The sequence below is a fragment of the Pseudoclavibacter chungangensis genome (assembly GCF_013410545.1).
GTDB lineage: Bacteria > Actinomycetota > Actinomycetes > Actinomycetales > Microbacteriaceae > Pseudoclavibacter > Pseudoclavibacter chungangensis.
On the sequence record NZ_JACCFV010000001.1, the window covers coordinates 1,257,694 to 1,315,364 of the forward strand.

Genomic DNA, 57,671 nt, shown 5'->3' on the forward strand with positions numbered 1-57,671 from the left:
ACGAGTGCGCCTGCCATGCTGCGTGCGACGCGATGCAGGGTGCCGTCCGGCCGCGAGAACGGGATCCTTCCTTCATGCAGGTTGCCCACCTGTCTTGTCCGGGCACGCTTGGATGCCCGCTCTCCGAGAAGTCGGTTGTTCGGCATCGGCTTCACTATTGCCTTGATCTGGGCCCATTGCTGTTGATCGCGTGTCCGACGTCCTGGATAGAGTCGTCGGAGTGCCATGGCACGGTGGTGTCGAGGGTGAGCGGCGTGCGCGCAGAGGGGGAGTCACCATGTGGGAACTGGAGTGGGGCACTGACCCGGTCGCGAGGGCACTCGCGGCGATCATCGGGCGGTCCGAGACGACCGCGCTCTTCGATCGGTTCATGGACTACTCGAACTACCGGAACGTCATCGCGGGCACGGCAAAGCGCCCCGCCGATCCTCCGCTCGAGACGGCCGCACTCCAGCTCTTCCGCGACCCGGCGCTCGCGCGCGACCTCGACATCGAAACAGACGACCCCGTGCGCAGCCGTCGCTTCGGCGCCATTCATTGGGGGCTCCTGACGCTCGCGGCGCGAGCCGACGCGAGCGTGCTCGACGCCCTGCCGGCGGAGGTCCGCGCCGAGAGCGACGACAAGATCCGGAAGATCGCGCGGGCCGCGAAGAAGCACGCGACCACACCCACGGCGACGGCGGCCGACGCTGCCGCTCCCGGTACGCCGTCGGACCTCCCCTCGAAGGTCTCCGAGGTGCGCACGTGGCTCAAGACACACCCCGACGCCGACCCCGAGGTGCTCGCCCCGTCGACCACGCAACGAGCGCCCGAGCGCCGAGCGGCCCTGCGAGCGCTCGGGCAGATCGGCACGCCCGCCGCGCTCGACGTGCTCGCGCGTTACGCACGTGCGAGGTGGAGCGCCGCCGAGCTCGACGAGTTGCACGCGATGTGGGGCCGGTTCGATCGACGAGCCTTCGCGTCGCGCATGTTCGTGCCCTCGTCGTGGCGGCTCGACCTCGGCAGCACGACCGACCTGGACGGAATCGACGCCGTCGCCGGCCTCACGGGCCTGGCGGTCCGATTCGGGGGGACGGTCGACCTCGGTCCGCTCGCCGCGTGCACCGGTCTGCAGCGCCTCTGGGTATCGGCGAGCGACGATCCGGGCATGACGTCGCTCGAACCACTCACCCATCTGCCCGCGCTCACGGACCTGCATCTCAGGGGAGTCACGCGGAACGCCGATCTCGAAGCCCTCACCGACATACCGATCGCACGCCTTCCTGCTGCGCATGCCGCAGCTCCGCGTCACCGAGCTGTCCGCGGGCTGCGGCGTCGACGATCTCGTCGGCATCGAAGCGCCGGCCCGGGCCCCGTCTCCCGTTCCGGCGCACCCCGGCCTGGCGTCGGTCGTGCTCGCGCTCGTCCGATCCGGCGTCGAGGTCATCGTCCCGGTCGGTGAGGAGAGCTGGGTCGAGCCGCTGCGGCTCCTCGCGGAACGGGAGGACGACATCGCCGTCGTGGAGGCGCACCGAAAGCTCGGATTCGGCCGCGCCGATGCGTCGCAGGAGTCGCTCCGACGTCGCATGCACGTCGGCATCTGAGCCACGAGCGGCGTCGCGCATCCGCCCGCGGGACGCCGGCGGTGGACTCGTGCACTCGCTCATCATCGACACGCCGACGCCGGGTCCTGCGGGAAGACGGGGCAGTCGCGTCGTCGTCCCGGCGACCTATGCTTGCCGACGACGAGCGCACCGACTCCGGAGGACCCGAATGACCCACGACCCCTACGCCGACCCCAACCGCCAGTTCGCTCCCACGCCCCCGTCGGCGGCATCGATGCAGCCCGCGGGGTCCGCGGCGTCGCTGCAACCGCTCGCACTCCCGCCCGGAAACGGACAGACGGTCATGGTCGGCGACATCGCGTTCACCCCGAACGGCATCTCCTCGCCCCAGGGGCGCATCCCGCTCGCCGGTGCCGAGGTCTTCGTGACGAACATGACCCGCTCGGTGAGCCGCACGCCGACGTGGGCGATCGTCGTCGCCATCATCGGTGCGTGGTTCCTGCTCCTCAGTCTCCTGCTCCTGCTCGTGAAGGAGACCCGGGTGGAGGGCGGCTACGAGATTCGCGTGACGTCACCGAACGGCCAGCAGCTCTGGTGCAACGTCCCCGTGTCGAGTGCGACCGCGGGATGGATCTGGAACGACCTCCAGCAACGGGCCGTCGCCGCTCGGAACCTGGTCGCGACCGCACGCTGAGTGCACGATGTCGGCCCGAACGGACGTGGCGACGTGACCGAGGCAGGTGCGCATGATCACGATCCCTCGTCCCGAGGATCCGGCGGATCGACGCTCGACGTGATCGGCGCAGTCGGCCTCATCGGCGTCGGCGAGATCGCGAGCGCGATCGTCGACGGGCTGTGCGAGGGGCGGGACGAGGCGCCGCCCGTGTACCTCTCGCCGCGCAACGCCGAGACCGCCGCGGCGCTCGCGGCGAGGTACCCCTCGGTGCGCGTGTGCCGCGACAACCAGGAGGTCGTCGACGCGTCCGCGACCGTGATCCTCTCGGTGCGTCCCGATATCGCGGTGCACGTTCTCGACGAGCTCCGCATCCCGGAGGGCCGACTTCTCGTGAGCGCGGTCGCCGGGCTCACACACGAGTCGGTGCGACAGTCGACCGGTGAGCACGTCACGGTCGTCCGCGCGATCCCGCTACCGTCCGTGCGACAGCGCGAGGGCGTCACGGCGATCTTCGCGCCCGATGCGCGCGCGAGCGAACTGTTCGACGGCCTCGGCGGGACGCTCGCCGTCGACGAAGCGGCGGCGTTCGACGCGATCCAGGCGACGACGGCGACCCTCCCGACGCACCTCGCGTACCTCTCGGCCATCGCCGTGTGGCTCGACTCCCACGGCGTGCGCGGCCCCGCGGCGGAGGGCTACGTCCGAAGCATGTTCCGTGGTCTCGCCGGTGCGCTCGACGACGGTTCACGCAGCCTCTCCGAACTGGCGCTCGCGCACGAGACGCCCGCGGGGATCAACGAGCAGCTGCGCAGCGCCTGGTTCACGAACACGAACCGCGACGAGCTCGCGCACACCCTCGACGACGTCCTCGCACGCTTGCGTCCGTGACATGAACCGAGCCGCACCCCTCGGTCACGTGCCCGCCGTCACCCGCCGGACGTGAGCGATGCGAGTCCGGCCACGCCCGCCTCGGTGACGTCGACGCCTCGTGGCACTCGGGTGCGACGCACCCAGTCGAGCTCGAAGCACCTGTCCGCGATCGCCGTCCCGAGCGGCCCCGCGAGGTGGTGTGCCGGCTCGGTCCAGTCGACGCAATAGCGAAGCGGTCTCGCCGTGGACAACAGCTCGTCACCGATGCCCCACGCCCCGAGACTCTCGGCGCCCGCCGGTGTGAGCCGGTACCGCCGCCCCTTCCCGGGGGACGAGGGCGTGTCGCCCGCGAGCGCCGGATCGTGCCGGCCGTCGCCACCCACGATCGAACCGGCGTCGATGAGCCCGCGGAACAGCTCGACCCCGACCCGACCGGCCAGGTGCCGGTAGCAGGTGCGACCGAGCCGGAGTGCGTGCTGCCTCGTGTGGGTGCGCAATGACGTGATGGGTGTCTTCGGCGCGACGACGGCGAGCGCCTCGAGCACCGTCTCGACCTCGTGCGACGCGAGTCGGTAGTAGCGGTACCTGCCCTGGCGCTCGGCGAGGACGAGTCCGCTCGCGAGGAGCACCGCCAGATGGTTGCTGATCGTGGACGCCGCGACGCCCGCCTCCTCGGCGAGGCGACCGGCCGGGAGCGCGCGCCCGTCGGCGAGCGACATCAGCACGCGCGCACGTCTCGGGTCGGCGAACGCCGACGCGATCGCCGCGATATCGGGCTCGCCGTCGGTCACCGCTCGCTCGTCCATGGCCCGAGCGTAGGCGCGAAACACTTCGAGCCCGGCTGAAACGTCCCGGGTCGAGGCGATGTTCATGACCGCGAACCGCGCACCGACGCTGCTCACGCCCGCACTGTGCGGTGCGTACTTCCTGGTGCTCCTCGACGTGACCGTCGTGAACGTCGCCCTCCCGCGCATCGCGCTCGACCTGACCGCGGACTCGGCTGCACTCGCGTGGATCGTCGACGCCTACGCGCTGCCGCTCGCGTCGCTCCTGCTGGTGTCCGGCGCGATCGGCGACCACGTGGGGCACCGACGTGTCGTGCTCGCGGGCATAGTGTGCTTCTGGGGCGCGTCGGCCGCGTGTGCGTGTGCGCCGACCGTCGCGTGGCTCATCGCGCCACGGGCCGTCCAGGGCATCGGTGCAGCGCTCATGCTGCCCGGGACGCTCGCGCTGCTCGTCGGGACGATCCGCGACGAACGAGCGCGGAACCGACTCGTCGGCACCTGGGCGGCGGTCGGGGGTGCCGCGCTGCCGGCCGGGCCGCTCATCGGCGGACTCCTCGTCGAGGCCGCCGGTTGGCGGAGCGTGTTCTGGCTGTCCGTTCCCCTGATCGCCGCCGCCATCATCCCGGTCCTCCGACTCCCGCGCGAGCCGCACGCGTCCGGGTCCGCACGCATCGATCGGGCCGGGGCCGTCGCGCTCACGGTCTGCCTCGTCGCGTTCGTCGCCGCGATCATCGAGACGCCCGGATCGATCGTTGCCGGGGGAGTCCTCGCGGGAGTCGCGATCTGCTCCGTGATCGCGTGCGTCCGGATCGAGCGACACGCGCCGCAGCCGCTCCTGCGGGTTCCGCCGTCGGGGCGGGGCATGCTCGCGCTCGCCGCCCTCGTCGCGGGCCTCATGAACCTCTGTGCGCTCGGCGTCCTGTTCGTCCTCACGCGGGTGTTCCAGGACGTCCACCTGCTCGGTCCGCTCGGTGCGGGGCTCCTTACGCTGCCGGCCATGCTGCCGCTCCCACTGCTCGCGCGCCCATCGGCCGCGCTCGCGAGTCGCATCGGCGTGTGGTGGACGTGTGCGATCGGCGCGGCTCTCGCGGCGGGTCTCGCGTTCGTCGCGGCGACCTCGGCGGACGTCACCGATGGCCTCGGCCCGTTGGTCGTGGCACTGGCCCTGTGGTGCACCGGGCTCGGCGTGCTCACGCCGGCGGTCGTCGCCGCGGCACTCCGAGCCGCCCCCGAGGTGCCCGGCCTGGCCTCCGGCGTCAGCAACACGGCCCGGCAGACGGGCGGTGCGCTCGGCGTCGCCCTGTTCTCGGCCGTCGCGGGCGGCGTCGATGATCCGGGATTCGCCATGCGGTGCGCGTACCTGCTCGCGGGCGCCGCATGCGTGTTCGTCGTCTCCGCCGGACTGTGCGCGTTCGCCGCGCGTTCCCGGGGCCGACAGGGCTGAACGGCGCCCGATTCGCGCCCGGGTCGGTTCTCGTCGGACGTTTCGAAGTCGGCGGCGCCGCGAGCGCTACCGTCCTTGCTGCCGTCGCTGTCGACGCCCTCGGCACCGAGCGAATCCGTCCCATCGACCCGATGAGGCAGCCGCGTTCCGCGAACATCGGGTGAACCTCTCGGGACCCCGGACGGAGCCCGCGGCGACCGCTCGAGGGCGGTTCGAGGAATGGTCATGACATGGCCCTCCGTGGAAGTACGCTTGGGCGCGTGAAGGCCTACGAAACGCTGACCATTGCGGCCACGCTGCCCACCGTCCTCGAACCGCTCCGCACGCTCGCCAAGAACCTTCGGTGGTCCTGGCGCTCGGAGGCGGAGCGGTTGTTCGAGTCGATCGATCCGGAGCTGTTCGACCGCTCCGGTCGCAACCCCGTCGTGCTCCTCGACTCTCTGCCCGCCTCGCGCGTCGCGGAGCTCGAGGCGGACGCCGAGTTCCTCGCACGCATGCACCACGAGCTCGAGGACCTCGAGTCCTACCTCTCGGTCGAGCGTTGGTTCGCGCGCACGACCCGCGATTCGGCCGACGCGAAGACGTCCATCGCGTACTTCTCCATGGAGTTCGGCATCACCCAGGCACTGCCCGTCTACTCGGGCGGCCTCGGTGTGCTCGCGGGCGACCACATGAAGAGCGCCTCCGACCTCGGTGTCCCGATCGTCGGCATCGGCCTGCTCTACACGTACGGATACTTCACCCAGTCGCTCTCCCGCGAGGGCTGGCAGCAGGAGCACTACCGCGCGCACCCGCCGAGCGAGCTGCCGATCGACCCCGTGGTCGACGCGGACGGGAACCAGGTGCACGTCAGCCTCCAGTTCCCCGACGACAAGACCGTCGACATCGCCCTGTGGAAGGCCCAGGTCGGCCGCGTGCCGCTCCTGCTCCTCGACACCGACCTGCCGACGAACCCCGAGGAGTTCCGCGCGATCACCGACCGCCTCTACGGCGGCGACGTCGAGCACCGCATCAAGCAGGAGCTCGTGCTCGGCGTCGGCGGTGTGCGCGCCGTGCAGGAGTACGCGCGCGTCACCGGCACGCCGGCACCCGACGTGTTCCACATGAACGAGGGCCATGCGGGCTTCTCCGGCATCGAGCGCATCGGCCAGCTCATGGCGGCGGGGGAGACCTTCGAGACCGCACTCGCGAGCGTGCGGGCGAGCACCGTCTTCACGACGCACACGCCCGTCCCGGCCGGCATCGACCGGTTCGACGTGCAGCTCGCCCACCGCTACCTCGCGGTCGACGAGCACGGCGAGAGCCGCCTCGTCCCCAAGATCCCGGTCGACCGCGTCATCGCGCTCGGTGCCGAGGACGACCCGAGCCGCTTCAACATGGCCCACCTCGGCCTCCGCCTCGCGCAGTCGGCGAACGGCGTCGCGAAGCTCCACGGCGTCGTCTCGCGCGAGATGTTCAAGGGCCTCTACCCGAACTTCGAGGCCGACGAGGTGCCTATCACCTCGATCACGAACGGCGTCCACATCCCGACCTGGACACGTCCCGCGATGAAGCCCGCGATCCTCGCGATGAGCGGCAACCGCGACCTCTCGACCGCGGCACGCTGGACCGAGGCGAACGCCGTCGGCACCGACGAGCTGTGGCGCATCCGCAACGAGCTGCGCGGCGACCTCGTCGAGGCGGCGCGACGCTCGGTGCACGACTCGTGGATCGCGCGCGGTGCGCAGGACGCCGAGCTCTCGTGGGTGCGCGACATCCTCGACCCCGAGCGCCTCACGGTCGGCTTCGCACGTCGCGTGTCGACGTACAAGCGCCTCACCCTCATGCTCCAGGACGCCGATCGCCTCGCGCGCATCCTGCAGAACGAGGACCGCCCCGTCCAGTTCGTCATCGCGGGCAAGGCCCACCCGGCCGACATGGGCGGCAAGCAGCTCCTGCAGGAGATCGTGCGCTTCGCCGACGAGGCCGGCGTGCGCGACCGCTTCGTGTTCCTGCCGGACTACAACGTGACGATCGCCGAGCTGCTCTGCGCGGGGTCGGACGTGTGGCTGAACAACCCCATCCGCCCGCAGGAGGCCTCGGGGACCTCGGGCATGAAGGCGGTCCTGAACGGCTGCCTCACGTTCTCCATCTCGGACGGCTGGTGGGACGAGTTCGACGACGACCGCTTCGGCTGGACGATCCCGAACGCCGTGCACGGCGACGCACGCACGCGCGACCGCATGGAGTCGGCCTCGCTGTACGACCTGCTCGAGCACTCGATCGCCCCGATGTTCTACGACCGCGACGAGCGGGGTGTCCCGCAGGAGTGGCTCGGCAAGGTGCGCGACTCGATCTCGATCCTCGGGCCGCAGATCAGCGCCGAGCGCATGGTGCGCGACTACGTCACGGAGCTCTACCTGCCCGCCGGGCGCGCCGCCGTCGCGGTCGCCGACGCGGCGGCGCCCCGTGCGTTCGCCGAGTGGCAGCGGACCGTGGAGCGCGCGTGGCCGGCCGTGCAGGTGACGCAGGTCGCGAGCGAGACGCCCGCGCCGGTCGCCGGTGGCGAGGTCCGCATCCGCGCGACCGTCGAGCTGGGTGAGCTGAGCGACGACGACGTCCGCGTCGAGGTCGTCGTCGGCACGCGCGGGGAGCACGGCGACCTCGTCGACACCGCGACCGTGCCGATGCACGCGGACGCCGGCACGCCCGACGTGTACACCGCCGTCGTGCCCGTCGACCGCCCGGGCGAGTTCGCCTACACCGTGCGGGCGGTGCCGCGGCACGAGCTGCTGAAGTCGCCCGCCGAGCTCGGACTGGTGCGCCTGCCCCGCTGAGCGAGGGGGTGTTCGCGACGCCCGTCGCGCGTGACCGCAAGGTCCGTGCGGCGGGCGTCGCGGCGTTCGTGGGAACCCGCTGTGACACGCCGGTCCGCCTGAATCACAGTGTTGTCATTCCCGGCTACAGTCGTGCATAATTCCAGTGACGACAGCAATGTCAACATTTGAATACCGGGATGCCGGCAGGGCAACCATCCACCTGGTCGTTGGGGAAGACGTACCGAAGTGGATGGAGGATCACATGTCAGCACAGGCCGTCCGAGGTGTGCTTTACGTGCACTCCTCACCGCGCGCACTTTGTTCCCACGTCGAGTGGGGCATCGGGCGAGCACTGCAACGCGCGGTCCACCTTCCGTGGATCGAGCAGCCGGTCATTCCCGGCTCCCAGCGAGCGGAGTACGAGTGGGAGGGTGAGCCCGGCATGGGCGCAGCCATCGCCTCGCAGCTGCGTGGGTGGGAGCACTTGCGTTTCGAGGTGACCGAGGAAGCGAGTGCAGGCAATGACGCGAGTCGTTGGATGCACACGCCCGATCTCGGGATCTTCTACGCGCAGATCGATGCAGCCGGGAACACGCTGGTCCCGGAGGACCGCATCCGCTACGCGATGGAAGTCGCCGGCGGGAACGCCTCCGAGCTCCAGCGGGAGCTTCGGCTCGCGCTCGGACAGAACTGGGACGACGAACTCGAGGTGTTCCGCCACGCGGGTGACTCGAGCCCGGTCGTCTGGATGCACCGCGTGAGCTAGGTCACGCAGTCGGCCGTCGCCGTTCGCGGCGACGGACACGGCCCGGCTGCGAAGGCGTGAGGGGCGGGGATCTTCGATCCCCGCCCCTTCGTCGTCCGCCCGAGGCGGATGGTCGATCAGACGCCGCGGAACGCGACGACCGCGTTGTGCCCGCCGAACCCGAACGAGTTCGAGATCGCGATCTTCCCCGAGCCGTCGAACGCGCGCGGCGTCGTGACGACGTCGAGCGGGATCTCGGGGTCCTGGTGGTCGAGGTTGATCGTGGGCGGGAGCGTGCCCTCGTGGAGCGCGAGCACCGTGAAGATCGCCTCGATCGCCCCTGCGCCGCCGAGGAGGTGGCCCGTGGCCGCCTTCGTGGCCGAGGTGGGGATCTCGTGCACGCGCTCGCCGAACACGCGGTGGAGCGCGTTGTACTCGGCGATGTCGCCGACGGGCGTCGACGTGGCGTGTGCGTTGATGTGGGCGACGTCGTCCGGCGTGGCGCCCGCTTCCGCGAGTGCCTCGAGCACGGCACGTGCCGCACCGGTGCCCTCGGGGTCGGGGGCGGTGATGTGGTACGCGTCCGCCGTGACGCCGCTGCCGACGACCTCGGCGTAGATGCGGGCTCCGCGGGCGAGTGCGTGCTCCTCGGTCTCGAGCACGAGGGCGGCCGCGCCCTCGCCGAGCACGAAGCCGTCACGGTCGACGTCGTATGGGCGGCTCGCGTGTACGGGGTCGTCGTTGCGCTTCGAGAGGGCTTGCATCGCGGCGAACGCGGCGACGGGCAGCGGGTGGATGGCTGCCTCGGAGCCACCGGCGATGACGACGTCGGCGAGGCCGGCGCGCAGGTGCTCGACTGCGTTCCCGACCGACTCGGTGCTCGAGGCGCACGCCGAGACGGCGGTACGGACGCCGGCGCGGGCACCGAGGTCCATGCCGATCGCCGCACCGGGCGCGTTGGGCATGAGCATCGGGACGGTGAGCGGCATGACGCGGCGCGGGCCGCGCTCGCGCAGCGTGTCCCACGCGTCGAGGAGCGACCAGACACCACCGATGCCGGTGGCCCAGTCAACGAGGAGGCGCTCGGGCGGGACGTCACCCACCGCGAGTCCGGCGTCGGCGAACGCCTCGCGACCCGCGATGAGGGCGAACTGGCTCGACGGATCGAGGCGCTTGCGTTCGACGCGCTCGAGCTGCTCGCCCGGGTCGACCTTGATGGTGCCGGCGAACGTGACGGGGATCTCGTACTTCGAGACCCACTCGGCCCCGATGGGGCGGGCGCCGGACTCCCCGGCGAGGAGGGCGTTCCAGCTGTCGCGCGCGGTTCCGCCGAGCGGGGTCGTGGCGCCGATGCCGGTGACGACGATCTTGGTGGTCATGACGTGGTGTGCTCCCTGGATTCGAGAACGGCGCGGGCTCGAGCCCGCGCCGTGTGCGGGCGGCCCCGGAGGGCCGCCCGTGCCGACTACTCGGCCGATGCCTTGACGATGTAGTTCACGGCGTCACCGACGGTCTTGAGGTTCGCGACCTCGTCGTCCGGGATCTTCACGTCGAACTTCTCCTCGGCGTTCACGACGATCGTCATCATCGAGATCGAGTCGATGTCGAGGTCGTCCGTGAACGACTTCTCGGTCGTGACGGTGTCCTGTGCGATTCCGGTCTCCTCGTTGACCAGCTCGGCCAGCCCGGCGAGGACCTCTTCGTTGGAAAGTGCCATGTGCGTTACTCCTTGGGTGTCGATGACCGCGAACCAGTGTATTGGTGCCGCGGGGTGGTGCGTGACGAGTTCGGGTGAAGCTCGTCTGATCTAGGGCAGGACGACGACCTGGGCGCCGTACACGAGACCGGCACCGAAGCCGATCTGGAGGGCGAGGCCGCCGGACAGTTCGGGGTGCTCCTCGAGCAGTCGGTGGGCGGCGAGGGGGATCGAGGCGGCCGAGGTGTTGCCGGTCGTCTCGATGTCGCGCCCGACGACGACGGACTCGGGCAGCCCGAGCTGCTTCGCGAACTCGTCGATGATGCGCATGTTCGCCTGGTGGGGGATGAACGCGGCGAGGTCGCCGGGCTCGATGCCCGCCTCGTCGAGCGTGCGTCGAGCGACCTTCGCCATCTCCCACACGGCCCAGCGGAAGACACTCGGGCCGTCCTGTCGGAGCGTCGGCCACGGCACTTCGCCGCGGCGGAACTCCTGCAGGGTCGCGTTCATCGAGACGGCGTGCCAGCGCGATCCGTCCGAGCCGAGGACGGACGCCGAGATGCCGGGCGTCTCGCTCGGCCCGACGATCGCGGCACCGGCACCGTCGCCGAGGAGGAACGAGATGGAGCGGTCGGTCGGGTCGATGACCTCGGACAGCTTCTCGGCGCCCACGACGAGCACGTACTCGGCGACGCCCGCGCGGATGAGGGCGTCGGCCTGTGCGATGCCGTAGCAGTAGCCCGCGCACGCCGCGTTCGAGTCGTACGCGGCCGCGGGGGTCGCGCCGACCTCGTCGGCGAGCCGAGCGGCGATCGAGGGCGTCTGCATCATGTTGCTGATCGACGCGACGATGACGGCGCCGATGCGCTCGGGGGCGATGCCCGAGCGCTCGATCGCCTCGAGCGAGGCGGCGCGGGCGAGGTCGAGCGCGTTCGTGTCGTCGCCGGCGCGCGTGCGGGTGACGATGCCCGTGCGCTGACGGATCCACTCGTCCGACGAGTTGATCGGCTCGACGATGTCGTCGTTCGTGACGACGAGCTCGCCGCGAGCGGCGCCCATCGCGAGGATTCGCGTGTACTGCGGGCCGGTGGCCTGGCGCAGCGTCGCCGTGGGTCCTGCGGTCATGTGGCTGGGTTCTCCTTGTGTGCGGGTGCGTCGAGGCTCGGCGGACCGAGCGGATCGGAGCCGGGCGTCAGTGTCCGGCGAGGAGCTGGGCGGCGACGTCGAGGTCGTCCGGGGTCTTGACGGCGACCGCGGGGGTGCCCTTGAGGCCGCGCTTTGCGAGGCCGACGAGGGTGCCCGCCGGAGTGAGCTCGATGAGCCCCGTGATGCCCGCGTCGGCGAACGACGCCATGCAGGCGTCCCAGCGCACGGGACGAGCGACCTGCTGCACCATGAGGTCGACGAACTCGTCGCCGCGTTCGACGGGCTCGCCCGCGTGGTTCGACCAGATCGTCCGGACCGGATCGGCCGTGGTGAACTCGGCGCGACGGGCCGCGAGCGCGTCGCGGGCGTCGGCCATGTACGCGGTGTGGAACGCACCGGCGACCTGGAGGGGGATGACGCGCGTGCCGCGCGGCGCGTTCTCGCGCAGCCGCTCGAGGTTCTCGGGTGTCCCGGCCGCGACGATCTGTCCGCCGCCGTTGAAGTTCGCGGGGCTGAGGTCGTTCTCCTCGAGCGCGGCGAGCACGTCGGCCTCGACCCCGCCGACGACGGCGCTCATGCTCGTGACGATCTTCGCGGCGTCCTCGGCCATGAGCCGCGAGCGCAGACCGACGAACGCGCCGGCCGTCCGGGCGTCGAAGATGCCGGCCGTGTAGGCGGCCGTGATCTCACCGACGGAGTGCCCCGCGACGCCACCGACGAGCGCGGCGCGCTCGGGGGAGTCGACGAGCGCGTTCCAGGCGAGGATGCCCGCGGCCACGATGAGCGGCTGCGCGACGGCCGTGTCGCGGATGGTGTCGGCGTCGGACACGGTGCCGTGCAGCACGAGGTCGACGCCGGCCGCCTCACCGAGCTCGCCGAGGAGCGTGCGGTTCGCCTCGTCCTCGATCCAGGGGGACAGGAATCCCGGGGTCTGGGAGCCCTGTCCCGGGCAGGAGATGACGATCATGTGTTCCATCCTTTCAGGCGTCGACGCCTGGGCACTGTCGGTCGTTGCTGAAGAACCCGCGGTTGCGTTGGTGGGTTCCACTAACTCTTGCGCTTCGCGCCGCGCACGGGCGTGCGCTTCGGCTCGCGCGAGACGGGGTCGGCGATCTGCCCGAGAATGAGCGCGCACTGCATGATGAGCGCCTCGCGCGGGCCCGTCGCGTCCCACCCCACGACCTCGCTCACCCGCTTGAGCCGGTAGCGCACCGTGTTCGGGTGGACGAACAGCTCGCGCGCGGTCGCCTCGAGCGAGCGGCCGTTGTCGAGGTAGCACCACAGCGTCGCGAGCAGGTCGCTCGAGTGGTCGGCGAGGGGGCGGAAGACGCGCGAGACGAGCGTCTGGCGCGCGAGCGGGTCACCCGCGAGGGCGCGTTCCGGCAGTAGTTCGTCGGCGAGGACGGGCGGTGTCGCCCGCCGCCACGCGCCCGCGACCGCGAAGCCCGCGAGTGCGGCGCGGGCACTGCGGGACGCGTCGACGACGCTCGGGACGGGCGGCCCGAGCACGAGCCGCCCCGAGCCGAAGTACGGCTCGAGCCGCTTGGCGATCTCGATGAACGGGATCGAGGGCTCCTCGTCGTCGTCCGCATCCGGCTTCGCGCGGCCGATGACGAGCACGAGGCGATTGCCCTGCACGCCCACGAGCAGGTCGGCGTTGCTGTGCCGGGCCGTGCGACGGATGTGGTCGATCTCGAGGATCCTGGGGGTCGTGCCGACGAGCACGCTCACCTCACCGTGCCCGTGCCAGCCGAGCGCGGCGATGCGGCTCGGCAGCTCGTCGTCGTGCTCGCCCGTGAGGATCGAGTCGACGACGAGCGCCTCGAGGCGCGCGTCCCACAGGCCGCGCGCCTCGGCCGCTCTCGCGTACACGTCCGCCGCGGCGAACGCGATGTCGCGCGAGTAGCGCAGGATCGCCTCGCGCACGTCGGGGTCGTTCGACGACTTCACCCGGTCTTCCACGACCCCGACGACGACCCGGATGAGCTGCAGCGTCTGCTGCAGACTCACCGAGCGGAGCAGCTCCCGGGGGGCCGCGTCGAAGACGTCGGCGGCCACCCAGGGGGTCGCGTCGGGGTTCTCGAACCAGGCGATGAACGAGGAGATGCCGGACTGCGCGACGAGACCGACGGCGGAGCGCCGCCCCGGTGGCATGTCGCCGTACCAGGGCAGCGTCTCCTCCAATCGCTTCGTGGTCGCGGTCGCGAGCTCACCCGAGATCGTCTTGAGCCAGGCGAGCGTCTGCTCCTTCGTGCGCGTGCGTGTCATCGAGCGGTTCGCCTACGCGTCCCCGCCCGCGGTCCCGCTCGTTCCCGCCTTGGGGTTGTGCAGGTCGTACGCCTCGATCGCCTTCGCCACGACCGAGCGGTCGATCTCGCCGCGCACCGCGAGCTGCTGGAGCGCGCGGACCACGATCGAGTGGCTGTCGATCTTGTAGAACCGGCGCGCGGCGGGGCGCGTGTCCGAGATACCGAAGTCGTCGGCACCGAGCGTCGCGTAGTCGCCGGGCACGAACTGGCGGATGAGGTCGGGCAGCGTGTGGGTGTAGTCGCTCACACCGAGCACGGGGCCGCCGGTCGACTCGGCGAGGCGCTTCGTGACGAACGGGGTGAGCGGCTCCTCCTCCGGGTTCGTCCAGTTGTGCTCGTCGGCGGCGAGGCCGTCGCGGCGCAGCTCGGTCCACGAGGTGACCGACCAGACGTCGGCCGCGACGTTCCACTCCCGCTCGAGGATCTCCTGCGCCTCGAGCGCCCACGGCACCGCGACGCCCGATGCGAGCAGCTGCACGCGGGGGCCGGACGCGCTCGTGCCGCGCAGCAGGTAGATGCCCTTGAGGAGGCCCTCTACGTCGAGCCCCTCGGGCTCGGCGGGCTGCACGATCGGCTCGTTGTACATCGTGATGTAGTACATGACGTCGGGGTTCGGGTGCTCGCCGCCGTACATGCGCTCGATGCCGTCGCGCACGATGTGCCCGATCTCGTAGCCGTAGGCCGGGTCGTAGGCGACGACCGCGGGGTTCGTCGACGCGATGACGTGCGAGTGGCCGTCCATGTGCTGCAGACCTTCGCCCGCGAGCGTCGTGCGGCCGGCCGTGGCGCCGATGAAGAAGCCGCGCGCGAGCTGGTCGGCCGCTGCCCAGATCGAGTCGGCGGTGCGCTGGAAGCCGAACATCGAGTAGAACATGTAGATCGGCACGGTGAACTCGCCGTGCGTGGAGTACGAGCTGCCGAGCGCCGTGAACGAACCCACGGCGCCGGCCTCGTTGATGCCGACGTGGTTGATGACGCCCTGCGCCGACTCCTTGTACGCGAGGAGCAGTTCGCGGTCGACCGACAGGTAGTGCTGCCCGTTCGGGTTGTAGATCTTCGACGTCGGGAAGAACGCGTCGACACCGAACGTGCGGGCCTCGTCGGGGATGATCGGCACGATGCGTGCGCCGAAGTCCTTCGAGCGGATGAGGTCCTTGAGCAGTCGGACGAACGCCATCGTCGTGGCGACGGGCTGCGTGCCCGAGCCCTTCTTCGTGATGTCGTACGTCTTCGCCTCGGGGAGCGCGATCTGCGTGTACTTCGAGCGACGCTCGGGCACGTAGCCGCCGAGCGCGCGGCGGCGCTCGACCATGTACTGGATCGCCTCGTCGTCGGCACCGGGGTGGTAGTAGGGCGCCTGGTAGATGTTCTCCTCGAGCTGCGCGTCCGTGATCGGCACGTGCATCTGGTCGCGGAAGTTCTTGAGGTCCTCGAGCGTGAGCTTCTTCATCTGGTGGGTCGCGTTGCGGCCCTCGAAGTGCGGCCCGAGGCCGTAGCCCTTGATGGTCTGGGCGAGGATGACGGTCGGCTGGCCCTTGTGCTCGATCGCGGCCTTGTAGGCGGCGTACACCTTGAGGTAGTCGTGGCCGCCGCGCTTGAGGCCCCAGATCTGCTCGTCCGTGTAGTCCTTGACGAGTTCGAGGGCCTTCGGGTCGCGGCCGAAGAAGTTCTCGCGGACGAATCCGCCGTTCTCGGCCTTGTAGGTCTGGAAGTCGCCGTCGGGGGTGACGTTCATGAGGTTCAGCAGGGCGCCGGACTCGTCGCGGGCGAACAGGTCGTCCCACTCGCGTCCCCAGACGAGCTTGATGACGTTCCAGCCCGCGCCGCGGAAGTAGCTCTCGAGCTCCTGGACGATCTTGCCGTTACCGCGCACGGGGCCGTCGAGGCGCTGCAGGTTGCAGTTGACGACGAAGGTGAGGTTGTCGAGGTTCTGGTTCGCGGCGAACTGCAGCTGGCCGCGCGACTCGACCTCGTCCATCTCGCCGTCGCCGAGGAACGCCCAGACGTGCGAGCCGGAGGTGTCCTTGATGCCGCGGTTCTCGAGGTACTTGTTCGCCTGCGCCTGCCAGATCGCGTTGAGTGGTCCGAGGCCCATCGACACGGTCGGGAACTGCCAGAACTCGCGCAGCTGGCGCGGGTGCGGGTAGGAGGGGAGGCCGTGGGGTGCGGCCGACTGCTGCTGGCGGAAGCCGTCGAGGTCCTCGGCGCCGAGCTGGCCGAGGAGGAAGGCGCGGGCGTAGTTGCCGGGTGAGGCGTGGCCCTGGAAGAACACCTGGTCGCCACCCTCGGGGTGGTCGTAGCCCTTGAAGAAGTGGTTGAGGCCGACCTCGTAGAGGGTCGCCTGCGATGCGTAGGACGAGATGTGGCCGCCGACGCCGACGCCCTCGCGCTGCGCGCGCTGCACGAGCATCGCCGCGTTCCAGCGGATCCAGGCGCGGTAGCGGCGTTCGATCTGCTCGTCGCCCGGGAACTCCGGCTCGTCCTCGGGGGCGATCGTGTTGACGTAGTCGGTGAGCGGGATCATCGGCACGCCGAGGTGCCGCTCCTTGGACCGCTTGAGGAGGTTGAGCATGATCTCCCGACCGCGCTCGCGTCCTCGCTCGTCGATGACGGCGTCGAGTGAATCGCTCCACTCCTGCGTCTCCGCGGGGTCTGCGTCCACGTAGTTCGTGGAGTAGGGATCCTGGTCGTGTACGGCCACGTCGACCTCTTTCTCAGCGTTGTGGGTGTTGCCAAGTCGGGGCGCGGCACAGGTTGGTCCCCGCCCTCCTGCACAGCTTACTGGGGAACCTCCACAAGGAAAGTCCACTTTCTCGCGCGAAGTCCGCCATACGGAACAAAAGGCTGTCCGCAGGGTGAGAGGGACGTCGATCGCATGGACATCGGGTGACCGCGGGGTGCCCGGACGCGTCCTCGACGGCTCCCGTGGCCGCGCTGCTGGGCGTGCGCAGATGCCACGGCGACCATAGGCTGCGTGTGTGTCCACGCTGCTCGTGTGCCTCGTTCCTGTCGCCGTGTACGTGGTGGTCCAGGGGTGGCGGGATCGTGCTGCGCTGCGTGCGGCGCTCGGGCGCGTCGGCCTCGGATCGTTCGGGCGGGCGTGGCCGCTCGCGGCGCTCGTGTTCCTGGGGCTGCTCGTCGCGTCGAATCTGCTCGCGGGGGTCGTCGTCGGCCTCGTGGCGTGAGCGATCGTGGGGCGACGACGGCGAACCGGGCTCGTAGTGGCCCACCATGTCGGCGTCGGGCCCGTCGGGTCTCGTCGTAGGCTGACGACACGACGCGCGACGGTGCGCGACGTGATCGTGGCGTGAGCGGGAGGCGGCATGGGGTATTCGGTGGAGGCGCTCGAGGGCATCGAGCTGCCCACGCACCGGGGCGGGCGGATCCTCGTCGGCGGTCGGCCGCCGCGCCCGCAGCTCGTGTGCTTCGTGCCCTATGCGTACACGCCCGTGTGCGGTGTCGAGATCGACGGCCTCGTCGACCTCGCACCCGATGCCGAGCAGGAGGGCATCGACCTCGTGGTCGTCTCGTGCGACTCGGACGCCGTGCTCGCCGCCTGGCTGGGGGAGCACATCGAGATCGACTCGTCGGCGATCCACGGGGCGAGCGACTTCTGGCCCCACGGCCACGCGGCGCGCGCCTTTGGCGTGTTCGACGAGGAGCGCGGCGTGCCGGACCGCGTGAGCGTCGCGATCAACCGCGACGGTGCCGTGCGGCTCGTCGCCGAAGCGCTGCCGGGCGAGGCGAGGCCGCACCGCGCGCACGTGCGGGCACTCGACTGGCTCGCGGGTGGTCGCTGACGTCTCGTGATGGTGGTCGTGTTCGGCCGAGCCGAGCTTGCGTGCGCGTCGGTTCGAGCGTGCCTCGGTGCCCGATAGGATGGGCGGCGCCTCCGCGTGAGGGCCTGTAGCTCAGTTGGTAGAGCGCCACGTTTACACCGTGGATGTCGTCGGTTCGAGCCCGGCCGGGCCCACCCAATGATGTTGACGCCCGTACGCACGATTGTGAGGGCTGCGGCCACGACTCGAAAGTCTGAGGTCGGGTGACCAAATGCGGATCACACCAAATCGACACAGGGTGCGGGTCGTTTCGTGGTCTCATTGGCTAATCGAACCCCTGGTCCGGCTCGAATTGCGAATCAGCTGGTCAGTGGCGGGATGGAAGGCTCCGAATGGTTGACGGCGTGTTTGGTTCGCTTTGCAGTGACTGCTTTGAGGCAGGCGATCGGTGGCTTTGGGTGCTCCGTAGGCAACCGAGCCTGGATTGGCCGGGTCAAGGTGACGAGTTCATGTCTCTCATTGAGGGCGAGATGCTCAATCGAATGATCTCTCACCCTTTACAGACTGGCTTCACAACCATTGATTTCGAGCACAATGGGCGAGTGTATTCTTATCGGCGGTATTCACTGGATGACTCGGCGCGTGGGAACTTGGCGCTCCTGCCGGTTGCTAATGATGAATGGATCGTATGTCTTGAGTCCCAGATAGGCCATTTTCCGCTGGGTGAAATTGTAAATCTAGAGTCAGTAGTGGTCCTGGCGGGGGCTAGACTGGGCGAATTGTCGGAGTATGTTTGGCAGTCGATCATCGCGCCGGTAAAATTCACCTCCGGCTCCTTGAGGCTTAGTCATGATTTGCAACTGAATGACCTTAATATTCGGGCCTCCGTCACTTCCTACGAGCGCTATCAGTGGAGTTTCCGCAATCGTAGCTTCGGCGGTGGAGGGATGATCGAGACTCTTCACCCAAGTTTGGTGACCGGAAGAGTCGTTGGAAGTGACGGCGTGACGCGCCAGAGTGAAAGCAACAGGACTGTACTTGAACTTGCTGCAGCGCTCACCCTGCTCACGGGAGTGTATTGGGAGGTTCTCATTCCTCCCCGAGGGTCGACGATCGACTTGAATCAACTGCCCACTCGCGAAATGGGGTTGCCACTATTGGGTGAGTCTTCGGGGTCGGCAATCGCCGGTGTGAATATCGAGCAAAAATCCCTTGGGGTCATTATTGAATCGATGAGGGTGAATAAGAGGAATAATGCTCTCATGGCTGGGTTCTACCACGGATACGAAATTGAACAGATTGGTCCATCGATGGCCTGTGTTGCCTATGTTGCCATCATAGAGGCAATTGGAAAACGACTTGCGTCGATGAATAAGTCAGAGGACTGGGGGAGTAAAAGGGCGTACAAGGAAGCGCTTAAATTGGTGCTATCGGCAGACGAGGCGAAACGTCTTGGGGCCCTATATGGGCTGCGGTCGAGCACTGCGCACGAAATGAAACTGCATTCGACCGAATTTCGATTGGGTGCGGTGGTGAACACTTTCCGACGAGATGAGCCGGGTAGTTTCTTGTACTCTCAAGTTTGGCATTTGAGGGAGGCGGCTCGAAGGCTGCTCGAACTCACCTTATTGGACAGACTTCCGGGCTTTGAAAGCTCCAGCTAGGGAATGTTGAGTTTGTAAGTAGCGGAGAGCTTCTAGTTCAGGGCAAACTACTGACGGTCGAATGTGTTGGGCAGGGCGGGTTCAGCCGGTCGTTGCAACGCCGGTTTGTCGAAGCGAGCGGAGATGCTCTTCGTACACGTCGGTGAGTGCGTGCCGGGCAAGGCTCACGTGAGGCCGGTCGTCGATCGCGAGAGCGTCGGCCTCGAGATCCTCGGCGCACCACCCGGAGACGTGCGCGCTTCCCGGGAAACATCGACGCAACAGCCCGTGGGCGTTCTCGCTGGTCGGTCGCCGCCAGGGGAGTGGCGCGACGAAGAACTCCTTCGTGCCGGGCTCGAGCGTGAACCGCACGTGCGACGAGGGTCGTTCGTCGCGGTCCCGGGTGTGTGTGGGTGCGGGGCTGTTCGGGGAGCGGCGTCATCGACGCGCGCAGTGCGGCGACCGAAGCTCCTCCCGGGCTCCGCCAGGTGTCCGACGTCCGAAGGCCGGAGTTCGGTCGGGGTGTTCGTCCGTGATCAGTCTCGCTCGGCCGTCGGTGTGGGGTGGGGTGACAGAGGCACTCGACGGCTCGTGAGCGGGACGGAGTCGGTGCACGCGGTTTTCGGGCTCTTCGGACATTCGGTGGGGGTGAGGCTCGCCGGGTGATGGTCGGCGGGTAGGGGTCGAGGTCCCCGAGGATCAGTAGCGCCAACTGCTGCTCCAACCGAGGACCTCGACGTGTCTCACGATAGTTCGGGGTGCGCTGACGCGTGCTCCGCCGCCTGCCCGTGTTCCCGCTGCGACTTGCTGCTCGGCCTCGATGGGGTCCATGTCGAGGACGTTGACCGCCGTGACGGGCTGCTGATCGTGACCGTCTCGAGCCCGGCGGCACCGACCGGCTGCCCGTCGTGCGGGGTCGTCGCGACCGGCCGCGGACGTCGCCGACGGGTGCTTCATGATGTGCCCGGCGTGACGCGGGTGCGGATCGTGTGGCGGCAGCGGGTCTGGCGGTGCGACGAGGTGGGATGCGTGCGACGGACGTTCGTGGAGCAGCTCCCGGGTCTGGTGGCCCGGCGCGGGTCGATCACCACGCGCGCCGTCGGCTGGGCGATCGGGCAGCTGCGCCGCGAGCACGCCACCGTGCACGGTATCGCCCGTCAGCTCGGAACGTCGTGGAAGACGGTGTGGCGGGCCGTCGAGCCCGAGCTGGTCAAACTGGCTGAGGACGAGTCCCGGTTCGAGAACGTCACCACCCTCGGCGTCGATGAGCACACGCTCCGAGCCTCCCCATCACGTCGACCCCCGAAAGCGCGGCCCGAAGGAACTGACCGGGATGGTCGATCTCAGCCGCGACAGCACCGGAAAGACGCGGGCCAGACTGCTCGACCTCGTGCCCGGCCGCTCCGGGAAGGCCTACGCGTCCTGGCTCGCAGACCGCGGCGAAGCGTTCCGGCAGAACGTGAAGGTCGCAGCTCTTGACCCGTTCGCCGGCTACAAGACCGCGATCGACGACAAGCTCGAAGACGCCACGGCCGTGCTGGACGCGTTCCACGTCGTCAAGCTCGGCACCGCCGCTGTGGACGAGGTCCGCCGCCGCGTCCAGCAAGACACCCTCGGGCATCGCGGTCGGACCGGCGACCCGCTCTACGGGATCCAGACCATCCTCCGCGCCGGCGCCGAGAACCTCACCGAGAAGCAGCGGACCAGGCTCGCGGCAGCGATCGAGGCCGACCCCGCGCACGACGAGGTGTTCGTCGCATGGCAGTGCGCCCAGCAACTGCGTTCCGCCTACCACCAGAAGGACCTCGTCGAGGGGCGGCGGATCGCCGAGAAGGTCGTCGACACATTCCACACCTGCCCGATCCCCGAGATCGCCCGCCTCGGCCGCACCCTCCGCCGCTGGCAGGCAGCGTTCCTGGCCTACTTCACGACCGGACGATCATCGAACGGCGGCACCGAGGCCGTCAACGGGATCATCGAGCTCCACCGCCGCCTCGCCCGCGGCTTCCGCAACCGCGACAACTACCGACTCCGCATGCTCCTCGCCGCCGGCGGACTCACCCCATGACCCCCACCGAATGTCCGAAGAGCCTCATTACCGCGCACCCCGCGCACACTGTTCCGCACCCCGCTGGCGACCGACTACTCCCGCGGTGGGGAGACCCTGGAACGGGTCCGGGCGCGACGGGGCACGATCGCACTCAGCCACCAGATCATCGACCTCGCCCTTCACGGACCGAATGGCTCACCGAACAGGCTGAACGAGTCGGAGACGCTGTGGCCCCTGATCGACGAGCTGTTCGCCGCTGGGGACGATACGCCGACGCCATCGCCCGATGGGAACACATCACCGGACGCCCGGCACCGGCCCCCGCGATCCTGAACGAATCGAAGGGGCCGCGGCCCGCTCCCGAGTTCGTGGAATGGCTCATGGGCCTGCCCGTCGGCTGGATCACCGACCCCGCCTGCGGCCTGACCGCGAACCAGCAGAACATCGCACTCGGCAACGGCGTCCTCCCGCTCCAAGCAGCCGCCGCGATCGATGCTCTTCAGTCGGCTCCGAGATTACGTCGTGCGCCGACGGCACTGCCGGTCAGACAGCGACGGACTGAGCCTTGTCCATTGGCGCGCGGGACCCATGCCACCTCGGCGTCAGTCACCCCCATGGCCCCTGGGGGCAGCAAAGCCGAGAGCATATTCATGGCTTGATGTCAGGTGCTTTATTCTGGTGAGGTGACTGATACTGATGCTTCGTCGTTCTGCCTGCCGACTCCTCGCCGCGGTGAGGAGGAGTTCTTGGAGGACTCTTCGGCGCGTCTGGGGTCACATATCAAGGCGGCGGAGCAGGCGATGATCCAGGCGAAGACGGAGGCGTTGCGTCCGTTCGGGCTGACGGTCGCGCAGTATGCGGCGCTGATGTCGCTGCACTACGTGCCCGAGCAGTCCTCGGCGCAGCTGGCGCGGGTCGCGGCGGTGACGGCGCAGACGATGGGCCAGACGCTCGACAAGCTGGAGGCCAAGGGGCTGGTGACCCGCAAGCCGTCCAAGGTACATCGCAAGGTGTTGGTCGTGTCGTTGACTCCGGCGGGCGAGGCGTTGGTCCTGCGTGCGGACGAGGCGCCGCGGGCGATCGAGCAGCGCCTCGGCGAGGCGTTCACCGATACCGAGCGCGCTCAGCTGCGCGACCTGTTACAGCGGGCCACCGCCTCACTGCGCGGAGAGCCCACCGCGGACGCCGAGGCGCAGGCCCCCGCTCAGTAGCGGGAGCCATACGCCGTAGGGAGCCGGTCGAGGCGCAGCCGCTCGTCCTCGGTGAGTTCCAGCTGTGTCGCGGCGAGGTTCTCGACCAGGTGGGTGCCACTGCGGGTGCCGGGGATCGGGATGATGTTCGGTGAGAGTCGGAGCAGCCAGGCCAGGGAGACCTGCGCCGGTGTCGCATTGTGGTCGGTGGCGATGCGTGCGACCTCGCCAGTGATCGCCTGGTTCCTGTCGAAGGCGTCGGCGGCGAAGCGCGGGTTGGTGGCGCGGAAGTCGCCGTCCTCAAACCCGTCGGCAGTGAGGGTGCCGGTGAGGTAGCCGCGGCCGAGCGGCGCGAACGGCACGAACGCGACGCCCTGATCCCGTGTCCAGGCGAGTAGGTCGCCGCCGGCGTCGGTGCCTGCGCCAGCAATGCCTCCGCCTGATGCGTCGGTTGTCTGGTCACCGAGGGGGTCGCGGGTCCAGAGGGAGAGCTCGGACTGGATCGCCGCGATCGGGTGGATCGCGTGCGCGGCCTCGGCCTGCGCGATCGAGACCTCGGAGAGGCCGAGCCGGTCAATCTTGCCCTCGGCGGCGAGGCCAGCGAGGGCGCCCCAGCTCTCCTCGATGGGCACGTTCGGGTCGACGCGGTGGAGGTAGTACAGGTCGATGCGGTCGACGCCGAGGTGACGCAGGCTGTCCTCGACCTGGCTGCGCAGGGTCTCGGGACGGCCGTCGCGGTGCATCTGCTTGGTGGCGAGATCATCGACCACGAGCCCGCCCTTGGTCGCCACGACCACCTCATCGAGTCGGCCGGCGATGGCGCGACCCACCAGGCGCTCGTTGTGACCGTCGCCATAGACGGCGGCGGTGTCGAGCAGGTCGACGCCGGCGTCGAGGGCACGGCGGATGACCTCGATCGAGGTGTCGTCGTCGCGGCGGCTTTCCGTGTAGCCCCAGCTCATGCCCATGCAGCCCAGGCCGATCGGCGTCACCTGGGGTCCGCCGATGCCGAGTTCGCGCTTGTCCATAGTCTCCTCCACTCGAGATAATAAGTAGGCTTATACTATACAGGTTGCTGATACAACGAGGGAAGGATGCAGCGCATGAAGGCTGTGCAGATCACCAGCTATGACGGCCCCGACGGGCTGAGCTACGACGAGATTCCCGCGCCCGAGCCGGGTCCGGGCCAGGTCGCGCTCGACGTGGAGTACGCGGGCGCGAACTATGTGGAGGCTCTGTTTGCGGGCGGGTTCGTGCCGAACCCGCTACCCTGGGTGCCCGGCATCGAGGCCTCCGGCCGCGTGCGTGCGCTCGGCGAGGGCGTCACCGGATTCACGCCTGGCGATCGGGTCGCGGCGCTGACCATCAACGGCGGGGGCGGGTACGGACAGGTCGCCGTCACCCACGCCGGGCTCGTCGCGCCGATGCCCGCCGGGATGGACCCGGCGCTCGCGTCGGTGGTGCCGTCGAACACGACGACCGCGCTCATCGCGCTCGAACGGATTGCGCACCTGATGCCGGGTGAGCATGTGCTGGTGCACGCCGCTGCGGGCGGCCTGGGCTCGCAATTCGGGCAGATCGCCCGTCGCCTCGGTGCCGGCCGCGTCGTCGGGGTCGTCGGCAGCGAGGCGAAGCGTCAGGCCGCGCTCGATCTCGGCTACGACGAGGTGTGGCTGCGCGCCGACCTCGACAGCGCTACACAGGGGCAGTTCGACGTGATCGCCGATCCGGTCTCCGGGCCGGGCCGACAGACCAGCCTCGGCCTGTTGCGCCTGGGCGGTCGGTTACTCGCGGTCGGTGACGCGGCTCAGGCCGGTGACCAGCAGATCAACAGCAATACGCTGTGGTTCGGCGGCATCGGCGTGCTCGGCTTCAACCTCGGTGCCCTCTCCGCCGCGGAGCCGGCCCTGGTCGGCACCTACCTGCGGCGCGCGCTGGCGCTCGTTGCGGCAGGCGAGGTCGCCGTGCACGTGGCAGAGCGGGCCCCCATCCAGGATGCGCCCCGGGTGCTCGCCGCGCTGCGCGAGGGCGCCACGGTCGGCAAGACCGTCCTCGTCCACGAGACAGCCTGATCGCGCCACTTCTCACAGCTACGTCTGCGCGGTGCGGGTTGTGCCCAGGCGACTCGCACCGCCCTATCCCGAGAAAGACCCTTCATGCCTGATTCCTCTGACTCCCGCCTCTCCCGCGCTGAGCGGTGGAAGCTCGTCGTTCTGCTGAGCGCGAGCTTCCTGCTCGCGGTCGATTTCTCCGTCCTGAATGTCGCGCTGCCTGAGATCGGCCGTGATGTCGGCATCGGCGTAGCCGGGCTGCAGTGGATCATCACCGCGTTCGCGCTGCCCGCCGCCGGCCTCGGCCTGCTCTTCGGACGGCTCGGCGACCTCGTCGGCAGGCGCCTGCTGTTCCTGATTGGCATTGCCCTTCTCGGCGTCGGTTCCCTCATGGGCGGACTGTCGGACACCGCGTGGTTCCTCATCGTCGGCCGGGTGATCCAGGGCCTCGGCGCGGCAGCAGTCGCCCCGACCGCGCTGTCGCTGCTGACCACCTCGTTCGAAGAGGGCCCCCGTCGTGCCCGTGCGTTGGGCATCAATGGGGCGCTCATCTCCGCCGGCTTCACCACCGGCGCCCTGCTCGGTGGATTGCTGACAGCGGGCCTGTCGTGGCGGGCCGCGTTCCTCATCAACGTGCCCATCGCGATCGTCGTGCTGATCCTCGCCCCGATCCTGTTCACCGAGACCCGTCCGGCCACCAGACCGCGCCTCGATCTGCCCGGTGCGCTGCTCATCAGCGGCGGGCTCACCTGCCTCGTGTTCGGGCTGACCGTCGCCGGAGAGACCGGCCTCGCCCACCCCGACGCCTACCCGTGGCTCGCCGGAGCGCTTGTGCTGCTGGTCGTCTTCTTCATCATCGAGTCCCGCACAAAGGAACCGCTGGTCGCCGTCGCGGTGCTGCGGCGCCGCACGGTCGCGTTCGGGAACCTCGCCGGGCTCACCACCTTCTCGATGATGTCGTCGCTGACCTACCTGCTCACGCTCTACCTCCAAGACGTGCTGCTGATGGGGGCCGTCCTCACTGGCGCCATGATCGCCGTCATCGGCGCCGTGTCGGTCGTCGCGGCGAACTTCACCCCGAAGATCATCGGCCGCTACGGGCAGAAAGCTCTCGTGGTCACCGCGCTCGTGTTCCAAGGCGTCGGCACGCTCGTGATCGCCGTCGCAGGCTCCCACGGTGCTTCCTGGGCGATCGTGCTGGTCGGGATCGTGATCGGCGCGCTCGGGCACATCGGCACGATCGTCGGCTACACCGTGACCGCGACCTCTGGCCTGCCCGACAGCGAGCAGGGCCTCGCGACCGGCCTGACGACTACCAGCCAGCAGGTCGGACTCGCGCTCGGCACCCCACTGATCGCTTCCGTCCTCGCCGCCGCCCTCGCAGACAACGGCACCGGCTCCACGGGGCTGCTCACCGGGCTCACCATCGCCATCGCCGTCAACGGTGTGCTCGTCCTCGCCGCTGCGGTCGCCGTCTCGATCTTCCTCCCCGGACATCGCCGGTCGGCTGAAACCCCGAAGGAGACGGAACCTGCCGAGGCTCACGCATGACCCCGTCACGAAAGGAACTGTGACCATGACTGATTTAGGAATCATCGGAGCCGGACGCATCGGCTCCGCTGTGGCCCGCGTCGCCACCGCAGCCGGATGCACCGTCACCCTCGGCAGCCGTCGCGGGCCCGACGGTCTGCGACCGCTGACCGAGGAGCTCGGCGCGACCCCCGGCACGCCCGAGGGCGCAGCGACCGAAGGCCAGCTGGTGCTGGTAGCGGTGCCGTTCAGCGCTATCGCCGATCTGCCCCGCGAAGCACTGGCCGGGAAGATCCTCATCGATGCGACGAATTACGTGCCCTGGCGCGACGGCAGCGTCGATGCGCTGGAGCACGATCGCGTCGCGACCTCGGCCTATGTGCAGAACTTGTACCCGGATAGCCGGGTCGTCAAGGCGTTCAACCACATCGTCTGGTCAGACATCCCCGCTGACGCCAGGCCCGCAGGAGCGGTGGATCGGCGCGGGATCGTGGTCGCCGGCGACCACGCCGAGAGCACTGAGGTCGTCGCGGCTCTGGTCGACCGGCTCGGCTTCGACCCGGTGAACGTCGGACGGCTCGATCGGAGCTGGCGCATCCAGATCGGCAGCCCCGGCTGGATCACCAACTACGGCGCCGACGAACTCGCCGAAAAGGTCCGCGAAGCCGACACCTGGCACTCCCATCCCATCAACTACTGACCCGGACCCCGAAGGAAACCCACGATGGACGACCTCACCCTGGACCACGCGCAAGAACTCCTCAACGCCGCGCTGTCGTCAGCAGGCGAGCATGATTGGCTCATCAGCGCCGCGGTCATCGACCGGCACGGCAACCTCATCGCGTTCGCGAGACAGGACGGCAGCACCCTCGCCAGCGGCCTGTCCGCGCAGGCCAAGGCCTGGACCGCCGCCGCGATCGGCGCGTCGACCAGCGACCTCCAACCCCTCACCGCTCCAGGCCAGCCGATCCACGGGCTCCCGCATGCCGCAGGCCCAAATCGCCCGATCACACCCGTTCCGGGAGGCATCCCGATCCACGCCACCGACGGAACGCTTCTGGGCGGGATCGGAATTGGCGGGGCACCCCTACCAGGCGACGATCACCTCGTCGCCGAGAGTGCCATGCACCCCCACAAGACCGCCTGATCTGACTGAGTTCCCACGGAATGAGCGTGTCCGATGCGAGGCATCAGTTTCAGGCGCAGCCAGCTGCCACGTTGCGTCGATGCGGGAGGAGCCCGGCTCATTTCCCCGGTGCCTCATAGTTGAGCGGCTCGGATGCCCTCCAGCCCGAGTGCCCGGCAGTTTTCCACGCTACCGGGCGCTCCCCTCGTGCGAGCGGGCTTGTTCCTCTGGTTGCTCGGACACGCTCGATCCATCGGCCTATCGGCCCGGTGGTCTACGACTGCCTCAAGTTCGTGTTCGTCAGGTCGGGTTCTGCCATCGTCTTCAGTGAGTTCGGCCGCCAAGTCGTCAGCGTCGGCGATGCGATCATGCTCGGCCCGAACGTGCTGTTCAGCAACGAACCAGAGGGCCATGTCACGGTCACGGCGATCTACGTTGATACCGACTTCGCCCTCGATCAGTTCTTCTGGCAGCATTCCGCGATCCTGCACGACCGGCTCGACGCGATGGGTTTTGCGGAGAAGGTCTACTCCGAGCCTGCACAGATCCTGCGGCTCGGGAAGGACCGCGCCGGTTTGCTGATGCCGTGGCTCGATGAGATGGTCGCGCTGAGTATCGAGAACCGGTTCCCGCAACGGTTCAACAGGTTGCAGGCACTCTGGTTCGAGATCATGGACGTGCTCGCACCCTTCATCCGCGTCTCCGGTGTTCGCTTGACTCCTCTGCAGCATGCACGCTCCCGCCCGGTGCTGCCGCGCAGCCGCCGGTTCGCGCCGCTGCGTCGCGAAGCACTGCTTGCCCGAGAAGCGCTCCACGGTGACATCGCGCATCAGTGGACGCTGCGCGAGCTGGCCGAGATCGCGCGATTATCCGGCTCTTCGGACATTCGGTGGGGGTGAGGCTCGCCGGGTGATGGTCGGCGGGTAGGGGTCGAGGTCCCCGAGGATCAGTAGCGCCAACTGCTGCTCCAACCGAGGACCTCGACGTGTCTCACGATAGTTCGGGGTGCGCTGACGCGTGCTCCGCCGCCTGCCCGTGTTCCCGCTGCGACTTGCTGCTCGGCCTCGATGGGGTCCATGTCGAGGACGTTGACCGCCGTGACGGGCTGCTGATCGTGACCGTCTCGAGCCCGGCGGCACCGACCGGCTGCCCGTCGTGCGGGGTCGTCGCGACCGGCCGCGGACGTCGCCGACGGGTGCTTCATGATGTGCCCGGCGTGACGCGGGTGCGGATCGTGTGGCGGCAGCGGGTCTGGCGGTGCGACGAGGTGGGATGCGTGCGACGGACGTTCGTGGAGCAGCTCCCGGGTCTGGTGGCCCGGCGCGGGTCGATCACCACGCGCGCCGTCGGCTGGGCGATCGGGCAGCTGCGCCGCGAGCACGCCACCGTGCACGGTATCGCCCGTCAGCTCGGAACGTCGTGGAAGACGGTGTGGCGGGCCGTCGAGCCCGAGCTGGTCAAACTGGCTGAGGACGAGTCCCGGTTCGAGAACGTCACCACCCTCGGCGTCGATGAGCACATCTGGCATCACGTCGACCCCCGAAAGCGCGGCCCGAAGGAACTGACCGGGATGGTCGATCTCAGCCGCGACAGCACCGGAAAGACGCGGGCCAGGCTGCTCGACCTCGTGCCCGGCCGCTCCGGGAAGGCCTACGCGTCCTGGCTCGCCGAACGCGGCGAAGCGTTCCGGCAGAACGTGAAGGTCGCAGCTCTTGACCCGTTCGCCGGCTACAAGACCGCGATCGACGACAAGCTCGAAGACGCCACGGCCGTGCTGGACGCGTTCCACGTCGTCAAGCTCGGCACCGCCGCTGTGGACGAGGTCCGCCGCCGCGTCCAGCAAGACACCCTCGGGCATCGCGGACGGACCGGCGACCCGCTCTACGGGATCCAGACCATCCTCCGCGCCGGCGCCGAGAACCTCACCGAGAAGCAGCGGACCAGGCTCGCGGCAGCGATCGAGGCCGACCCCGCGCACGACGAGGTGTTCGTCGCATGGCAGTGCGCCCAGCAACTGCGTTCCGCCTACCACCAGAAGGACCTCGTCGAGGGGCGGCGGATCGCCGAGAAGGTCGTCGACACATTCCACACCTGCCCGATCCCCGAGATCGCCCGCCTCGGCCGCACCCTCCGCCGCTGGCAGGCAGCGTTCCTGGCCTACTTCACGACCGGACGATCATCGAACGGCGGCACCGAGGCCGTCAACGGGATCATCGAGCTCCACCGCCGCCTCGCCAGAGGGTTCCGCAACCGTCACAACTACCGACTCCGCATGCTCCTCGCCGCCGGCGGACTCACCCCATGACCCCCACCAGATGTCCGAAGAGCCCGTCGTCGCCGCGTTCCGCGGGGCCGGCTTCGACGACCTCACCGTCGTGGCGCGCAACGCCGAAGCGGGTGAGTCGCTCGCCGCGGCCTACGGCTACGGGTGGGTCTCACACGACCCCGCTCCCGGCGCCTCGATCATCGTCAACGTGACACCGCTCGGCATGAACGGGCCGGACGCCGGGGCCCTCTCGTTCGGCGCCGACCACATCGCCGCGGCGCGGACCGTGTTCGACGTCGTCGCGTTCCCGGCCGAGACGCCGCTGATCCGCGGGGCGCGGGAGGCGGACAAAGTGGTCATCACGGGCGCGGAGGTGATCGCCCTGCAGGCCGCCGCACAGTTCGAGAGCTACACGGGTGTGACCCCGACGGTGCAGCAGATCGCCGACGCGTCGGCCCACTCGCGGTCGGTCTGAGTCGGAATGGCCCCGGCCCGCGAGCACGGGATGCACGATGAACTCGTACTCGTCGATCAGACCCAGGTCCGCGAGCGCGCGAGGCAGCGCCACGCCGCACCCGCGACAGCCGCCTGAACAGCCCCAGGTCCGCGAGCGCGCGAGGCAGCGTCACGCCGCCCACCCACAGGCGTTCGCCGGCTTGCTGGTTGAGGCGTCGAACGGCCCCGCCGAGCTCGCCGCGCACAAGGCGGGCATTCAATCGACGCCCCGGAGCGTGGTGGCGGTATTCCTGGACGTGCTGTAGTGTCGCACCGGTTGACGACAGGCCTGTTTTCTGCGTGAGCGTTCTCCGGACCGAGCTGTGGCGTCGAACACCGACCGGCAGGCGATCCGTCAACATGGGTTCGCCTTCCGGGAACTCACCGCAACGAATGCGGCTCATGCACTTCTTGATTGGTTTTCGTATCTTTTCTCGCGCTCCATCCGTGGCGAATTCGAGCACCGAGTGGCGGCAGGCTGCCGATGATGTGGCCGTCGCCACCAGGCGCGGTGAGTTCGCGGGCTTCATCGCCGTATCCGGTGACCGCTTCACCGCGTACGACGCTCTCGCTCGCCCCCTCGTGACGACGCGATCGGTCGACGACGCCCGCACAGCCGTGGAGATGCGCGATGCGGTGCTCGACACGTCGACCGGAGGCCGTGGCGACACACACACGCACCTTCGACCACCCGCCGCTGCCGCGCCCACACGGATCGCTCGGAAGGTCCCCGACGACGGCGAAACGACATCGTGGCGAGCAGCACCGTCAACTGATTCGACACCGGGAGCGGATTCGGATGTACCGCGCCGTCTGTCTGATGCCGCCGAGCTGTTCGCGCCGTTCGATGTGATAGCCGGGGGCGGGGTGGACGGCGTCGCGGCGAAGCCCGAAGGTCTCCGTCGATTCGGAGCGCGGCCCGAAGGGCACGCGCGTGAACGAGATCCGGCCGCGGTCCCTGCAAGCTGGAGTTCACGTGGGATTCGCGTCGTCGTCCGTTCGGCCAATTCTCGCGAGCGCATGACACAATGCATGCGCCGGGTGGAAATAACCGATCGGCTCAGCGGCAGATTTCTCGAATCCCCGGTGATCATCGATTCAGAGATCAGGTGCGCTCATCTCCTTCACGACGGCTGACACGCTCGGCACCCGCGGCCAGATCCGCCAGACCTACGCCCGCAACGGCGATTTCCCGCCGATCGCGGCCGCATACACGCGGCTGGCGGCCGTGATCCGGGAACGTGGGCTGCTTCGCCGCAGTCCTGTGTTCTACCTCGTCGTCGGCATCGCGATCGCCATGGGCTTCGGGGGAGCGGTCACCGGCTTCGTGCTGCTCGGTGACAGCTGGTTCCAGTTGCTCATCGCCGGGGCGCTCGGGATCGTCTTCACCCAGGTCGCATTCCTCGCCCACGAGGCAGGACACCGGCAGATCCTCTCCACGGGACCCGCCAACGATCGCCTGGCGCGAGTGCTCGCCGCCATCGCGGGCATGAGCTATTCGTGGTGGGATGCGAAGCACAGCCGCCACCACGCGAATCCCAACAAGGTCGGTAAGGATCCGGACATCGAGGTCGACACCATCTCGTTCCTCGACGTCGACGCGGCGCGAGCGCGTGGCGTACGCCGACTCATCACGCGGAAGCAGGGGTGGTTCTTCTTCCCATTGCTGACCTTCGAGGGCCTCAACCTCCACGTGCACAGTTTCGCCTACCTCGTCGGTCGCGGCAGCGTGAAGTCTCGTTGGCTGGAACTCGGCTTGATCCTCACCCGCACCGCGGTCGTGTTCGTGCCCCTCTTCGTGCTCCTTCCCTTCGGCATGGCGTGGGCGTTCACGGGCGTGATGCTGGCCGTGTTCGGTGTCTACATGGGCGCCTCGTTCGCTCCGAACCACAAAGGCATGCCCGTCATCGCACCGGACGCGAAACTGGACTTCTTCTCGAAGCAGGTGCGCACCTCCCGGAACATCCGTGGCGGCTGGTGGGTGACCGCACTGATGGGCGGGCTGAACTACCAGGTCGAACATCACCTCTTCCCGAGTATGGCTCGGCCGCAACTCGCGCAGACCCGGATCATCGTCAAGGAATACTGCGAGACGCTCGGCGTGCCCTACACCGAGACCTCGCTCTGGCGCTCCTACGCGATCGTGATCGAGTATCTCAACCGGGTCGGACTCGCTGCACGGGATCCGTTCGAGTGCCCCATGGTCGCGGAGTTCCGACGCGGCTGACGCTGCTCACGCGTCCGCGCCACTCGGCTGCGAGCCAACAGTGGCCCGGGTGCTGGCGAGGGGTCGCCGGTGCCCGCGCGCTCCGACTCACGCGTCCCGTACGGCGATCGCCACGATCCCGATGGATGGCAACCTGCCCCTCGATGATCGAGTGCACGTGGCCCCGGTCGACCGCGCCCACTCGCCGAACGGATCGGCTCGAATGCACCTGAGCCGACCGGTCGGCAGGCGAATCACCACCCTGGACGCGCCTTCACCGACCGTTCTGTTGCACGATTCTGCGGCGTGTCGGCGGGGCTACGTCGTTTCGTGGTCCTGAAGGCACATGCGCTCACTGCCCGTCGCGAATGGTGGGACCGTCGGACCGGATCCCCGACGTGGCGCCGAAACGCGTGCTTCGCGGCATGCCGCGTCTGAACGACTGCGAATGTACACGGACACCCGGGTCCGCCCTGCCATGGCTTTCAGCCGCGTGCGCCCCCAATCCGCGAAGCCACGTCTGAACTCGCCGCTGCGCTGCATCGTGAGCCGAAGCGGGCCGGCGCGCCGTCGTCGCCTCTCCCGTGCGAGTCGCTGTCAGGCCGCCCCGGTCGCACCGCTATGGGGACTCGGGACCATGCGGTCGCCGAACCTCCGGACCGAGCGTGCGACGCGTCTCCTCGAACTCCTGTGCGCGGGAACGATCGAATGCTGCGCGCCCTGTCCGCCGAACGAGCCCACCGACGTCGCCCGTCGACACGGCACCGACGTCCGCACAGGGCCGCGAACGCGCGCGGACGGAATGTTGAGTCACTCGAGCCGGGCGCGCCGTGCTCGTCCATCGATTGACCCCGGATCGGTGACAGCCTACGCTCGGTGAGGTGAACCTAAGTTCACGCTCACGTGTCGTCTCGATCACGGCGCCGCCGGGCCGAGTGGGATGACTGCGGCCGCGTCGAGTGGTTCTGCTCGATGCGGCCGTTCCCGCCACGAGGCGAATCCGCAGCAAGGAATCCCAGCATGCCCAACATCACGGTCACCCACTCCGACTCGGGGCTCGTTCTCACGAACGTCGTGCGCAGTGAACGGGTCAGTCCGCACATCGTCCGGGTGACGTTCGCGGGAGGCGACCTCGACCGCTTCGAGTACAAGGGGTTCGACCAGTGGTTCCGGCTCGCGATCCCCGTGCACGCCGAGGACCGGTTCGACAACCTCCCCTCGAAGTTCGGGTTCGGTGGCCTCCTGAAGTTCCTGACCCTGCCCAAGGGCACGCGGCCGGTGATCCGCAACTACACGATCCGGCAGTTCGACGCGGCCTCCCGTGAACTGGACGTCGACTTCGTCGTCCACGGCACGGAGGGCATCGCGGGCCCCTGGGCGACCACGGTCGAGGCCGGCGCACCCGTCGCCCTCATCGACCAGGGGTGTGGCTGGGCGCCCGTCCCCGCCGCACGGTCCGTCATCGTCGCCGACGAGAGCGCGATGCCGGCGGCGCTCGGCATCCTGCGGGACATGCCCCGCGACAGCGTCGGTGACGCGATCATCGAACTCTTCGACGAGCGCGACAGGCAGGACGTTGACGCGCCCGCGGGGGTGACGGTGCAGTGGCTCGTGCGTGACCCGGCCGATGCGCCGGGCTCACGAGCACTGCCCGCGCTGCGCGAACTCGAGCTCGGCCCGGATGTGTACGGGTTCGCGGTGGGGGAGTCGGCGCTCGCGACCGGCGCACGCCGCCACCTCGTGGGCGAGCGGGGGGTGCCGAAGGCGAACGTCACGTTCTGCGGCTACTGGCGCGTCGGACGCGCCTCGCCGGGCTGATCGGCGGCGCCCGTCACCGCTCGGCGCGTCGTATCCGAAGCAGGACGTGCGCGCCGCCTGGCGTCAGCATGCGAGCCCTGCCAGGAACCCCCGGACCTCCCGGGTGAACAGCTCGTGCGCTTCGAGTTGTGCCCAGTGCCCCGTTGCGGGCACGACGACGGCGCGGGCGTCCGGCATGCGCGCCGCCGCCTCGACCGAACCGGACGGGGCGACCAGTGGATCGAGTTCGCCGTGGAAGAAGAGCGTCGGTGCCGTGATCTCGTGCACCCAGGGGAGCACGTCGTTCCGCAGGCGCGTGCGTCCGAGCGTCGCCTGGTTGTAGCGGCCGTAGGCGATGCCCGCGTCGGGTGCACGCGCCTCGCGTACGAACTCCTCGACGACCTCGCTCGGGAGCGTCGCGGGATCGTGCACGATCGCGCGCAGGGCCGAGCGCGTGAAGCGGTTCGCGAACCGGGCGAGGGGGAGCAGCAGCGCATCCGGCAGGCGCGCACTCGCCCATGCGAGTCGGTGCGTGACGGGGCCGCCCACGCGCTCGGCGAGTCCACCGGGTGCGATCAGGACGAGCCCGGCCACCAACGAAGGATGTCGGAGCGCGACGTTCAGGGCGACGTCCCCGCCCATCGAGACGCCGAACACGACCGCGCGGTCGATGCCGAGCGCCTCGGCGACCCGCACGACGACGTCGGCCAGCGGGCCGGGGCCGCCGACCGGGGCGATCCCGCGAGAGCCACCGAAACCGGGCAGGTCGAGTGCGACGACGTGGTGCTCGCGCCCGAGGGTCTCGATCGTGCGGAACCAGGAGATCCCGGCACTGTCGGTCCCGCCGCCGTGCACGAGGACGAGGGGAGGTGTCGCGTCGGGTGGCCCGCCCGTCAGCACGCGGACCCTGCCCTCGGGAAGCTCGACGACGCGCTCGGTCGCTCCCGGTGGGACGAGATGCGGCATGTGGACTCCTCGCTCGGATCCGGCCCGACGGGCACCGACGACCGAGCCGAACGATCGGGCGATGCCGGGACGAAATCGGCCGCCGTCGGCGGCTCGCGTCGGTCCCGTCCCGGCGAACGCGGTGCGATTCAACCGTATCCGCCGCGCCTCACTTCACCGATCTGATCGGGAGCACCGCGAGGCCGCCGAGCACACCGAACACGATCGCGCCCGCGAAGAGGGCGGTGTAGTTCGCGCCGGAGCCGCCGATCGCGAGCAGCGGGACCGCGATGATCGGCGAGACGAGCTGAGGCACCTGGTAGGAGAGCGCGACGATGCCGAGGTCCTTGCCGGCGTCGCGATGGTGCGGCAGGACCTCGGTCTTGAGTGCGATGTCGACCGACACGTACGCGCCCTGCGCCGCGCCGACGAGTGCGAGGCCCACGAGGAAGATGCTCGTGTCCGGCGCGAACATCGCCACGAGGAGGCCCGCGACCGAGCACGCGCACGAGATCCACACGATCGTCTTGCGCCGCCCGGTTCGGTCCGAGATCCAACCGAACAGCACGTTCGTCAGCAGCCCGCCGATCGTGAAGACGACGAGCGCGGTCGCCTGCACACCGGACGCCTCCTCCTTCGGGACGCCGAGTCGGTCGATGATGAAGAACAGCAGGTACGTCGCGACCGTGAACACGGACATCGTGACGAACATCCGGCACAGGAAGGCCCACAGGAAGTCGGGACTGTCGCGTGGACTGAGCCAGTAGGTCGACACGATCGCGCGCCAGTCCAACGAGGGCGGCCGAGTCGTCCGCACGATGTCGCGCAGGCCGAACGCGAGCGCTCCGGTCAGCACGGCGCCGATCGTCCCGGGCACCATGAACCACAACCACCGTGCGTCGTTCGGCAGGGCCGCGATGATCTGCGTCCCGGCGATGAGCGCCACGCTCCCGCTCGCGCTCGCGAGCCCCGCGACGCGTGCCCGGATGCGAGTCGGGATCTGCTCGGCGAGCAGCGCGTGAACGGCCGCGTTGGCCGCACCGAATCCCGCCTGGACGATCGCCCAGCCGAGCACGATCGGCCACAGCGTCGACGAGAACGCGAGCACGACGACGCCGACGAAGCCGATGACGGCTCCCGCGACGATCCAGGGTCGACGCATGCCGAACCGCGACATCGTGCGATCACTCAGACGGCCGAACAGCGGCGTGATCACGATGACGACGATGCCGCCGATCGCGGTCACGATCGAGAGGTCGACCTCCTTCGTCGCATCGCCGAGGAACGCGAACGTCTTCGGGATCGCCGCGCCGACGACGGCGCTCGTGGCGATGTTGATGCCGAACCAGGCCGCGATGAACATCGGCAGGAACAGTCGTCCCTGACGGGGCGTCGGGGGAGCGGGCGTCGGTGTGGCGATCGGGGTCGCGGGAGGGAGGGACATCGTCGTCCTTTCGATGGGATCGGATCAGGTCGTTCGGTAGGCGAGCGCGAGCTCCGCCGCGAACGTCGACTGCCAGCGGCGGGCGCGGTCGAAGCCCGCCGTCAGGCCGGGTGAGGCGTGCACGTGGCCGGCCCCGAGACGGACTTCCGTCGCGACCCCGACGGCGCAAAGGGCGTCCGCGTACGCGAGAGCGCCGTCGCGGAGCGGGTCGAACTGGGCGACGAGCAGGAGCGCTGGCGCCACGTCGCGGTGGTCGGAATGATCGAGGGGCGAGACCTCGGAGACCGGTGCTGCGCCGCGGTAGAGGGCGGCGACCTCCCAGGCGTCGTCGAGCCCGAAACCGATCGCGTACCGACGCGACGACTCGCCCACGTCGCGGAGCGTCGCGGGCGGCACCTCGAGCGCCTGGTGCCGGAGGGGACGTCCCCCGTCGCGCTCCCGGAGCGCCGCGGTCGCCGCCACGAGCGCACCCGCCGAATTGCCCCCGACACCGAGACGGTCGGCGTCCACGTCGAGCTCGTCGGCACGCGCGCGCAGATCGGCGAGCGCGGCGACGACGTCGTCCACGGCCGCCGGGTAGGGGTGCTCCGGTGCGAGCCGGTACTCGAGCGACACGATCTGCAGGTTCGCGTCGCGGGCGCGGTCCGCCGTGAGGCGATCGCCCAGGATCTCGTCGATCGTTCCCGCGACGAAGCCGCCACCGTGACACCAGAGTTGCGTCGGCATCGCGGTGCCCGTCCGGCCGGCCGGCCGATATCGCCTGGCGCGCAGCTGGCCCGAGCCGCCCGCGATCGTGAACTCGTCGACCGACACATCGCCCCGCGCCGGGGCGGTGAACTCGAGCGCGAGCGCGAGCGCGTCGCTCAGGCGCCTCGCGAGCTCCCGTCGCTCGGGCCACTCGGTCGCACCGTCGAGCGCGAGGTCCGCACGCAGGGCACGCGCGCGTGACGCCCACGCCGTGATCTCGGGCGCGAGCATCACGCGTTCCGTCCCGGCGCGAGCACGGGGCCTCGTGCAGGGTCCGGAGCTGTGCGACGAGGTCGCGGTGGAACGCCGCGGCGGCGGGGACGTCGCCGGTGGCGCCGAGGGAGGTGTGCGTCTGACCGATGTAGCGAACCGCGGTCGTCGGCACGCCCGCGGACGAGAGCGCACGCGCGTACGCTTCCCCGTCACCCCGCAGCGGATCGAGTTCGCACGTACAGATCCATGCGGGCGGAAGGCCCGAGTGGGACGCCGCGAGCAGCGGCGACGCGATCGGATTCCGCGCGGTGCGACGCGCATCGCCGAGGTACTGACGGACCAGTCGGCGACCCATCGAGCGCAGGATGACGCTCGGCACGCTGCGACCGATGCCCCGCGCATCGGCATGGCCCATCGTCAGGTCGAGCGCGGGGTTCTCGAGGATCTGCAGTCGGACGGGACGCCGTGAGCGTTCGCGGTTCAGAAGCGTCACGGCCGCCGCGAGATTGCCGCCCGAGGACGCGCCGCCGATCGCGATCCGGTCCGGGTCGACACCGAGCTCGTGCGCGCGCTCGAACGTCCACTCGAAGGCCGCCCAGCACTGTTCCGGCTGGGTCGGGAACCGGTGCTCCGGCGCGTGCGCGTAGTCGACCGCGACGACCACGATGTCGGCGTCGCGGGCGCGCTCGCGGAACAGGGCGTCCCACGAGACCCAGTCGATCCCGGCGATCGTGAACGCGCCGCCGTAGTTGTAGACGAGCGCGGGAAGGCCCGCACCCGGGTCCGCCCGGTGCGCCGACGGCCAGCACACCCGCACGCGCACGTCGGGATGCCCCTCGACTGGGACGACGTGCTCCTCGTCGGCCGTGTCGAGCGGGGTGATCCCGAGCGCCTCGCTCACGACGTCGTCGTTGCGACGGGCGACGCGGCGACGACCCGCGGGATCGTCCGGTTCGACCGCACGGAGCGGTTTCACGCGGGACTCGAACGCCTCGACAGCGGCATCCAGCCGCAGGCTGCGGAACGACATCGTGACCTCCTCGTCGGATGCGACGATGGTGCACGATCGAAGAACTTCGATGAAGGGGCGGACGATGCGAGCCGGGCCGGGACGCGCGACGATCTACGACGTCGCGGCGCGCGCGGGCGTGAGCATCTCGACCGTCTCCCTCGTCGTCAACGCGCCGCACCGGGTTCGCGCCGAGACGCGGGAACGGGTCGTCGTGGCCGCGGGCGAGCTCGGCTACCGCATGCGCGGGGGCCGGCAGCGGGGCGTGCCGAGCATCGCCGTCGCCGCGCCCTTCACGAGCTACCCCTCGTACCTGCGACGCCTCTCCGGCATGCTCTCGGCCGCGCGCGGCGCGGCCGTCGACATCGTCCCCTACGACCTCGACTCGGCGGCCGCGGCGGTGTCCCCGCTCGTCGAGACGCTCCCCATGCGCTCGGGCGCCTCCGGGCTCGTCGTCATGGGGGTCCCGCTCGGCAACACCGCGCGCCGTGCCGCCCGGGTCGCGGGCTTCCCCGTCGGATACGTCGACATCGAGCCCGGCCGACACGCGCCGCGCGGGCCGGTCGTCCTCGTCGACGATCGCCACGGCGGCGCGCGGATCGGCGCACACCTCGCCTCCCTCGGGCACCGCCGGGTGGCGTTCCTGCACGAACCGCAACGATCGGGCGCCTACGTCTCGGCGGGCATGCTGCGCGCGGAGGGGCTCGGGGAGCACGTCGAGGTGCGCGCACACGCCGCGCGTGATCCCGTGACGGTCGACGCGGACACCGTCCGAGCGGTGCTCGCGGACGGTGCGACGGCGATCGTCGCGAGCCACGACTCCCTCGCCGCCGCAGCGGTCACCACGTGTCGGACGGTCGAGGGAGCGGCGCGACTCGCCGTCGTCGGCTACGACGACGGCGAACTCGCGCGCGCACTCGATCTCACGACCGTGCGCCAGCCGTTCGAGGAGTCGGGGCGAGTGGCGCTCCACCACCTCCTCATGATGGTCGCCGACCCGGCGCCGGCCCCGGAAACGGTCGTACTCGAGCCGGAACTGATCGTCCGGTCGAGCTCGCGTCCTCCCGAACCGGCGGCGTGAGTCGCCCTCACTCCACGGCGGCAGCCTCCGGCTCGACCGCGCGCAGGTCCTTGCGCAGGATCTTCGCCGAACCGGACTTCGGGATCGCGTCGACGAACGCGACCCGGCGCACCTTCTTGTGCGGCGCGACGCGATCCGCGACGAACGCGATCACCTCGTCGGCGTCGAGCGAATCCTCCGCGCGCACGACGAACGCCTTCGGCACCTCCTCGCGGTCGTCGTCGAGGACGCCGATGACGGCCGCATCGGCGATCTTCGGGTGCGACAGCAGCAGCGCCTCGAGCTCGGCCGGGGCGATCTGGTAGCCCTTGTACTTGATGAGCTCCTTGAGGCGATCGACGATCGTGAAGTACCCCGCCTCGTGGTGCACGGCGATGTCACCGGTGTGCAGATACCCGTCCGCGTCGATCGTCGCGGCCGTCTCCTCGGGTCGTCCGAGATAGCCGGCCATGACGTTCGGCCCCTGCACCCACAGTTCGCCCGGCGGGGTCGCACCGTCCGCGCCGTGCGCCACGATCTCCTCGCCCGTGGCGGGGTCGACGAGTTTGCTGCGCACATTCGGCACCGGGATCCCGATCGAGTCGAGGGGGATGTCCGGACGGTCGGCGGGGATGACGTGCGACACCGGGCTCAGCTCCGTCATGCCGTAGCCCTGGAGCATGCGCGCACCGATCCGCTCCGCCGCTCGGCGCCCAGTCTCGCCGTCGAGCGATGCGGCGCCGGAGAGGAGCGTGTGGACCGAGGAGATGTCGAACTGATCCACGACGGGGTGCTTCGCGAGCGCGACCGCGATGGGTGGCGCGATGAACACGTACGTGCAGCGGCGTTCCTCGATCGTCGTGAGGAAATCGACGAGGTCGAAGCGCGGCATGGGGACGAGCGCCGCCCGGCGCCGGAGCGCGAGGTTGAGGAGCACCGTCATGCCGTAGATGTGGAAGAATGGGAGCACCGCGAGCACACGGTCCGACGGTTCGACGCGCACCGTCTCGATGCACTGCGCGACGTTCGCCACGAGGTTCCGGTGGGTGAGCATGACGCCCTTCGGCGTGCCCGTCGTCCCCGACGAGTACGGCAGGACGGCGAGGTGCGTGGCGGGGTCGATCTCGACCTCGGGTGCCGGGCGCCCCTCGGCGAGCAGATCGCGCAGCGAGGGGTGCCCGTCGGCGCCGTCGAGCACGATGACCCGTTCGTCGGGGATACCGACCTCGGCGGCCGCCGCCGCGCCCTGCGGGAGGAGCGGCGAGACCGTGACGAGCCACGTCGCTCGCGCGTCGCGCAACTGCTTCGCGATCTCGTCCGCCGTGAACAGCGCATTGATCGTCGTCGCCGTCGCGCCGGCTCGGAGCACGCCGTGGAACGCGGTCACGAAGGCGGGCACGTTCGGGCTCAGCAGACCCACGACCGTTCCGGGGCCGACACCGCGCTCGGCCAGGGCGCCCGCGAACGCGTCGATCTGTGCGACGAGCGACGCGTAGCTCGTCTCCGCGCCGTCCGCCTGCGCGATGAACGCAGGACGATCGCGATCCGCGTCGTCGAGGTCACCGAAGAGATAGTCGTACACGGTGAGGTCGGGGATCTCGACGTCGGGGTACGGGCTGTCGATCATGGGCGCTCCTTCGCGTCGGGTTCGGATCGGATTCGGGACGACCGCGGCGTGCGGGCGCCGTCGTCAGGCACGGTGGGCGAGTGACGCGGGGTCGGTGTCGAGCACGAGCCGCGCGGCCTGCTCGCCGATCACGACGCTCGGTGCGTGCGTGTGACCGCGGATGATCTCGGGCATGACGGACGCGTCCGCGACGCGGAGCCCCGTGACCCCACGCACCCGCAGCTCGGGGTCGACGACCGACGCGGCGTCGGACCCCATCCGGGCGGTCGACGTCGGGTGGTAGAGCGTGTGCGAGCACTGGTCGAGCGCGGCCACGAGCCGGTCCTCGGGGGACAGTCGTTCGCCGCCGTCCGGTGCGATGTAGCCGGGACGCAGCGAGCCCGCGAGCACGGGAGAGCTCAGGATCCGATCGACGATGCCGAGGCCCGCGAGCATGCGGGCGCGGTCCGCCCCCGCCTCGTCCGAGAGGTACGCGGGATCGATGACGGGGTGTTCGACCGGATCGGCGCTTGCGAGGGTGATGCTCCCGCGGCTCTCGGGCTGGAGGAGGACGGTGCCGACGCTGAGCCCGTGACCCGGGATCCCGTGGAGTCCCTCGCGGGTGTAGGCGGCGGGTGCCACGAGGATCTCGAGGTCGGGCTCCGCGAGCGACGCGTCGGAGCGGACGAACCCGTAGCCCTCGGCGACGTTCGAGGTGAGCATGCCCTTGCGCGCGAGGAGGTAGCGCGCCAGTTGTGCCGGTGTCTCGGCCGAGTAGAGCGTGCCGGGCTCCGAGTGACGGACGAGCAGTGAAGCGAGGTGATCGCGCAGGTTGCGGCCGACCTCGGGCGAGGCCGCGACGACGGGGATCCCGAGCGCAGCGAGCTGCTCGGGGTCGCCGATGCCCGAGAGCAGCAGGAGTTGCGGGGTGTTCACGGCGCCGCCCGCGAGGATCACCTCGGCGCTCGCGTGCGCGATGCGCGTCCGGCCGCCGTGGCGGTACTCGACACCGACGGCCCTCGTGCCGTCGAAGCGGATGCGCGTGACGTGCGCATCGGTGCGGACGTCGAGGTTCGGTCGGGAGGCGAGCACGGGCTGGACGTAGGAGCGGTGTGCGTTCCACCGATCGCCCTTGCGCTGCGTGACGCGCGTGCGCGTGAATCCGTCGGAGGCGGGGAGATTCGGCTCCTCGAGCCGGTAGCCCGCTTCCTGGACCGCCTCGAGGAGCGTGCCCGTCTGCGGACGGGGGTCGCGCTGCTCCGAGACGGGAACGAGCGTGTCGCGGAACAGCGGTTCGAGCGACGACCAGGACCACCGTGGCCCGGCGAGCTCGGCCCCCCGGTCGTAGTCGGCGGCGAATCCGATGACCCACATCATCGCGTTGAGCGACGAGGAGCCGCCGAGCACCTTGCCCCGGGGCCAGAAGATCGTCCGGCCGTCGAGGCCCGGTTGCGGCTCGGTGCGGTAGTTCCAGTCGACGTCGGTCGTGAACAGTTTCGAGAACGCCGCGGGGATCGTGATCTCCTTGCGGCGGTCGCTCCCGCCGGCCTCGAGGACGAGGACCTGGCGGGTGGGGTCGGCGCTGAGGCGGTTGGCGAGGACCGAGCCCGCCGAACCGGAGCCGACCACGATGTAGTCGACGCGTTCGCCCGCGGATCCGTCTGTGGAGGTGTGCATCGTCGCTCTCCTTCGAGCAGGTGGGTGGAACCGATGGGTGCGTCAGGCGCGGAACGCGGACGCGAAGATCGCGGGCAGCTTCTGCCAGGCGGGCTTCGTCGCGAAGCCGCTCAGCAGACGGCCCGTGCGGGCCGCCGAGCGTGCGGTGACGAACCACGGCGGCTTCGGGAACAGCGAGAACTCGCCGCCGGCGACGGAACGCGGGAACGGGCGGAACGGGCCGCGCACGACGGTGCGTTCGACGTCGTCGAGGAGCAGCGCGTTGTGCACGACACCGACGCCGCTTCCGACATCGGCGAGGCTCCCGCCGGGGAAGGCACCCCAGGAGGCGCGCGAAGTGAGGAAGCCGAGGCCGGTCCAGGCGTTGACGGCGATCGTGCCGTAGCGCAGCGCGGTGAGGGCACGGCCGAACCTCGCCGCTCCGATGCGTCGGAGGGTCGCGGGGTCGATGACGATGTTCGCACCGAGCGTGCCCGCCAGGCGATCGTTCGCGGCGGACACCGCGGCATCGAGGAACGTCGCGTCGACGCCGGGGAGTTCGACGACGCCGAGCACGGGAGCGAACAGCTCGGTGCGCTCGAGCCACTCGAGCGTCGCGGGGTCGTCGGTATCGATGAGGACGCGCGGACTCGTCGCGGGGCCGAGTGACGCCGCACCGTCCCGCCGGGCGCTCGCGGTGACACGTTCGGCCGCGCCCGGGTACCAGACCGGTCGGGCCGGCGCACGGTCGATCGCGGTGCGCAACTCACGGAGGAACGCCTCGCGCTGGGGCCAATCGGCGGAGACGACGACGACCTGGCCCGCGATGCAGTTGTGGCCCGCGTTGTGGAGCCGCATCGTCGCGATGTGCTCCGCCTGGAACCGGAGGTCGGCGTGCGACCAGCGACCCGGCACGACGATCACGGGGGAGACGCCGCCGAGCTCGCTCGAGATGGGAACGCGCAGGCGAGGAGTGCCCTCCGCCCGTCGGCGCACCGCCTCCTCGCCACTTCCCCACACGATCGCGTCGTGGGTCGCGGCGCTCCCCGTGATGTGCACGTGGTCGATGCCGTCGTGTTCGACGAGCGCGGCACCGACGTCGGCGCCACCCGAGACGAAGCGCAGCACCCCCGCGGCGACGAGTGGTTCGAGGCCGGCCTCGAGGACGGGGCGGAGTCGTTCGAGCGTCGGATTGAGCTTGAGGACGACGCCGCGTCCGCGTGCGACGAGTTCCCACAGCACGTCGAGCGGGGCGATGGAGGTGATGTTGCCGGCACCGAGCACCACGCCGACCCCGGGCGTCGGATCGACGGCGCCGAGGCCGGCGCGACGGACCACCTCGTCGGCGCTCACGTGCGGCGTCGTCCACACCTCGCCCGAGAACCCGTGCAACAGCACGCCCTCGATCGCGGCGTGGGGGAGGACGCGGATGCGGGAGCGTCCGTCGGGCCCCGGTCGGATCCGTGCGTCGGCCGCGGGACTGCGACAGGCGGCGAGCTCGGCGAGGGAGTGCGCGAGCGCACCGGCACCTGAGATCGTCGCGTACGGGCCCGAGATCCACTCCTCGCCGACGAGCGGCGAGTCCGCCTCGATGCCCTTGATGTCGCACGCGATCTCGACCCATCGTCGCGCGACCGAACCGAGCGAACGGTGCACCGCCGCGATGATGCTCGCGCGCGCCTCGAGCGAGAGCGTCGCCCAGCGCTCGGACCCGGCCCGGACGCGGGTGATGGCGGCATCCATCGACGCGTGCACGTCGGCGTCGAGCTCCGGCGGTGCGGTGTGCCCGATCGGCGATGTGCGTCGGTCCGATGTGGACCGGTCGAGGGACGAGGGTGCGTTCGAGTTGCTCACGGGATCTCCATCGATCGGTGGGCCGGTCGACGGGTGGGCGAGGTCGTCCGCACAGTCTGCGGGATCCAGCCGACGTGCGACACGGACCCCGGCTCGGGATCGTTTGTGCCACGGTACAAATCGGCGGCGCGGCCGCGTATCGTGGGCGCAAGACGACGACGTCTTCCGCACTGCGCGCCACGGTTCCGCGAGCGACGCTCCAACGCGTCCGCGATCGCTCGGAGAGCATGTCGGCCCGCATCGTCGACCAGATCGTGGAGCAGGAGCACGCGTACGCGACGTCGCCGCTCGCGGCCGATGCGCTCGGTGAGATCGTGCGCGAGAACGTCGAGGCCCTCCGCCACGAACTCGGCGGCGGCCGGGGGAGTCTCGAGCCGGCTCGGCGCGCGGGCCGGATGAAGGCCGAGGCCGGGATTCCCGTCGCGAGTCTGCTGCACGCCTAGCGACTCGCCGGTCTCAAGGCGCTCCGGACCGTCACCGACGAGGCGGCGAGGTTCGGCGAGACGGCGATCGTGCTCGATACGGTCGAGTCGCTGTGGGCGATCCTCGACCGGTTCTCGAACGCCGCGTCCGACGAGTACCGTGCGGTCGTGGAGGCGCTCCGGCGGCGGCAGGACGAGTCCCGTCGCGCCGCCCTGCTCGCCCTGCTCGAGGGCAGCGACGCGGCCGGTAACGCCGCCCGGCTCGACCTCCCGCCCACGGGCGCGTTCGTCGTCGTGGCCGCGCGCGTCGCCGCGAGCGCCGAGAGCGGTGATCCTGTCGCACCGGCCGTCCTCCGTTCGTGCGGTGCGGGTGCCGTGTGGGCGTCGTCGCCCGCGGGTCGCATCGGCCTCGTCAATGCGCACGCGACCGCAGATCTCGAGGCGCTGCTCGTGCGGCTCGACGCCGACCCGGGGACGGCGATCGGCATCAGCCGGGTCTTCGACCGTCCCGCGGGCGCCGTCACCGCCGGCCGCCAGGCCCGCCTCGCCCTCCTCGCGCTCGGCGGTGGCGGCGGGGTGCGCAGGTTCGAGAGCCGGCCGGTCGACGTGTTGCTCGTGTCGGAGCCCGCATCGGCCACGGTACTGCGCGATCTCGTGCTCGGGAACGTGCTCCGCTTGCGGGACGACGACGCCGAGAAGCTCCTGTCGACCTTCGAGGCGTGGATCGCGTCGGACGGCTCCGCGGCGGCCGCGGGGGAGGCGCTGCACTGTCATCGCAATTCGGTGCTGTACCGCCTGCAGCGGCTCGAGTCGCTCTCGGGTCGTCGCGTCCGCAGCCCCCTCGAGCTGGCGGAACTCGTCGCCGCGGTGCGCGCCCATCGCCTCGTCGGCTGATCGTCGCCCGACGCCGACGCCGACGCCGACGCCGATCCACGTCCCGATCCCGGCCACGTCCACGGCGTGATCACCGTGCCGCACCCCGTGCCCCGTCGTCCGCGGAAGAATGGTCGCGTCCGCACGAGGGCGGATTCCGGGACGAACGAGGCGGTGGACGGTGGTCGTGGCCTGGATGGAGCGGTACCAACTCCCGCTCTACGTCGGCGCCCTGCTGCTCGGCGCGGTCGTCGGCCTCGTCGTGCCGGCCGCCGGTGCCGTGGCCGTGCACGCGGTCGAGCCGTGCCTCGCGCTGCTCCTGTACGTCACGTTCCTCGGCATCCCGATGCGTCGTCTCGGCGCCGCACTGCGCGACGCGCGCTTCGTGGGGAGCCTGCTCGTCCTCAACTTCCTGCTCGTGCCGCCCCTCGCCTGGCTCCTCTCGCGTCTCGTCGCGCACGACGAGGCACTCCTCGTCGGGGTGCTGTTCGTGCTGCTCACCCCGTGCATCGACTACGTGATCGTGTTCGCGGGCATCGCCGGTGGTGATGCGCGGCGATTGCTCGCTGCGGCGCCGCTGCTCATGGTCGTCCAGGCGCTCCTGCTGCCCGTCTTCCTGTTCCTGTTCGTCGGGCCCGACACCGCGTCCGCCGTGGAGCCCGGCCCGTTCCTCCGCGCGTTGCTCGTCATCGTGCTGCTGCCGCTCGTCGCGGCCTGGCTCACCCAGCTCGTCGCACCCAGGTTCGGGTTCGAGGCCGCCGTCGAGCGGTCCGCGAACGCGGCGATGGTGCCGCTCATGATGGTGACGCTCGCGATCGTCGTGGCGTCGCAGATCGCGGGCGTCGGGACGGAGCTCGGCGCGCTCGCGCTCGCCGTCCCCGTCTTCGTGCTGTTCGTCGCGGTCGCACTGCCGCTCGGAATGCTCGTCGGGCGGGTCGCGCGCATCGACGTCGCCGGACGTCGGGCACTGGTGTTCAGCGGGGCGACGCGGAACTCGCTCGTGGTGCTGCCGCTCGCGCTCACCCTGCCCGACCGGTTCGCGCTCGCGCCGCTCGTCGTCGTCACACAGACGCTCGTCGAGCTCGGCGCGATGGTGCTCCTCGTCCGTATCGTGCCGCTGCTCGTCCGGGACGCTCGTCCCGGGATCGAACGGGCCGGTTGACGCGCTCGCGCCGTCGTGCGTCGCACCCACGGGCCCTCCACGTCCGCTCGCTAGGGTGGGCCGATGTTCCGCAACGAGCGCCGCCGTCGTGCGGTCGCCCGCGCGAGACCGGGCGACGGGCACGAACTGGCCCGGTACCGATGGTGGCAACCCTTCTCGCGATCCCTGTTCCACCTCGATCTCGCGGGCGCCGACGGCAGCGTGCATCGCTGGTCCGTCGACGTCGGCCACGCGGGTGACGAGAACGGCGACGTCCTCGCCAAGCTCTATCTCGACGGTCGCAATCGTTCGGTGTCGACACTGCCCGCCGCGTTCGAGGTGCCGGGCGGGGTCATCGAGGTCGCGACGAGCGGGTACGGGCTCAAGCGCTGTCACTTCGTCCCGGACGCCGGGCCGGAGCGTCAGCTCGTACCCGAGGAGCATTCCGCCGAGGGCCGCCGGGCGGCGCTCGCGCGACGGAGCCCGGGCACGAGTCGCGTGATCGGTGCGGTCTCGGTCGTGGTGCTGCTCGTCGCGCTCGTGCTCGGCGTCCCGCAGGTCGTGGCGGACATCACCCAGATCCCGTGGGTGGCCGAGCGCGTCGGCACGTTCGTCTCGCCCATCCGTCTGCCCGGCTGGGCGAACGTGGGGCTCGTCGTCGGCGCGCTCGTCGCGAGCACCGAACGCGCGCTGCGGCTCCGGCACAGTCGCGTGCTCGACAGCGGCCTGTTCGACGGCGAGGACTGAGACCCGCGGACAGGCGACGTTCGGGTGGTTCGGCGAGCCTTGGGACGACGGCGCGCAGCGGCGTGCCGGACGACGACACCGGGAGGCACGGGATGGCACGGCCCAGCATCAAGGACGAGGACGTCTACCGCGCCCTTCGCGAGGAGGGAGCGTCGGAGGGGAAGTCGGCGCGCATCGCGAACGCGGCGGCGCGCGACGGTCGGCAGGCGGTCGGTCGGCGCGGCGGCGAGTCGCGCTCCTACGAGGAGTGGACGGTGCCGGAGCTGCGCGCCCGTGCGAAGGAGCTCGGGCTGACGGGGTACTCGCGATTGCGGAAGGACGAGCTCGTCCGCGCGCTGCGCGAGGACTGACCCGGCGTCGCGGCGTGCGAGACTGCCGCCGTGGACGACATCGAGATGCGCCGGATCGACGCCGGGACGATCACCCTGCGCGATGCGCGACGTTCCACGACGCGACGCGTCGACCTGGAGCCGTTCGAGATCGGGGTGTTCGCCGTGACCGAGGAACAGCTCGGCGAACTGCTCGGGATCACGGCGCACCATCCCCGCCGACCTGCGGTGGACGTCCCCTGGCTCCGGGCCGTTCGCTGTTGCAACGCCGCCTCGGAGTGGGAGGGGCTCGATCCCGTGTACCGCTTCGACGGTGACGAGGTCACGTGGCTCGTCGACGCCGACGGATACCGACTCCCCACCGAGGCGGAGTGGGAGTTCGCGTGCCGGGCGGGATCGACGGGCCCGCACCACGGGCCGCTCGACGAGGTCGCCTGGACGAGCGCCGACGGGCTCACCGAGCCGCAGGACGTCGGCACGCGCATGCCGAACCTCAACGGGCTGTTCGACACGCTCGGCAATGTGTGGGAATGGTGCTGGGATCACCTCGACCCCGCCCGCTACGGCGACTACCGCGTGTTCCGCGGCGGCGGTTTCGCGGACGAGTCGTGGAGCGTGCGGGCCTCCGTCCGTCGGGGCGGTGCACCCCGCATGCACCACGAGGACGTCGGCTTCCGCTTCGCGCGGGGCGCGATCGATCCGGGTGTCGACGACACGGGCCTCGCGGCGGCGCAGGGCTGGTCCGAGCGGGCCGACCGCGAACGCGCCGGCGCCGCGGGGCCGCTCCCACCCGGCTGGACGCCGCGCCGCTGAGCACCCGGCACGGGTACTGCGGGCCGTCGGCGCGTTGCGGGGGCGATCCGCCGCTTGCATACTGGTCGGGTGCGGCGCCGCGACGTCGCGCCGTGCCCCACCGTCCGCCGGAGACACGCGAACGTCGGAGGCAGCATGTGGAACTGGGGCCAATCGGGGGCCGAGTTCGTGCTCGCGCTCGTCGTGTTCCTCCTGCACATCGCCGTCATCTGCCGGGCGATCACGAAACCCGATCGAGCGCCCGCGTCGCGCGTGGCCTGGGTGGCGTGCATCATGCTCGTCCCGGTCCTCGGCATCCTCGCCTACGCCCTGCTCGGCGAGACGAGCATCGGGCGCGACCGTGAACGCCGCTTCCGTGCGGCCGAGGAGGGGCTGGCCGAGCCCGAGCAGGCAGCCGACGCGCCCGCGTCGCTCGACCCGACCGAGCGGTCCCTGTTCGACCTGACCCGATCGATCAACGGGTTCGGCCCGACCGCCGGGAACCGCGTCGTCCTCACGGCCGGGTCGGACGCCGCGATCGAGGACCTCGTCGCCGACATCGACCGCGCCCGCGAGACGGTGCACATCAGCTTCTACATCTGGCTCGACGACGGGAACGGCGGACGCGTCGTCGACGCGCTCGTCGCCGCCGCAGCGCGCGGGGTGACCTGCCGCGTGCTCGTCGACGCGCTCGGCTCGCGCGCCTTCATCGCCTCGCCGCAGTGGGAGCGCATGCGCGACGCGGGCGTCCACGCGGTCGCCGCGCTCGACGACATCCCGCGCCTCGGCCACCTCGCGATCGGCCGCATCGACCTGCGCAACCACCGCAAGATCGTCGTCGTCGACGACGAGATCGCCTACTGCGGGAGCCAGAACTGCGCCGATCCGGCGTTTCGCGTCAAGCCGCGCTTCGCGCCCTGGGTCGACGTCTTCTTCCGCTGCGAGGGCCCGATCGTCGCGCAATTGCAATGGCTGTTCCTCGCCTCCTGGATCGCCGAGACCGACGAGGCCCCGCCGGGCGACCACGTCCGATCGGTCGATCCCGTGCCGGACGGCACCGTCGTCGGAGCCGTGTTCGGCACGGGGCCGACCCAACGACCCGGTGCGATGTCCGACGAGTTCGTCGCGACCGTCTTCGCCTCCCGCCGCGAGCTCACGATCACGACGCCGTACTTCGTGCCGGACGAGCCGTTGCTCGAGGCCATCTGCGCGGCACCGCGGCGGGGCGTGCGCACCGTGGTCGTCATCCCGGCGCACAACGACTCCTGGTTCGTCGCGAACGCCGCGCGCAGCACCTACTCCGATCTGCTCGAGGCGGGCGTCGAACTGTACGAGTACCCGCTCGGACTCCTCCACAGCAAGACGATCACGGTGGACGGACGGATCGAGCTCGTCGGCTCCGCGAACATGGATCGCCGGAGCCTCGAGCTCAACGAGGAGAACAATCTGCTCGCGGTCGACGAGGGTCTCGCGGCGGCGGTGCGCACGCGACAGCAGACGTACCTCGACGCCTCGAACCGCGTCGATCCCGCCGCCGTCGCGGCGTGGAGCTTCCCACGCCGACTCGTGCAGAACGGCATCTCCATGATCGCGCCGCTTCTCTGATCGAGCGTCGAGCGACGCATCCTCGCGCGAACGTGAACATCGGTCGCGAACCGGGCATTGCGCACAGGTAAGCCTAACCTCATAAATGTCGAGCCGAGTCGGCACCGGGAACGAGCCCGGCGCCGTTCACGTCACCCAACCCGCTGGAGGACTTGCCGCACAGGCCGTCACGAACACCCGGAGCCGCCATGAACGAACCCCGTCTGGGCCTCTACGACCCCACCGCCGAGCACAGCGCGTGCGGCGTCGGATTCATCACGAGGAAGAGCGGGGTTCCCGATCACGACGTCATACGTCGCGGTCACCAGGCACTGTGCGCGATCCCGCACCGTGGCGGCATGTCCTCCGAGGGCGTCGGCGACGGTGCGGGCGTCAGCATCGACCTCTCGGCCTCGTTCTTCGGCGCACTCGTCGGTCGCGAACTCGCCGCCGGTCGCTTCGGGGTCTGCAACGTGTTCCTGCCCGACGAGGAGTCGGAGCACGAGGACGCGCGCCGCCTCGTCCGTGAGACGCTGACCGCCGCGGGCCTCACGGTCGAGCTCGAACGCGAGCTGCCGGTCGACGATCGCGTCATCCGAGCCGCGGCGGTCCGCTACCAGAAGGCGATCGTCCAGTGGGTGTTCACGGGGCCCGCGGCGTGGCAGCGAGCCGACCTCGACCGCGCCGCCAACCGCGCCCTCCTGGAGATCGAGCAGCACGCGTACGGCCGGCCGGAGCTGACGGGCCTCTACCCGCTCTCGCTCGGCACGCGCACCCAGGTGCTCAAGGGCCGCCTCAACGCGAACGAAGTGATCCCGTACTTCGTCGACCTCCTCGACGAGCGCCACACCGTGCGCACCCTCTACTTCCACACGCGGTTCTCGACGAACACGGAACCGCGGCCGAGCATGGCGCAGCCGTTCCGCCTCATGGCACACAACGGCGAACTCAACACCGACCGCAAGAACCGGCTGTCCGACGAGACCCTCGCGCGCGCCCGCTCGCGCGACATCGTGCGACCCCCGGGACAATCCGACTCGAGCCGCCTCGACCAGACACTCCAGAGCCGCGTCTTCGACGACGGACTCGACCTCGTCGAGGCCGTCGTCGCGCTCATGCCGCCCGCGTGGGAGAACGACACCGAGCTGCCGAGCCCCGTGCGCGACATGCTCGAGTTCTTCTCGCTCTACGAGGAGAAGAACGACGGCCCGGCCGCACTCATCTTCAGCGACGGCGACGTCATCGGCGCGCGCCTCGACCGCCTCGGGCTGCGCCCGCTACGCACGACCGAGACGGACGACTACCTCATGGTCAGCTCCGAGTCGGGGCAGCTCGGCGTGCCCGCGGCCGAGGTGATCCGTCGCGGTCGCATCGAGGCCGGCGGCATGCTCCACTTCGATCACCGCACGGGTCGCGCGTACCGCACGGGCGAGACGCTCGAGCTGCTCGCCGCGCGGCGCGATTACGGGACGCTGCTCGGGGACGCGCGCCGCCACATCGACGACATCCCCCTCGGCGACCTCGAACGCGGGCACGACACGCTCGGGTACGACGGCGATCTCGCCCTCGCGAGGCGCTACGTCGCCTACGCGATCAATCAGGAGAGCTTCCGGTTCATGATGGACCCGATGCTCGCCGACGGTGCCGAGCGCATCTCCGCGATGGGGTACGGCAACGCGATCAACGCGCTCGCCGACCAGGAGGGCGGCATGGCGAAGTACTTCTCGCAGCGCTTCGCCCAGGTCACGAACCCGCCGCTCGACAGCATCCGCGAGGCCGACGGCATGACGTTCCGCGTCGCACTCGGTGCCAAGCCGGGCAGCGGTGCGCCGCCGTCGCGGCAGATCGTCGTCGACAGCCCGATCCTCAGCCACCTCGACATGGTGCGGCTCCGCGAGCAGGAGGTCTCGCCGCTGCGCCGCTTCGACCTGCTGTACGTGCCCGTGCCGGGCGACGAGTCGGCGAATGCCGCGGCCGTTCTCCGTGCCCTCGACGCGCTGTGCGACGAGGTCGAGGCGTTCGCGTCCGAACTCGGTGGCATCGCCGTGCTCACCGATCGCGGCATCACGAGCGAATACGCCCCGCTCCCGCTGCTCCTCGCCGTCGCCGCGGTCGACCAGCGACTCATCGAGACCGGCCTTCGCCTGCGCGTATCGCTCGTCGCGGAGAGCGGGCAGCTGCCGAGCTCGCACCACATCGCCGCCGCGCTCGGCTTCGGCGCGAGCGCCGTCTACAGCCTGAGCGCGCGCCTCCGCGCGGAGGAGAAGTACCCGAGCCCGACCGGCCCCGCGCAGACGGAGACCGACACCGACCTCGCGTTCGCCCGCTTCCGCAAGGCGGCGCTCAAGTCGCTCGCGAAGACGATGGGTCGCGTCGGCCTCTGCACCGTCGAGAGCTACATCGGCGGCGCGTTCTTCGAGCCGAACTACCTCGACACGCGTGATCCCGTGCTCGCGCGCTGCTTCCCCCACCTGCTCGCACCCGTCGGTGGCGTCGGCTTCGCGCGCATCGCGCAGGCGACGACCGAGTGGCACGACCGCGCCCGCACCGTCGCGTCCGAACAGCAGATCCCACTGCTCGGACTCTTCAAGGAGCGGCAGGAGGGTGCGGGCCACTCGTTCGGCGCGACCGCGGTGCGCGGATTCACCGCGATGACGGAGGAACGCCCGACGTTCGCCCCTGCGGGCGAGGGGGACGACGCGCTGCGCCTGCTCACCCTCGGCCAGCTCGGCGACGCGTTCGGCCTCGACGACGAGGCGTACCAGAACGCCGGCTACGACGAGCTCGAACCCGAGCAGATCGACGCGTTCCGCATCACGCCCGGCTACCGGGACTTCGTGTCGGACACGGAGGCCGAGCGCGCCCGCCGACCGTCCGCACTGCGCGACGTGCTCTCGCTCCCCGCCGATGCGCGGGGCCTCCGGACCGCCGAGGACTTCGAACGCGAACTCGGCCGGTTCTCGCCCTTCGGCAACATCGACATCAAGGTGCGCGGCATGTCCGTCGGGCTCGGCGACCCGCTCGCAGACCTGCCGGGGCGGCACGCGACCCTCCGCCTCGACGACCCGTCCGCCGAGCGCGTCGGTGCCCTCGCCGGTTGGCTCGGCGAGCGGTTCCCCGGCGACGCGCACGAGCTCCGGACGACCGTCGACGGCGTCGCGCTGCGGGCGACCGGCGCCCTCGAACACCTGCTGTCGCTCTTCGCCCCGGCCCCCGAGGCCGTCGCGCTCGACGAGGTCCAGCCCGCCCACGAGATCACCCGCACGCTCGCCTCGGGGGCCATGAGCCACGGTGCGCTCGTCGCGACGGCCCACGAGTCCGTCGCGCACGGCACGAACATGGTCGGTGGCATGTCGAACTGCGGCGAGGGCGGCGAGCACTTCACGCGAGCCGGCACGATCCGAGGTTCGCGCATCAAGCAGTTCGCGTCCGGCCGCTTCGGCATCTGGGCCGGCTACCTCGCCGACCCCCAGCTCCAGGAGCTCGAGATCAAGATCGGCCAGGGCGCGAAGCCGGGGGAGGGCGGCCAGCTCCCCGCACCCAAGGTGACGGTCGACATCGCCGCGGCCCGTGGCGGTACACCGGGCGTCGAGCTCGTCTCCCCGCCGCCGCACCACGACACCTACTCGATCGAGGACCTCGCGCAGCTCATCCACGACTGCAAGGCGGCGCGCGTCCGCGTCATCGTCAAGCTCGTCTCATCCGAGGGCATCGGCACGATCGCCGTCGGCGTCGCGAAGGCGGGGGCCGACGTGATCAACGTCGCAGGCAACACGGGAGGAACCGGCGCGGCAGCGGTCACGAGCCTCAAGTACGCGGGCCGCTCGGCCGAGATCGGCGTCGCGGAGGTGCACCAGGCACTTCTCGCGAACGGCCTGCGACGCAAGGTCACGCTGCGCTGCTCGGGTGCGCACCAGACGGGTCGTGACGTCGTCGTCTCGGCGCTCCTCGGCGGCGACAGCTTCGAGTTCGGGACGACCGCGCTCATGATGCTCAAGTGCGTCATGGCGAAGAACTGCAACATCAAGTGCCCCGCCAGGCTCACGACGAACCCCGAGGTCTTCGACGGTGACCCGCGAGCCCTCGCGCAGTACCTGCTGAACATCGCGCACGACGTGCGGGAACTCCTCGCCCACCTCGGCCTGCGGTCGTTGCGCGAGGCGAGGGGGCGCAGCGATCTGCTGCAATTGCTCGACCACCCCTCGAGCGTCGGCTCGCTCGACGTCCGGGCCATGCTCCAGTCGGTGCCCGAGAAGGTCGTCACGGACCCCGTCTACCTCGAGAAGCACTTCGCGACCGACGACGCGCTGCTCGAGCGGTTCCGTGCGCTGCTCGTCGACGGCCGGGGGACCGACATGCGGATCGACGACGTCGAGCTCCGCAACAGCGACAAGTCGGTCGGCGGCCAGTTCTCGATCGACGTCGAACGACTCCTCAACCACGAACTCGACGCGACGATCGTCGACGCGATGCCCGCGACGATCCGTGACGACCGCGGGCGGGCCAGGCTCGGTGACGGGGCCGTGCACGTGCGCACGCACGGCTCGGCGGGCCAGTCCTACGGCGCGTTCTGCAACGACGGCGTCGTCCTCGAGCACGCCGGCACCGCGAACGACGGCGTCGCGAAGAGCCAGTCCGGCGGCACCGTCACGGTGCGCTCCGCGGGCGGCGGCGCCGACGAGGCCGGTGGGAACGTCCTCATCGGTAACTTCGCGCTGTTCGGCGCCACGGGCGGTCGACTGTTCGTGCAGGGCGAGGCGGGCGACCGCTTCGCGGTGCGCAACTCGGGGGCCTCGGCGGTCGTCGAGGGCGTCGGCGAGTTCGCGTGCGAGTACATGACGAACGGCGCCGTGCTCAATCTCGGCGAGGTCGGCAAGGGATTCGGCAACGGCATGAGCGGTGGCTTCGCCTACCAGTACGACCCGCACGGTCGACTGCCCGGCATGGTGAGCGGCGATTCGCTCCTGCTGTTCCCCATCACCGACACGGCCCACGGCGCCTTCCACGAGCAGGCCGTCCGTCAGCTGCTCGGCTGGCACCTCGAGGCGACCGGCTCGCCGCTCGCGGCCCGCATCCTCGACGAGTGGGCGACCGAGCACGAGCACATCGTGTGCGGCATGCCGCGCGCGTTGCTCCTCTACCAGGACGCCGACGAGATCCTCGCGGCGAAGAGCCGCAAGGAGCTGCTCGACGAGCTCGCCACCTCGATCGCGGTCGACCGACTCCGCGCGTTCAAGCACGACTGGCGCGATCGCCGCACGCTGCACGGTGGGCGCGCGCCGCGGCTCGGGGAGCGCGGTGACATGTTCGCGCTCCTGTCGTCGTACACCGTGCTCGCCGCCGCCCGCGAGGTCGCCGCGGAGCGCGTACCCGAGGCGAACGGCCCGGACGACCTGCGCGTGCAGGCCATGGCGCGACGGCTCATCATGACCGAGGACTTCTTCGTGCGTCAGCGCGTGCAACGGCACCTGCGGGAGGCGCTCGACCGCTTCGAGGACGCGGAGCTCGCGGGGTTCATCGCGGCCAAGCGTCTCGACGATTACAAGCGTTCGCTCGCGCTCCGCAACGTGCGCGGCATCGACGCGCCCGGGACGTACGGCTGGATCCTGCACCAGGACCGCAAGAACGCCGCGTTGACGCGTGAGGCGCGCTTCGACGAGCTCATCGCCACCTCCGCGCTCGACGACCTCGCCACGCAGGTCGCGAGCGAGCGCCCCGAAGGGATCGTCGCATGAGCGAACTCGTGTGGGACCAGGCGCTCGGCGCACCTCCAGCTACCCTCGACCCGATCTTCGCCGACGCGCCGTTCTCGGCGGAGCAGCGGGCCTGGCTGAGCGGCTTCCTCGCCGGGATCGCGGCGGGGAAGGCCGCGAGCGGTCCGACGACCACCGCCACACTGACGGTGCAGGTGCTCTACGGTACCCAGACCGGCAACTCCCTCGAACTCGCCGAAACGGCGGCCGGCGCCCTGCGCGGGAGCGGCCTCGGCGCCGAGCTCCGGGAGCTCGACGCCGTGAGCCCCGGCGATCTCGCCGCCGCGAGCCACGTCCTCGTCATCACCTCCACGTACGGCGAGGGCGAGATGCCCGACAACGCGGAACTGTTCTGGGACGCGCTCGCCGGCGAGGCGGCGCCCCGACTCGAACAACTGTCGTTCTCGGTCCTCGCGCTCGGCGACTCCGGGTACGACGACTTCTGCCAGGCCGGCAAGCTCATCGACCTGCGCCTCGAACAGCTCGGTGCGACCCGCATCGAGCCCCGCGTGGACTGCGACGTCGACTTCGACGGGCCCGCCGCCGGGTGGACCGAACGCGTCACGGCCGCCCTCGTCGCGCTCGCGCCCGCGGGCACCGCGGCCGCGCCGCAGTCGTCACCCACCGCGGTACCGGCCCGGCCCCGATCCCGCTGGAATCGCAACACGCCCTCCGCGTCCCGGCTCGCCGTCAACCGGGTCGTGTCCGGGCCCGGCAGCGCGAAGGAGATCCGCCACTTCGAGTTCGACCTCGGCGACAGCGACATCGGGTACTCGGCCGGTGACGCGCTCGCCGTCGTGCCGCGCAACGATCCCGGCCTCGTCGGCGCCCTGCTCGAACGCCTCGGCATCGACCCCGAGGACGACGTCGACGGTGTCCCCGTGGAGCAGCGGTTGCACGCCGAGTGGGAGATCCGCACGCCCTCGAAAGATCTCGTGGCGGGTCTCGCCGAACGCGCGCCCGCGAGCGAACTCGCGAGCATGGTCCGCCGCGACGACCGCGAGACACTCGACTCGTGGCTCTGGGGCCGCGACGTTCTCGACCTGCTCGAGGAGACCGGTGTCCGGCTCACCGCCGACGAACTCGGTGGCCTGCTGCGACCGCTGCAGGCACGCCAGTACTCGATCTCGTCGAGCCCGCTCCACAGCCCCGACCGCATCCACCTCACGATCGCGTCGGTGCGGCACGCCGGCCCCGGGGGATCGAGCCGCGTGCGCGGCGGCGTGTGTTCGACGTTCCTCGCCGACCGGTGCGGCGACGACGGGGCCGTCGGCATCTTCCCCCAGCCGAATCACGCGTTCTCGGTGCCGGAGGACCCCTCGACCCCGATCATCATGATCGGCCCCGGGA

Annotated in this window: 46 protein-coding genes, 1 tRNA gene and 2 pseudogenes (1 of these 49 running past the window's edge); 33 read left to right on the forward strand and 16 right to left on the reverse strand. The window is 70.2% G+C overall.

Annotation, left to right across the window (positions count from 1 at the left end; genetic code table 11):
- Positions 1-277 precede the first annotated feature (277 nt).
- The 4 genes from HNR16_RS05645 to HNR16_RS05660 all read left to right on the forward strand — a co-directional run bounded on the left by HNR16_RS05645 (position 278) and on the right by HNR16_RS05660 (position 3,108).
- Positions 278-1,441 carry a hypothetical protein gene (locus HNR16_RS05645; protein WP_158041775.1) on the forward strand — a complete coding sequence of 388 codons (1,164 nt, stop codon included), beginning with the start codon at positions 278-280 and terminating at the stop codon, positions 1,439-1,441.
- Positions 1,392-1,583 carry a hypothetical protein gene (locus HNR16_RS05650; protein WP_158041776.1) on the forward strand — a complete coding sequence of 64 codons (192 nt, stop codon included), beginning with the start codon at positions 1,392-1,394 and terminating at the stop codon, positions 1,581-1,583. The genes HNR16_RS05645 and HNR16_RS05650 overlap by 50 nt, the downstream gene beginning before the upstream one ends.
- Positions 1,584-1,752: 169 nt before the next feature.
- Entirely contained in the window at positions 1,753-2,238 is a 486-nt protein-coding gene (locus HNR16_RS05655) for a hypothetical protein (protein ID WP_158041777.1), read from the forward strand.
- Between the two features lie 33 nt (positions 2,239-2,271).
- Positions 2,272-3,108, forward strand: a complete 837-nt coding sequence (locus tag HNR16_RS05660) for an NAD(P)-binding domain-containing protein (RefSeq protein ID WP_179558123.1) — start codon at positions 2,272-2,274, stop codon at positions 3,106-3,108.
- Between the two features lie 38 nt (positions 3,109-3,146).
- Here the strand turns inward: HNR16_RS05660 and HNR16_RS05665 are convergent, their stop codons facing one another.
- Positions 3,147-3,896, reverse strand: a complete 750-nt coding sequence (locus tag HNR16_RS05665) for an ArsR/SmtB family transcription factor (RefSeq protein WP_158041779.1) — start codon at positions 3,894-3,896, stop codon at positions 3,147-3,149.
- A gap of 64 nt (positions 3,897-3,960) precedes the next feature.
- Here HNR16_RS05665 and HNR16_RS05670 point away from each other — a divergent pair, with 64 nt between their 5' ends.
- The 3 genes from HNR16_RS05670 to HNR16_RS05680 all read left to right on the forward strand — a co-directional run bounded on the left by HNR16_RS05670 (position 3,961) and on the right by HNR16_RS05680 (position 8,883).
- Positions 3,961-5,319, forward strand: a complete 1,359-nt coding sequence (locus tag HNR16_RS05670) for an MFS transporter (RefSeq protein WP_179558124.1) — start codon at positions 3,961-3,963, stop codon at positions 5,317-5,319.
- A gap of 260 nt (positions 5,320-5,579) precedes the next feature.
- Entirely contained in the window at positions 5,580-8,135 is a 2,556-nt protein-coding gene (gene glgP / locus HNR16_RS05675; RefSeq protein ID WP_158041781.1) for an alpha-glucan family phosphorylase, read from the forward strand.
- Between the two features lie 244 nt (positions 8,136-8,379).
- On the forward strand, positions 8,380-8,883 hold the full coding sequence (locus HNR16_RS05680; RefSeq protein ID WP_158041782.1) for a DUF3145 domain-containing protein: 504 nt from the start codon (positions 8,380-8,382) through the stop codon (positions 8,881-8,883).
- Between the two features lie 116 nt (positions 8,884-8,999).
- Here HNR16_RS05680 and fabF read toward each other — a convergent pair whose 3' ends face one another.
- The 6 genes from fabF to aceE all read right to left on the reverse strand — a co-directional run bounded on the left by fabF (position 9,000) and on the right by aceE (position 16,714).
- Positions 9,000-10,241 (reverse strand): beta-ketoacyl-ACP synthase II, encoded by a 1,242-nt coding sequence (gene fabF / locus HNR16_RS05685; protein WP_158041783.1) that lies wholly within the window; start codon positions 10,239-10,241, stop codon positions 9,000-9,002.
- An 86-nt stretch (positions 10,242-10,327) separates the two neighbouring features.
- Positions 10,328-10,579, reverse strand: a complete 252-nt coding sequence (locus tag HNR16_RS05690) for an acyl carrier protein (protein ID WP_158041784.1) — start codon at positions 10,577-10,579, stop codon at positions 10,328-10,330.
- A 90-nt stretch (positions 10,580-10,669) separates the two neighbouring features.
- Entirely contained in the window at positions 10,670-11,683 is a 1,014-nt protein-coding gene (locus HNR16_RS05695; RefSeq protein ID WP_158041785.1) for a beta-ketoacyl-ACP synthase III, read from the reverse strand.
- 67 nt (positions 11,684-11,750) lie between these two features.
- On the reverse strand, positions 11,751-12,671 hold the full coding sequence (locus tag HNR16_RS05700) for an ACP S-malonyltransferase (protein WP_158041786.1): 921 nt from the start codon (positions 12,669-12,671) through the stop codon (positions 11,751-11,753).
- 80 nt (positions 12,672-12,751) lie between these two features.
- Positions 12,752-13,972 (reverse strand): PucR family transcriptional regulator, encoded by a 1,221-nt coding sequence (locus tag HNR16_RS05705; RefSeq protein WP_158041787.1) that lies wholly within the window; start codon positions 13,970-13,972, stop codon positions 12,752-12,754.
- A gap of 12 nt (positions 13,973-13,984) precedes the next feature.
- A complete protein-coding gene (gene aceE / locus HNR16_RS05710) occupies positions 13,985-16,714 on the reverse strand; it encodes a pyruvate dehydrogenase (acetyl-transferring), homodimeric type (RefSeq protein WP_158041788.1) in 2,730 nt (909 codons plus the stop codon).
- 277 nt (positions 16,715-16,991) lie between these two features.
- Here aceE and HNR16_RS18150 point away from each other — a divergent pair, with 277 nt between their 5' ends.
- From HNR16_RS18150 to HNR16_RS05730, 4 genes are all read left to right on the forward strand, one after another.
- Positions 16,992-17,198, forward strand: coding sequence for a hypothetical protein (locus tag HNR16_RS18150; RefSeq protein WP_158041789.1), 207 nt, complete (start codon positions 16,992-16,994; stop codon positions 17,196-17,198).
- 138 nt (positions 17,199-17,336) lie between these two features.
- On the forward strand, positions 17,337-17,813 hold the full coding sequence (locus HNR16_RS05720; protein ID WP_158041790.1) for a redoxin domain-containing protein: 477 nt from the start codon (positions 17,337-17,339) through the stop codon (positions 17,811-17,813).
- A gap of 100 nt (positions 17,814-17,913) precedes the next feature.
- A tRNA-Val gene (locus tag HNR16_RS05725) sits at positions 17,914-17,986 on the forward strand.
- A gap of 315 nt (positions 17,987-18,301) precedes the next feature.
- Positions 18,302-19,456, forward strand: a complete 1,155-nt coding sequence (locus HNR16_RS05730; RefSeq protein WP_158041791.1) for a hypothetical protein — start codon at positions 18,302-18,304, stop codon at positions 19,454-19,456.
- 81 nt (positions 19,457-19,537) lie between these two features.
- Here the strand turns inward: HNR16_RS05730 and HNR16_RS05735 are convergent, their stop codons facing one another.
- On the reverse strand, positions 19,538-19,807 hold the full coding sequence (locus HNR16_RS05735) for a hypothetical protein (RefSeq protein ID WP_158041792.1): 270 nt from the start codon (positions 19,805-19,807) through the stop codon (positions 19,538-19,540).
- A 366-nt stretch (positions 19,808-20,173) separates the two neighbouring features.
- Between HNR16_RS05735 and HNR16_RS05740 the strand changes: the two are divergent.
- Both HNR16_RS05740 and HNR16_RS05745 read left to right on the forward strand, forming a co-directional pair.
- Positions 20,174-21,503 (forward strand): annotated as a pseudogene (locus HNR16_RS05740) (ISL3 family transposase).
- A 665-nt stretch (positions 21,504-22,168) separates the two neighbouring features.
- Entirely contained in the window at positions 22,169-22,696 is a 528-nt protein-coding gene (locus HNR16_RS05745) for a MarR family winged helix-turn-helix transcriptional regulator (RefSeq protein ID WP_225738011.1), read from the forward strand.
- Here HNR16_RS05745 and HNR16_RS05750 read toward each other — a convergent pair.
- Complete coding sequence (locus HNR16_RS05750; protein WP_158042181.1) at positions 22,690-23,703, reverse strand: aldo/keto reductase; 1,014 nt, start codon at positions 23,701-23,703, stop codon at positions 22,690-22,692. The two genes, HNR16_RS05745 and HNR16_RS05750, sit on opposite strands and share 7 nt — an antisense overlap.
- A 75-nt stretch (positions 23,704-23,778) precedes the next feature.
- On the opposite strand from HNR16_RS05750, the gene HNR16_RS05755 reads away from it, so the two are divergent.
- From HNR16_RS05755 to HNR16_RS05800, 10 genes are all read left to right on the forward strand, one after another.
- The gene (locus HNR16_RS05755; protein ID WP_158042180.1) at positions 23,779-24,747 is read left to right on the forward strand and encodes a quinone oxidoreductase family protein; all 969 of its coding nucleotides are present in this window, start codon (positions 23,779-23,781) and stop codon (positions 24,745-24,747) included.
- 84 nt (positions 24,748-24,831) lie between these two features.
- The gene (locus tag HNR16_RS05760; protein WP_158042179.1) at positions 24,832-26,277 is read left to right on the forward strand and encodes an MFS transporter; all 1,446 of its coding nucleotides are present in this window, start codon (positions 24,832-24,834) and stop codon (positions 26,275-26,277) included.
- Positions 26,278-26,302: 25 nt separating this feature from the next.
- A complete protein-coding gene (locus tag HNR16_RS05765) occupies positions 26,303-26,956 on the forward strand; it encodes an NADPH-dependent F420 reductase (protein WP_158042178.1) in 654 nt (217 codons plus the stop codon).
- Between the two features lie 24 nt (positions 26,957-26,980).
- Positions 26,981-27,403 (forward strand): GlcG/HbpS family heme-binding protein, encoded by a 423-nt coding sequence (locus tag HNR16_RS05770; protein WP_158042177.1) that lies wholly within the window; start codon positions 26,981-26,983, stop codon positions 27,401-27,403.
- A gap of 248 nt (positions 27,404-27,651) precedes the next feature.
- Positions 27,652-28,281: an AraC family transcriptional regulator gene (locus tag HNR16_RS05775; protein ID WP_158042176.1), complete on the forward strand. Its 630-nt coding sequence runs from the start codon at positions 27,652-27,654 to the stop codon at positions 28,279-28,281.
- An 86-nt stretch (positions 28,282-28,367) separates the two neighbouring features.
- On the forward strand, positions 28,368-29,687 hold the full coding sequence (locus HNR16_RS05780) for an ISL3 family transposase (protein ID WP_420850442.1): 1,320 nt from the start codon (positions 28,368-28,370) through the stop codon (positions 29,685-29,687).
- Between the two features lie 10 nt (positions 29,688-29,697).
- Positions 29,698-30,123 carry a hypothetical protein gene (locus HNR16_RS05785; protein ID WP_179558126.1) on the forward strand — a complete coding sequence of 142 codons (426 nt, stop codon included), beginning with the start codon at positions 29,698-29,700 and terminating at the stop codon, positions 30,121-30,123.
- A gap of 422 nt (positions 30,124-30,545) precedes the next feature.
- The gene (locus HNR16_RS05790) at positions 30,546-31,280 is read left to right on the forward strand and encodes a hypothetical protein (RefSeq protein WP_158040896.1); all 735 of its coding nucleotides are present in this window, start codon (positions 30,546-30,548) and stop codon (positions 31,278-31,280) included.
- Complete coding sequence (locus HNR16_RS05795) at positions 31,261-32,370, forward strand: fatty acid desaturase family protein (RefSeq protein ID WP_377700732.1); 1,110 nt, start codon at positions 31,261-31,263, stop codon at positions 32,368-32,370. The genes HNR16_RS05790 and HNR16_RS05795 overlap by 20 nt, the downstream gene beginning before the upstream one ends.
- A gap of 999 nt (positions 32,371-33,369) precedes the next feature.
- Entirely contained in the window at positions 33,370-34,167 is a 798-nt protein-coding gene (locus tag HNR16_RS05800) for a siderophore-interacting protein (RefSeq protein WP_158040898.1), read from the forward strand.
- A gap of 63 nt (positions 34,168-34,230) precedes the next feature.
- On the opposite strand, the gene HNR16_RS05805 is transcribed toward HNR16_RS05800, so the two are convergent.
- From HNR16_RS05805 to HNR16_RS05820, 4 genes and pseudogenes are all read right to left on the reverse strand, one after another.
- Positions 34,231-35,112, reverse strand: coding sequence for an alpha/beta fold hydrolase (locus tag HNR16_RS05805; RefSeq protein WP_158040899.1), 882 nt, complete (start codon positions 35,110-35,112; stop codon positions 34,231-34,233).
- Between the two features lie 148 nt (positions 35,113-35,260).
- Positions 35,261-36,535 carry an MFS transporter gene (locus tag HNR16_RS05810; protein WP_158040900.1) on the reverse strand — a complete coding sequence of 425 codons (1,275 nt, stop codon included), beginning with the start codon at positions 36,533-36,535 and terminating at the stop codon, positions 35,261-35,263.
- A 24-nt stretch (positions 36,536-36,559) separates the two neighbouring features.
- On the reverse strand, positions 36,560-37,513 hold the full coding sequence (locus HNR16_RS05815; RefSeq protein ID WP_158040901.1) for an alpha/beta hydrolase fold domain-containing protein: 954 nt from the start codon (positions 37,511-37,513) through the stop codon (positions 36,560-36,562).
- A gap of 124 nt (positions 37,514-37,637) precedes the next feature.
- Positions 37,638-38,525: pseudogene (locus tag HNR16_RS05820) on the reverse strand (alpha/beta hydrolase); the annotation flags it as partial.
- 64 nt (positions 38,526-38,589) lie between these two features.
- On the opposite strand from HNR16_RS05820, the gene HNR16_RS05825 reads away from it, so the two are divergent.
- Positions 38,590-39,585, forward strand: a complete 996-nt coding sequence (locus HNR16_RS05825) for a LacI family DNA-binding transcriptional regulator (protein WP_158040902.1) — start codon at positions 38,590-38,592, stop codon at positions 39,583-39,585.
- Positions 39,586-39,592: 7 nt separating this feature from the next.
- On the opposite strand, the gene HNR16_RS05830 is transcribed toward HNR16_RS05825, so the two are convergent.
- The 3 genes from HNR16_RS05830 to HNR16_RS05840 all read right to left on the reverse strand — a co-directional run bounded on the left by HNR16_RS05830 (position 39,593) and on the right by HNR16_RS05840 (position 44,680).
- Positions 39,593-41,191, reverse strand: a complete 1,599-nt coding sequence (locus HNR16_RS05830) for an AMP-binding protein (protein WP_158040903.1) — start codon at positions 41,189-41,191, stop codon at positions 39,593-39,595.
- Positions 41,192-41,254: 63 nt separating this feature from the next.
- Positions 41,255-42,847 (reverse strand): GMC family oxidoreductase, encoded by a 1,593-nt coding sequence (locus tag HNR16_RS05835; RefSeq protein WP_158040904.1) that lies wholly within the window; start codon positions 42,845-42,847, stop codon positions 41,255-41,257.
- Between the two features lie 42 nt (positions 42,848-42,889).
- The gene (locus tag HNR16_RS05840) at positions 42,890-44,680 is read right to left on the reverse strand and encodes an aldehyde dehydrogenase family protein (protein ID WP_225737888.1); all 1,791 of its coding nucleotides are present in this window, start codon (positions 44,678-44,680) and stop codon (positions 42,890-42,892) included.
- Between the two features lie 227 nt (positions 44,681-44,907).
- Between HNR16_RS05840 and HNR16_RS05845 the strand changes: the two genes are divergently transcribed.
- From HNR16_RS05845 to HNR16_RS05885, 9 genes are all read left to right on the forward strand, one after another.
- The gene (locus HNR16_RS05845) at positions 44,908-45,123 is read left to right on the forward strand and encodes an RsbRD N-terminal domain-containing protein (protein ID WP_158040905.1); all 216 of its coding nucleotides are present in this window, start codon (positions 44,908-44,910) and stop codon (positions 45,121-45,123) included.
- Between the two features lie 69 nt (positions 45,124-45,192).
- On the forward strand, positions 45,193-45,996 hold the full coding sequence (locus HNR16_RS05850; RefSeq protein WP_179558127.1) for a helix-turn-helix domain-containing protein: 804 nt from the start codon (positions 45,193-45,195) through the stop codon (positions 45,994-45,996).
- A gap of 160 nt (positions 45,997-46,156) precedes the next feature.
- Complete coding sequence (locus HNR16_RS05855; RefSeq protein ID WP_338109149.1) at positions 46,157-47,137, forward strand: arsenic resistance protein; 981 nt, start codon at positions 46,157-46,159, stop codon at positions 47,135-47,137.
- 63 nt (positions 47,138-47,200) lie between these two features.
- Complete coding sequence (locus HNR16_RS05860; RefSeq protein WP_158040908.1) at positions 47,201-47,863, forward strand: hypothetical protein; 663 nt, start codon at positions 47,201-47,203, stop codon at positions 47,861-47,863.
- 92 nt (positions 47,864-47,955) lie between these two features.
- Positions 47,956-48,213 (forward strand): DUF7218 family protein, encoded by a 258-nt coding sequence (locus HNR16_RS05865; protein WP_158040909.1) that lies wholly within the window; start codon positions 47,956-47,958, stop codon positions 48,211-48,213.
- Between the two features lie 30 nt (positions 48,214-48,243).
- On the forward strand, positions 48,244-49,005 hold the full coding sequence (locus HNR16_RS05870; RefSeq protein WP_225737889.1) for a formylglycine-generating enzyme family protein: 762 nt from the start codon (positions 48,244-48,246) through the stop codon (positions 49,003-49,005).
- 135 nt (positions 49,006-49,140) lie between these two features.
- On the forward strand, positions 49,141-50,589 hold the full coding sequence (gene cls, locus HNR16_RS05875; protein WP_158040910.1) for a cardiolipin synthase: 1,449 nt from the start codon (positions 49,141-49,143) through the stop codon (positions 50,587-50,589).
- Between the two features lie 188 nt (positions 50,590-50,777).
- Positions 50,778-56,303 carry a glutamate synthase-related protein gene (locus HNR16_RS05880; protein ID WP_158040911.1) on the forward strand — a complete coding sequence of 1,842 codons (5,526 nt, stop codon included), beginning with the start codon at positions 50,778-50,780 and terminating at the stop codon, positions 56,301-56,303.
- On the forward strand, positions 56,300-57,671 hold the 5' portion of the coding sequence (locus tag HNR16_RS05885) for a diflavin oxidoreductase (RefSeq protein ID WP_158040912.1). 416 nt of this gene lie beyond the right edge of the window; 1,372 of the gene's 1,788 nt are visible here — the first part of the coding sequence; its start codon is at positions 56,300-56,302; its stop codon lies off the right edge, out of view. Before HNR16_RS05880 ends, HNR16_RS05885 begins: the two co-directional genes overlap by 4 nt.

Coding starts and splice junctions, on each gene's coding strand:
- HNR16_RS05645 (WP_158041775.1), top strand. CDS start 278: ATGTGGGAACTGGAGTGGGGCACTGACCCGGTCGCGAGGGCACTCGCG.
- HNR16_RS05655 (WP_158041777.1), top strand. CDS start 1,753: ATGACCCACGACCCCTACGCCGACCCCAACCGCCAGTTCGCTCCCACG.
- HNR16_RS05665 (WP_158041779.1), bottom strand. CDS start 3,896: ATGGACGAGCGAGCGGTGACCGACGGCGAGCCCGATATCGCGGCGATC.
- HNR16_RS05670 (WP_179558124.1), top strand. CDS start 3,961: ATGACCGCGAACCGCGCACCGACGCTGCTCACGCCCGCACTGTGCGGT.
- HNR16_RS05680 (WP_158041782.1), top strand. CDS start 8,380: ATGTCAGCACAGGCCGTCCGAGGTGTGCTTTACGTGCACTCCTCACCG.
- fabF (WP_158041783.1), bottom strand. CDS start 10,241: ATGACCACCAAGATCGTCGTCACCGGCATCGGCGCCACGACCCCGCTC.
- HNR16_RS05690 (WP_158041784.1), bottom strand. CDS start 10,579: ATGGCACTTTCCAACGAAGAGGTCCTCGCCGGGCTGGCCGAGCTGGTC.
- HNR16_RS05695 (WP_158041785.1), bottom strand. CDS start 11,683: ATGACCGCAGGACCCACGGCGACGCTGCGCCAGGCCACCGGCCCGCAG.
- HNR16_RS05700 (WP_158041786.1), bottom strand. CDS start 12,671: ATGATCGTCATCTCCTGCCCGGGACAGGGCTCCCAGACCCCGGGATTC.
- HNR16_RS05705 (WP_158041787.1), bottom strand. CDS start 13,972: ATGACACGCACGCGCACGAAGGAGCAGACGCTCGCCTGGCTCAAGACG.
- HNR16_RS05720 (WP_158041790.1), top strand. CDS start 17,337: ATGGGGTATTCGGTGGAGGCGCTCGAGGGCATCGAGCTGCCCACGCAC.
- HNR16_RS05730 (WP_158041791.1), top strand. CDS start 18,302: ATGTCTCTCATTGAGGGCGAGATGCTCAATCGAATGATCTCTCACCCT.
- HNR16_RS05750 (WP_158042181.1), bottom strand. CDS start 23,703: ATGGACAAGCGCGAACTCGGCATCGGCGGACCCCAGGTGACGCCGATC.
- HNR16_RS05755 (WP_158042180.1), top strand. CDS start 23,779: ATGAAGGCTGTGCAGATCACCAGCTATGACGGCCCCGACGGGCTGAGC.
- HNR16_RS05760 (WP_158042179.1), top strand. CDS start 24,832: ATGCCTGATTCCTCTGACTCCCGCCTCTCCCGCGCTGAGCGGTGGAAG.
- HNR16_RS05765 (WP_158042178.1), top strand. CDS start 26,303: ATGACTGATTTAGGAATCATCGGAGCCGGACGCATCGGCTCCGCTGTG.
- HNR16_RS05770 (WP_158042177.1), top strand. CDS start 26,981: ATGGACGACCTCACCCTGGACCACGCGCAAGAACTCCTCAACGCCGCG.
- HNR16_RS05785 (WP_179558126.1), top strand. CDS start 29,698: ATGTCCGAAGAGCCCGTCGTCGCCGCGTTCCGCGGGGCCGGCTTCGAC.
- HNR16_RS05790 (WP_158040896.1), top strand. CDS start 30,546: ATGCACTTCTTGATTGGTTTTCGTATCTTTTCTCGCGCTCCATCCGTG.
- HNR16_RS05800 (WP_158040898.1), top strand. CDS start 33,370: ATGCCCAACATCACGGTCACCCACTCCGACTCGGGGCTCGTTCTCACG.
- HNR16_RS05805 (WP_158040899.1), bottom strand. CDS start 35,112: ATGCCGCATCTCGTCCCACCGGGAGCGACCGAGCGCGTCGTCGAGCTT.
- HNR16_RS05810 (WP_158040900.1), bottom strand. CDS start 36,535: ATGTCCCTCCCTCCCGCGACCCCGATCGCCACACCGACGCCCGCTCCC.
- HNR16_RS05815 (WP_158040901.1), bottom strand. CDS start 37,513: ATGCTCGCGCCCGAGATCACGGCGTGGGCGTCACGCGCGCGTGCCCTG.
- HNR16_RS05825 (WP_158040902.1), top strand. CDS start 38,590: ATGCGAGCCGGGCCGGGACGCGCGACGATCTACGACGTCGCGGCGCGC.
- HNR16_RS05830 (WP_158040903.1), bottom strand. CDS start 41,191: ATGATCGACAGCCCGTACCCCGACGTCGAGATCCCCGACCTCACCGTG.
- HNR16_RS05835 (WP_158040904.1), bottom strand. CDS start 42,847: ATGCACACCTCCACAGACGGATCCGCGGGCGAACGCGTCGACTACATC.
- HNR16_RS05845 (WP_158040905.1), top strand. CDS start 44,908: ATGTCGGCCCGCATCGTCGACCAGATCGTGGAGCAGGAGCACGCGTAC.
- HNR16_RS05860 (WP_158040908.1), top strand. CDS start 47,201: ATGTTCCGCAACGAGCGCCGCCGTCGTGCGGTCGCCCGCGCGAGACCG.
- HNR16_RS05865 (WP_158040909.1), top strand. CDS start 47,956: ATGGCACGGCCCAGCATCAAGGACGAGGACGTCTACCGCGCCCTTCGC.
- cls (WP_158040910.1), top strand. CDS start 49,141: ATGTGGAACTGGGGCCAATCGGGGGCCGAGTTCGTGCTCGCGCTCGTC.
- HNR16_RS05880 (WP_158040911.1), top strand. CDS start 50,778: ATGAACGAACCCCGTCTGGGCCTCTACGACCCCACCGCCGAGCACAGC.